The sequence below is a fragment of the Mycobacterium sp. E2699 genome (assembly GCF_001666745.1).
Taxonomy (GTDB): Bacteria; Actinomycetota; Actinomycetes; order Mycobacteriales; family Mycobacteriaceae; genus Mycobacterium.
In genome coordinates this window covers 57672-114263 of record NZ_LZJH01000030.1, presented here as the reverse complement: position 1 = coordinate 114263, position 56592 = coordinate 57672, and the positions used below count along the sequence as shown (strand labels likewise).

The following is a 56592-nucleotide window of genomic DNA, read 5'->3' as shown; positions in this document are numbered from 1 at the left end:
TGACGATGTTGGCGGTCGCGCAGATCTCGAAGTCCTCGCGGCTGCGGCGGGCGCCGGGCCGGGCGAATCCCTCATCGAGCCATTCGTTGTAGGTGTCGGCCATCCGGGGCGTATAGAAGATCGGCAGCCAGCCGTCGCAGACCTCCGCGGCCAGCGCGACGTTCTTCGGGCCCTCGGCGCCCAGCATGATCGGGATGTCGGCGCGCAGCGGATGGGTGATGGGCTTGAGCGGCTTGCCCAGCCCGGTCGTCTCAGGACCGGTCAGCGGCAGCGGGTAGTGGGGGCCGTCGCTGGTGACCGGCTTCTCCCGGGCCCATACCTGCCGAAGGATGTCGATGTACTCGCGGGTGCGGGCCAGCGGCTTGGGAAATCGCTGGCCGTACCAGCCCTCCACCACCTGCGGCCCGGACACGCCCAGCCCCAGGATGTGGCGGCCCCCCGAGAGGTGGTCGAGGGTGAGGGCGGCCATCGCACAGGCCGTCGGCGTCCGCGCGGACAGCTGGATCACCGACGTCCCCAGCCGCAGCCGCGACGTCGAGGAGCCGTACCAGGCCAGCGGCGTGTAGGCGTCGGATCCCCACGCCTCGGCGGTGAACACGGCGTCGAAGCCGGCCGCCTCGGCCGCGGCGACCAATTCCGCATGGTTCTGTGGCGGCCCTGCGCCCCAGTACCCCAGCTGCAACCCCAGCTTCATTGCCTCTCCTGACCCGATGTTGAAACGATTCTTAGAACCTGTTCTACTCGAAGGCGTGACAGCCAGCTCGAGCAGCCCGACCCTGATCGATCACCCTGAGCCACCACTCTCCGCGCCACTGACGTTGTCCTTCGACTACACCCGTTCGGTGGGCCCCACGCTCAGCAAGTTCTTCACCGCATTGCGTGAGCGCCGCATCCTGGGGGTGCGCGGATCGGATGGCCGCGTGCATGTCCCGCCGGCGGAATATGACCCGGTTACCTATGAGCCGCTGGGCGAGATGGTACCGGTGTCGGCCGTCGGCACCGTCGCGTCCTGGACCTGGCAGCCCGAGCCGCTGGACGGGCAGCCGCTCGACCGCCCGTTCGCCTGGGCGCTGATCAAGCTCGACGGCGCGGACACGCTGCTGATGCACGCGGTCGATGCCGGTGACCCGACGGCGATCCGGACCGGCTCCCGGGTGCACGTGCACTGGGCCGACGAGACCGTGGGCGCCATCACCGACATCGCGCACTTCCAGCTGGGCGACGAAGCCGAGCCCGTGCCGGAATCGCCCGAAGGGGACCGGGAACCGGTCACCATGATCGTCACGCCGATCTCGCTGACGATTCAGCACACCGCCTCGCACGAGGAGAGCGCGTACCTGCGCGCCATCGCCGAGGGCAAGCTGCTGGGGGCGCGCACCGGAGCGACCGGCAAGGTGTACTTCCCGCCGCACGGGGCCGACCCGGCCACCGGCCAGCCGACCACCGAGTTCGTCGAGCTACCGGACAAGGGCACGGTGACGACGTTCGCCATCATCAACATCCCGTTCCAGGGCCAGCGCATCAAGCCGCCGTACGTGGCGGCCTACGTCCTGCTCGACGGCGCCGACATCCCGTTCCTGCATCTGGTCGCTGACGTCGACGCGCACTCGGTTCGGATGGGCATGCGCGTCGAGGCGGTGTGGAAACCCCGGGACGAGTGGGGCTTTGGCATCGACAACATCGAGTACTTCCGGCCGACCGGGGAACCCGACGCCGACTACGATACCTACAAGCACCACCTGTAAAGGGCTTACCTGAACATGAGCGCTCGCAACGTTGCGGTCGTCGGCTTTGCCCACGCCCCGCATGTCCGCCGCACGGACGGCACCACCAACGGCGTCGAGATGTTGATGCCGTGCTTCGCCCAGCTGTACGAGGAGCTCGGCATCACCAAGGCCGACATCGGGTTCTGGTGCTCGGGATCGTCCGATTACCTTGCGGGGCGAGCGTTTTCGTTCATCTCGGCGATCGACTCGATCGGCGCCGTCCCCCCGATCAACGAATCGCATGTCGAGATGGACGCGGCGTGGGCGCTCTACGAGGCCTACATCAAGATCCTGACCGGCGAGGTCGACACCGCGCTGGTGTACGGCTTCGGCAAGTCCTCGGCCGGAATCCTGCGTCAGATCCTCTCGCGGCAGACCGACCCCTACACCGTCGCGCCGCTGTGGCCCGACTCGGTGTCGATGGCAGGGCTACAGGCCCGCATCGGGCTCGACACCGGCAAGTGGACCGACATACAGATGGCCCGCGTCGCCTTCGAATCCTTCGCGTGCGCAAAGCGAGTGGACTCCGTGCAGCCTCCGGTCAGCTTGGACGAATTGCTGGAGCGGCCGTTCTTCGCCGACCCGCTGCGCCGGCACGACATCGCCCCGATCACCGACGGCGCCGCCGCGATCGTGCTCGCGGCCGACGACCGGGCGCGCGAGTTGCGCGAAAACCCCGCCTGGATCACCGGTATCGAGCACCGCATCGAATCCCCGTCGCTGGGCGTGCGGGATCTCACCGAATCACCGTCGACCACCGCCGCGGCCAGGGCGGCCACCGGCGGAAACACCCGCAACCTGGACGTGGCCGAGATCTGTGCGCCGTTCACCCACCAGCACCTGATCCTCGCCGAGGCGATCAACATCCCCGGTGCGACGAAGGTGAACCCTTCCGGCGGCGCGCTGGCGGCCAACCCCATGTTCGTCGCCGGTCTGGAGCGCATCGGCTTTGCGGCACAACACATCTGGAACGGTTCGGCCGGGCGGGTGCTCGCGCACGCCACCAGCGGGCCCGCCCTGCAACAGAACCTGGTCGCGGTCATGGAAGGAAAGAACTGATGGCCGGAGCGGGAGCACACCTGGCCGCGGTACTCGGTACCGGGCAGACGAAGTATGTCGCCAAGCGCCAGGACGTTTCGATGAACGGCCTGGTGCGCGAGGCCATCGACCGGGCGTTGGAAGACTCCGGATCCACGTTTGACGACATCGACGCCGTCGTGGTGGGCAAGGCGCCCGACTTCTTCGAGGGTGTCATGATGCCCGAGCTGTTCATGGCCGACGCCATGGGAGCCACCGGCAAGCCGCTGATCCGGGTACACACCGCGGGTTCGGTCGGCGGCTCCACCGGGGTGGTGGCCGCCAGCCTGGTGCAGTCCGGCAAGTACCGGCGCGTGCTGGCGATGGCGTGGGAGAAGCAGTCGGAATCGAATGCCATGTGGGCGTTGTCGATTCCGATCCCCTTCATCAAGCCCGTCGGCGCAGGTGCGGGAGGCTACTTCGCCCCGCACGTGCGGTCGTACATTCGCCGGTCCGGCGCGCCGACGAACATCGGCGCCATGGTCGCGGTCAAGGACCGGCTCAACGGGGCCCGCAACCCGCTGGCGCACCTGCACCAGCCGGACATCACCCTGGATAAGGTGATGGAGTCGCCCATGCTCTGGGACCCGATCCGCTACGACGAGACCTGCCCGTCCTCCGACGGTGCCGCCGCGGTCGTCATCGGCAACGAGGAGATCGCCGACGCGCGTGTGGCACAAGGACATCCGGTCGCCTGGATCCACGCAACCGCGCTGCGCACCGAGCCTCTGCAGTTCTCCGGCCGCGACCAGGTCAGCCCGCAGGCCGGGCGCGATGCGGCCGCCGCGCTGTGGAAGGCAGCCGGCATCACCAGCCCCATCGACGAGATCGACGCCGCCGAGATCTACGTCCCGTTCTCCTGGTTCGAGCCGATGTGGTTGGAAAACCTCGGGTTTGCGCCCGAGGGCGAAGGCTGGAAACTCACCGAGGCCGGCGAGACGAAGATCGGCGGCCGGCTGCCGGTGAACCCGTCGGGCGGCGTGCTGTCGTCGAACCCGATCGGGGCCTCGGGCCTGATCCGCTTCGCCGAGGCGGCGATTCAGGTGATGGGCAAGGGCGGGGATCACCAGGTCCCCAACGCGCGAAAGGCGTTGGGGCACGCCTACGGCGGCGGCTCGCAGTACTACTCGATGTGGGTGGTCGGCGCCGACAAACCCGAAAAGGCCTCATTATGACCAGCATTCAGCAGACCAAGCACCCCGCCCACGAGGCAGGCCGCCGCTCGCGCGAGGCGGTGATCGCCAGGGACAAGGAAGCGTGGCTGGCGGTGTTCGCCGACGACGCAATCGTCGAGGACCCGATCGGGCCGTCGGCGTTCGACCCGGAAGGCAAGGGCCACCGGGGCCGCGACGCGATCTCCGCCTTCTGGGACAAGGCCATCGCGCCCACCGACAAGATCGAGTTCGTCTTCCACGACACCTATCAATGCGGCAACGAAGAAGCCAACGTCGGGCACATCCTCATCACCGCCGGCGGCCATCAGGTCACCGCGGAGGGCGTGTTCACCTACAAGGCCGACGACGAGGGCAAGATGGTCGCCCTGCGCGCCTACTGGGAGATGGACAGAGCCGCCGCAAGCACCCGACGCATCTAGGGGTGTCCCTGGTCACCGGCTGACCACTTGGCGCCTCGGCGCCGTTCCCGCCAGGTGCGACGAGGCGTTCGTTCGATCACGGTGGAGCGCGCTCGCACCACGGTGAATTCCGGCGTCGCCACACCATGTCGCGTCCTGCGCCACCACGTTTCTCGATGGCATAGCGGTCGAGCATCGGCGTGCGCTCATTCACCGAAGCGGCCGGCCACCGTCACCGGCCGCGCCGTAGGCAGAGTCTGAAATTGGTTATTTTCATCAACTTTTAGTCTTGCGAATGATCCTCTTAGATACCTATGGTCTTAACAAATGGCTTGAACATACCCGCCGGTCTACCGAGGAGAGCCCCGATGTCGTCTTTTGTGTTCGCAGCGCCTGAGGCGTTGAGTAGTGCGTCGTCCGACTTGAACGGCATCGGGACGGCGATCAGGGAGGCCATGGCGGCTGCGGCACCGTCGACGACGGGGATTGCCCCCGCGGCCTTCGACGAGGTGTCGGCGGCCATCAGCGGCCTGTTCGAGAGCCATGGGCAGGAATTTCAGGCGCTGAGCGCGCAGGCGGCGTTGTTTCATGAGCAGTTTGAGCAGCTGTTGAGGGCCGGCGCGGGCGCATATGCGGCCGCTGAGGCCTCGAACGCCTCGCCTCTGCAGACGCTCGAGCAGGACCTGTTGGGCGCGATCAATGCGCCCACGAACGCGCTGTTGCATCGCCCGCTGATCGGCAACGGCGCCAATGGTGCGCCGGGGACCGGGCAGGCCGGCGGGGCCGGCGGGATCTTGATCGGTAATGGCGGCAACGGCGGATCGGGCGCGGCCGGTCACGCCGGTGGTGCCGGTGGGAATGCGGGCTTGTTCGGCCGAGGCGGCGCCGGTGGCGCCGGTGGCGATGCCGTTGCCGCCGGTTCGACCGGGGGTAACGGTGGCGCCGGCGGAGCCGGTGGATGGTTCGGCGGCAACGGCGGCGTCGGCGGGCTCGGCGGCGCCGCCGCGGCCGGGGCCACCGGTGTTGGCGGTAACGGCGGGGCCGGCGGGACCGGCGGCGCGGAGCGGGCACTGCTGCCGTTGTGGTCGGCCGGTGCCGGCGGCACCGGTGGCCTTGGCGGCAACGGCGCCGCAGCCACCGCGGCCGGCGCCACCGGAGCCGACGGTGGTGCCGGCGGGGCCGGCGGGGCCGGGGGCAGCAGCCTCGGATTGTTGGGCACCGCGGGGCATGGCGGGCTGGGCGGCAACGGCGGAACTGGCGGTATGGGCGCGGCCGCCACCGCGGGCGTGGGCAGCGACGGGAGCGCCGGTGGTGCGGGCGGTAACGGAGGCGCCGCCGGCGCCGGCGGGGCCGGCGGGTCGGCCGGATTCCTCGGGTCGCACGGCGCCTCAGGGCATGCGGGCACCGGCGGCACCGGTGGCAACGGCGGCCTCGGTGGCTCCGGCGACGCGTCCGCCACAGCGGGTGGTACCGGCTTCAACGGTGGCGCCGGAGGCGCCGGCGGCCACGGCGGGAGCGCGGGCATTGGCGGCACCAACGGCGCGGGCGGTCAAGGCGGTAACGGCGGCGGCGGCGGCAGAGGCGGTGACGGTGCCGCGGGTTCGGCCAGCGACGGCAGTGCCGGAGGTACCGGAGGTAACGGCGGTGACGCCGGGGCCGGCGGCGCGGCCGGCACGGGTGCGGGCGCAGCGGGTGTGGCGGGCAAAGCGGGTACCGGCGGAACCGGTGGCACGGGCGGTAACGGTGGGGCCGGTGATAACGGCGCGGACGCCACACTGGGTCTCGACACCGGCCAAACCGGCTTCAAGGGCGGCGACGGCGGGGCCGGCGGCACCGGCGGCGGCACTCCCCATGGCGGCACCAACGGCGCAGGCGGCATCGGTGGTCAGGGCGGCACCGGTGGCAACGGCGGGGCCGGCGGCGACGGTGGCGCCGGCGGCGGTCCGGCAAGTGCCGGCGGTGCGGGTGGCCTCGGCGGCAACGGCGGCAACGGCGGCGCGGCCGGCGCGGCCGGCACCGGTACCGGTACCGGGGGCACCGCGGGCACCGGCGGCACCGGCGGCACCGGCGGCGTCGGTGGTCACGGCGGCCAGGGCAGCGACGGCGATTCGAGCATTCCCGGCTTCAGCTATCAAGGCGGCGACGGCGGCGGTGGCGGGACCGGCGGCACCGGCGGCGGCACTCCCCACGGCGGAACCAACGGCACAGGAGGCCACGGCGGTGACGGCGGCACCGCCGGCAACGGGGGCTCGCAGACCGCCGACGTGGCCGACCCTGGTAGCGGAGGCGGAGGCGGCGGCGGTGGCGGCGCCGGCGGGACCGGCGGTGATGCCGGCAGCGGCAGCGGCGGCGGCGGCGCAGGCGGCGCGGGCGGCACGGGCGGCACCGGCGGCGGCGGCGGCACGGCGACCACCACTGGCGCCGGCGGCGCTGTCGGATCTGGCGGAGACGGCGGTCAGGGTGGCGGCGGCGACGCGGCCTCCGGCACCAGTGGCGGAAAGGGCGGCGCCGGCGGCGGCGGCGGTGGCGGCGGCGTGGCCTTCGGCTCGAACGCCGCCGGCGGCGGTGGCGGTGGCGGCGGTGCGGGCGCCTCGCCGGCCGATGCAGGCGGAGCCGGCGGTGCCGGTGGCGGCGCCACCAACAGCAGCAATCCATCCTCAAGCGTCGGCGGTCCGGGCGGCCTCGGCGGCGACGCCGGCACCGGCGGTGGGGGCGGCGGAGGTGGCTCCGCGGGCGCCCCTACTCCGGTCGGTGACGGCACTGGCGGCGGCGATGACGCCGACGGCGGAGCTGGCGGCCCCGGCGGCGGCGGACTCGCCGTCGCGAACGCCGGCGGCAGCGGCGGCGTGGGCGCCAGCACAGGTGGCAGCGGCGGCCAAGGCGCCTTCGGGATCGACGGCAGCCCCGGCCAGTCCAGCTGAGTCCGGCCAAGACGGATGGCCCGGGGCGCTACGGCCGGGCCCCACCGCCCGGCTCGTTGCTGAAGACCCACCCGATCGGCGTGCTCCGCACGCGCACGGTCTCGAATCGAAATCGGCTGCGCGAAAACGCATTACGACGCCGCGGCCGGCGCGGGACTCAGATCGGCTCTAAGCCGGCCAGGTGGCGCTGCGCCAGGTCGCGGTAGGCCTGCGGGTTGACGTTGACCCACATCTCGGCGCCGGTGCCGGCGATCGGGCCTTTCACTTGAGCGGGCGACCCGACCGCCAGCATCCCAGCCGGTATCTGGGTCCCGGCCAGCACCAGGGACCCGGCCGCGATCAGGCTGCGCGCGCCGATCACCGCGCCGTCCAGCACCGTGGCGTGGTTGGCGATCAGCGCCTCCTGACCCACGTGCACGCCGTGAATGCAACACAGATGCGCCACGGTCGCACCGGGACCGATGTCCACCGGGATCCCCGGCGGCGCGTGCAACACTGACCCGTCCTGCACGTTGGCTCCCTCGCGCACCACGATCGGCCCGTAGTCGCCGCGCAGCACGGCGTTGAACCAGACCGATGCCCCGGCCTCGACGGTGACGTCGCCGATCAGGGTCGCGGTCGGGGCCACGAACGCGGTGGGATCGACCCGCGGCGACCGGCCCTCGAAAGCAAACAGCGGCATCGTCTAGATATACCCCAGCGTCAACGTGCCGCTGAAAAGCGCAGCCAGGGCAGGCTTCGTTGCGCCGGTAAGGCCCAAAACTGTAACGTGTTCTAGTTAGAGACTACTTGGAGGTGACAGGTGAGTACCGACACCAAAGCGGTCGGCATCCGGGAGATCGATCCCGGCGCCTTGCCGACCAGGTATGCCCGCGGCTGGCACTGCCTCGGCGTCGCGAAGGACTTCCGGGACGGCCAGCCGCACGCCGTACAGGCGTTCGGCACCAAGCTGGTGGTGTTCGCCGACTCCCACGGTGACCTCAAGGTGCTCGACGGCTATTGCCGGCACATGGGCGGTGACCTGTCCGAGGGCACCATCAAAGGCGACGAGGTGGCCTGCCCGTTCCATGACTGGCGGTGGGGCGGCGACGGCCGCTGCAAGCTGGTGCCGTACGCCAAGCGCACGCCCAAGACGGCGCGCACCCGGTCGTGGACCACAGACGTCCGCGGCGGCCTGCTGTTCGTCTGGCACGACCACGAGGGCAACCCGCCGGATCCGGCGGTCAGGATCCCCGAGATTCCCGAAGCCGCCAGCGACGAATGGACCGACTGGCGCTGGAACCGCATCCTCATCGAGGGCTCCAATTGCCGCGACATCATCGACAACGTCACCGACATGGCGCACTTCTTCTACATCCATTTCGGGCTGCCGACGTACTTCAAGAACGTCTTCGAGGGCCACATCGCCTCGCAGTACCTGCACAACGTGGGCCGGCCCGACGTCAACGACCTCGGAACCTCCTACGGCGAGGCGCATTTGGATTCCGAGGCGTCCTACTTCGGCCCGTCGTTCATGATCAACTGGCTGCACAACAGCTACGGCGGCTACAAGGCCGAGTCGATCCTGATCAACTGCCACTACCCGGTCACGCAGGACTCGTTCGTGCTGCAGTGGGGTGTGATCGTCGAAAAGCCCAAGGGCATGGACGAAGAGATGACCGACAAGCTGTCCCGGGTGTTCACCGAAGGCGTCAGCAAGGGCTTCCTGCAGGACGTGGAGATCTGGAAACACAAGACCCGGATCGACAACCCGCTGCTGGTCGAGGAGGACGGCGCCGTGTACCAGCTGCGCCGGTGGTACCAGCAGTTCTACGTCGACGTGGCCGACATCACGCCGGAAATGGTGGAGCGCTTCGAAATCGAGGTCGACACCACCCGCGCCAACGAGTACTGGAACGCCGAGGTCGAGGAGAACCTGAAGGCGCGGGAGAACGAAGACGTGCCGGCGGAGCACCACTAGGACCATGCCCGACGACCAGCCGGCGGTCCCCGACGTCGATCGGCTCGCCCGGTCGATGTTGATGCTGCACGGCGACCATGATCACGACGAGCGGCCCAGGGGCACCGACCCCGGCAGTGATTCTTGGTCCAAGTCAAGGGATTTCGCGAACGACCCGCAACGCGCAGCGGCGGTCGCGGAGGCCAGCCGCGCCGATCGCGAGCGCTACCTGACGGCGGGGTTGCTGCCGGTGGACTGCCGGTTCTGTCATGTCACGGTCACCGTCAAGAGGCTGGGCCCGGGCCACACCGCGGTGCAGTGGAACACCGGGGCGGCGCAGCGTTGCGCGTACTTCTCCGAAATACGAGAGACCGGCGGGGATACCGCGCGTGCGCGCGCCTGCCCGAAGCTCAGCGACAGCATCGAGCACGCCGCCGCCGAGGGCTACCTGGACCACCCGGACGACGACTGAGTCAGTCGCCTTGGGGCAGCTTGGTTATCGCTTCGAAGGCCTCGAGGAAACGGGGTCACTACGCCGAGCCGCCGGATCAGAGCCCAGCGAACCGCTCCTTGACCATTTCCTCGGTCAAGCCGTAGTCAGCCAGCGAATACTTGTGTTTGGGCGCACGCTCGCCGGATTGGCTGTCGGCGTGGGTCTTTTCCATGGCCGCGCGCGCCCCGTCGGTCAGCGTCAGGCCGAAGTGCCGATAGATGTCAGCCACCGTTCCCATCGGGTCGGCGACCAGCGCGCTGTAATCGACATCGTAGAACTGGGCCGGGTCGTATTTGGCTCGTGCGGTGTTGAACCTCTCCAAACCCCGCGACCAGGTTTCCATCGCGTCAGTGCCGATTTGGGCGCCGACGAAAGTTGTCGACCATCCCTCCGCGGTGTGCTGCGCCAGCGAGCACATCGAGGCCATGATGGTCTCGACCGGGCGGTGGGTTTGAATCACCAGCGCGTCCGGATAGGTCGCCATCAGGGCGTCCAACGCGAAAAGATGGCTGGGGTTCTTCAGCACCCACCGCTTGTCGGCGTCGTTGAGCCCGATCAGCTGGAGGTTCTTGCGGTGCCGCCGATACGACGGCGTCCAGTCCTGCTGCGACAACCACTTTGAGTAGCTGGGCAGGTGCGACAGCGTCTCGTACGACACCGAATGCAGCGACTGCCGCAGCAGCTGCCAGCATTCCTCCAGCTCGTAGGCGGCCATGAAATGCAGACCCGTGTAGTCCGGGTTCTCCTGATGGGCACGATTGAACTGCTCGTTGAGCCGGCTGTAGAACGGGTTCGACTCCCAGGTCTCGCGCGGTGGACGCGGCTGGGGAAACTCGGCCAGCCACAACTGCAGGCCCTGGTGCGCCGGGTCGGCGCCGAGGAGCCGGTGCAGCGCCGTAGTCCCGGTGCGCACCAGCCCGGTGACGAAGATCGGCCGCTCGATGACGACATCGGCGTGTTGCGGGTACTGCTTCCAAGCCGACTCCGACAGCAGCCGGGCCACCAGAGCGCCGCGCAGGAAGAACCGGTTCATCTTGCTGCCCAACACCGTAAGGTTCGCCTCACGGCGGTAGGAGTCGAGCAGCACCTCCAGCGCCTCGGCGTAGTTGTCGTCGTCGGTGCCGAAGTCATCGAGCCCGACGAGCTTGGTGGCCGATGCACGGAGTTCGTCGACGGTGGCCACATCTTTCCGATCAGAACTTCGTTCCATCAGTTGTGGTACTCCCCGCAGTTGACGTCGAGCGTCTGCCCCGTGATTCCACTGGACAGGTCGCTGGCCAGGAACAGGATCGCCGAGGCCACCTCGTCCTCGGTGGGCAGCCGCTTGAGGTCGGAGTTCGCGGCGGTCGCCTGGTAGATCTGGTCGGCGGTGGTGCCATACTTGCCGGCCTGGTGTTCGAAGTAAGCCTTCAGCGTCTCACCCCAGATATAGCCGGGAGCAACGGAATTGACGCGAATGCCCTTCTCGCCGAGTTCGGTGGCCAGCGACTGCGACATCGCCAGCAGCGCGGACTTGGCCATCTTGTACGCGCCGTACTTCGCTTGCGAGTGCCGCAGCACCATCGAGTTGACGTTGACGATCGATCCGTGCGACTCCTCGAGCGCCGGCGTAAAGGCCTGGATGAGACGCAACGCCCCCAACGCGCTCAGCTCGATCGCATCGCGGATGTGCTGAAAGGACGTGCCGGCCAAGGGTTTCATCGACGGCACGCGGAACGCGTTGTTGATCAGCACGTCGACCTTGCCGTAGCTCGCCGTGGTGGTCTCGACGAGGTAGTCCACCTCCTCGTCGTCGGTGATGTCGGCGCGTACCGCCAACGCCTTGTGCCCGGTGTCGTTGATCTCCTTGGCCACCGCTTCCAGCCGGTCCAGGCTGCGGGCCGCCAGCACCAGGTCGGCGCCATCGCGCGCGCACCGGTGCGCCAGCGTGGTGCCGAGCCCCGGCCCGACACCACTGATGACGACCACCTTGCGCTTGAGCATTCCCGACATCGTCACCCCAGCATCCTGGCCGCAATTTGCTGTTGACGCAAGGCGATTCGCGCGCGCCACTGGTCCTCGGAGATCTTGTTGTGCTCGAAATACGGCAGCGCGGCGGGTACCCCGTCGAAGTCCACGAGTTCGACGGTGGGACCGTCGGCCTCGGTGAGCTCGCGGGACACCCGCTGCCAGCGGAACTGCACGTAGCCCCGCCGGTGGCCGAGCGTTTCCACCCAGTTGGTCACACCCGGGTTCTGATCGGCAACGACGATGCGGACCTTGCCGTCCGGATCCGCTTGCGCCTGAGTGTTGTTCAGCGAGGTCTGGTGGTTGATGTAGTCCAGCGAGATGTACCACAGGCTGCCCAGCTGGAAGCCGAGATAGGGGGCGTCGGAGACCGGAATGGTGATGACCAGCGCCTGATCGGGCCGCAGATCGAAATGCCCGGCCGACGAATACTGCGTCGCCAGGCCGCCGGGCGTCAGCCGGGGCGCGACCATGGTGTTGACCGGGATGTTCAGGTAGAACCACTGGGGAAACTGCAGCCACGTCTTCACCCGGTTCACCAGCTGCTTACCCGCTGTGGCATAGCGCTTTTCGATCATCTGCCGGGTCAGCGGCGGCGGCGCGGTCCCGGCGGTGTCCTCGCGGGCAATGGTCAGCGTGCCGCGCTGGGCCGACCAGTCGCCGTACACCTCCCGGATCACCAATTGCCCCGGGCCGCTCGGTCGCACCCGCCATTCGAAGCTGCCGTCCGGGGCGATCTCGAGTTCCCGGTCGTCGAACGCGGCCTGGCTGGCGGGAACGTTGTCGTCGGTGTACTCCCCGCCGAGCAGCTGGAAGCTCAGGTCGGTGGTGGTCCCGCGCCGCCCGGTGACGACGTAGTCGTGCCCGGCCTGCACGCGGGTGCCGAAGTACAGCGTGTCGGGGTTGTCCAGGCCCATCTTGGTGAACGGCCCCGTGCCCGACTGCAGGAATGGATGGTCGCGCTCGTAGTCGAACGCCAGGTGCATGCAGCCCGCGATACAGCCGGCGAGGTACTGCAGCCCTTCGAGCAGGTCCGCCTCGCTCTCGATGAACGGCGCGGCGGCGACGAGCTGCTCGGCTTCGGCGATCGCGGAAGTGAGGGGACCGGAGACAGGATCAGAGAGCACGCCTAGACGCTAGAACGTGTTCTACTTTTTCGTCAATGGCGAACGTTCGCGCGCGTCGTCGACGGGGTCAGGCCACGACGCCCGCTCGCTACGGCACGCACTGCTGGGACAGATCGATCAGATGCTGGCGAACGTCCGGATGCCGGCTCAGGTAGTCCATGACGTTGCCGCCGCCGCCCTCCGCCTGGGACCTCGACTGCAATTCCTGCTTCACGTCCGGATGGCGGGTCAGGTACGCGTCGATGGAATTGCCCACGGTCTGATTCGGGGGGCAGTCGGGAGCGGCGCCGGCCACCGGCAACGCGATCAACGCCGGGGCGGTGGCGCTCAGCAGAGCACCGGCAAGCACACCGCGCAGTCTGCGCCCGAACGGGCTGGTATTCACGCTCATGCCATCGAGGCTACCCGCGTCAGCCCGGGCCGGACACCCGCTTGCCCGAGCCTCCCGCGCCAAAACCGGCCGAGGCCGAACAGCCCGGCATGGCCGTGCCCACATTGAAGAGGCCGAGCCATTTCACCGCCGCGTTCAACTACGGCTACGTGCGCGAAAACGGTCGAAAATGGGTGGCCGATGCGCGCGGATCTCAGTTGGCCCGGGCCTGTGGGGGCTCCGGCATCGGTGCCTCCACGGCCAGCCTTTCGCCCTCGCCGGCCTCCGGCGCCTCCGCCGCCTTCGGCTTGATGGCCGAGATCTCTGCGGCCGGTCCCGCCGCGGCCTGCGTGCTCGCGAGAGGTGTGGCGGCGACCGGAACCGGCGCCTCTACGACTTCCGGTGCCGGCGCTTCCTCGACCGGCGGCACGGCGGGCGTCTCGGTTTCCTCCGCGGGCGCCGTGGCGGGGACCGGCATGCCCGTCCCCGGGGTCCCCGAAGCCGACGAGTTCATCGCCGCGGACGCCATCATCATCGCTCCCATGCCGCCGGCGCCGATCATGCCGGGGTTCATGCCGCCGACATTCATCGCGCCGACGTTCGCCGCGCCGACGTTTCCGGTGCCCAGGTAGGTGCCGCCCGTACCCGTCGCAGCGACGTCGGCATTGGCGTCGGCGCCCGGGGCGGCGCCGGCGTAGCTGCTGTCCACACCTCCGGTGCTCGCCGCGGCGCCCGCGCTGACGGCCCCCGCTCCGCTGCTGCCGCCGCCCACGTTCGCGTTGGCCTGAGTGCCACCGCCGCCCGCACCGGCCGCTCCACCCGCACCCGCGACGGCGGCGGTGCCGCCCGCGGGATTCGAGTTGCCGCCGATCCCCCCGAGGCCGGGGAGGCTGGGGATGGCCGGCAGGCTGGCCTGGCCCGCCAGCAGTTGCCCGGCTGCCGCCGAGGCGCCACCGTGATAGCCCACCATCGCCGCCACGTCCTGGGCCCACATCTCCAGGTAGTTGAATTCCGTCTCCGCGATCGCCGGCCAGTTTTGGCCGAAGAGGTTGCTCATCACCAGCTGAACCAGGCCGTTGCGGTTGGCTTGCACCGCGAGCGGATGCACGGTCGCCGCCACCGCACTCTCAAACGCGCTGACGACCGCCTGGGCCTGTGCCGCCGCCCCGGCCGCTTGAGTTGCCGCCGCACTCAGCCACGAGGCATACGGGGCCGCCGCCTGTGCCATCGCCTGCGCGGCCGCGCCCTGCCACGCCTGGCTCGCCAGGTTCGAGGTGACCGACGCGAACGACTGGGCCGCGGACGACAACTCGGACGCCAGCCCGTTCCAGGCCGCCGCGGCCTCCAGCATCGGACCCGAACCCGCTCCCGAGTACATCAGTAGCGAATTGATCTCCGGCGGCAACCCAAAGAAGCTCACATCATCCCCTAGCAGCGCATCAGTCGATACAACGAAGCTAAGCCAAAACCGGCGGAGGTTCAGCGCCTTCGCCAGATTCAAAGAATTCTAGAGCTACGGCCCCCGGCACACACCGGAACCCGATGAGAACGCCCGTGTCAGTGCGTTACGACGGCGCCACGTTCCTGCTCACGCTTGATTTCCAAAGCGATGTCGATGAGTTGGTCTTCCTGGCCACCGATCAGCTTGCGCTGACCGGCCCGGTGCAGCAGCGCCGCCGCGGGCACGCCGTAGCGTTCGGCCTGGCGCACGGCGTGCTTGAGGAAGCTGGAGTAGACGCCCGAGTAGCCCATGATCAGCGCGTTGCGGTCGAGCAGACATTCGGCGGGCATGGCCGGTCGGACGACGTCCTCCGCGGCGTCGGCGATGTCGAAGAAGTCGATGCCGGTCTTGACGCCGATCTTGTCGAACACCCCGATCAGCGCCTCGACGGGCGCGTTACCCGCACCGGCCCCGAAGCGGCGGCAGGAGCCGTCGATCTGCTTGGCTCCGGCGCGGACGGCCTCCACCGAGTTGGCCACCCCCAGCCCGAGGTTTTCGTGGCCGTGGAAGCCCACTTGGGCGTCGTCGCCGAGCTCGGCGACGAGCGCCGCCACCCGGTCGCGCACGCCTTCGAGGACGAGCGCCCCGGCCGAGTCGACCACGTAGACGCACTGGCAGCCGGCGTCGGCCATGATGCGCGCCTGCTGCGCGAGCTTCTCCGGCGGAATGGTGTGGGCCATCATGAGGAACCCGACGGTCTCCAGGCCCAACTCGCGCGCCAGCCCGAAGTGCTGGATGGAGACGTCCGCCTCGGTGCAGTGGGTGGCGATGCGGCAGATCGACCCGCCGTTGTTCTGGGCCTCCTTGATGTCCTCCTTGGTGCCGACCCCGGGCAGCATCAAAAAGGCGATCTTGGCCTCCTTGGCGGTCTCGGCCGCGAGCTTGATCAGCTCCTGCTCGGGTGTCTTGGAGAACCCGTAGTTGAAGCTGGACCCGCCGAGCCCGTCGCCGTGCGTCACCTCGATGACCGGCACGCCCGCGGCGTCCAGGGCGGCCACGATGGCTTGCACTTCGTCTTTGGTGAACTGATGGCGCTTGTGATGGGAACCGTCCCGCAGCGACGTGTCGGTCATCCGCACGTCCCAGATCGGGTTGAAGAAAATCTCGTCCTGCACGCTCATGCTTGCGCTCCTCCCGCCGTCGTCGACAGCGATTCCTTCGCTATCTCCTCGCCGACCTTGGTGGCCGCGGCGGTCATGATGTCGAGGTTGCCCGCGTACGGCGGCAGGTAATCGCCCGCGCCCTCGACCTCGACGAACGTCGTGACGACGGCCTGGCCCCCGGAGTTGAGTGAGGGCTCGTCGAACTGCGGCTCGTTGAGCAGCCGGTACCCCGGCACGTAGGTCTGCACCTCGGCCACCACATCGCGGATGGACTTCGCGATCGCGTCGCGGTCGGCGTCCTCGGGGATGGCACAGAAGATGGTGTCGCGCATGATCATCGGCGGGTCGGCCGGGTTCAGGATGATGATCGCCTTGCCGCGTTTGGCGCCGCCGATGGTCTCGACGCCCTTGCTGGTGGTCTTGGTGAATTCGTCGATGTTGGCCCTGGTGCCCGGCCCCGCGGAGACCGACGCGACCGAGGCGACGATCTCGGCGTACGGCACCTCGACGACGCGACTGACGGCGTAGACGATCGGGATGGTCGCCTGTCCCCCGCAGGTGATCATGTTGACGTTGGGCGCGTCGAGATGCTCGCGCAGGTTCGCCGGCGGGATCACCGCGGGGCCCACCGCGGCCGGTGTCAGGTCGATGGCCCGGATTCCCGCGGCCGCATACTTGGGCGCGGCGTCCCGGTGCACGTAGGCGCTGGTCGCCTCGAACACCAAATCGGGCTTCTCGGACTGCGCCAGCAGCCAGTCGACCCCTTCGTGAGTGGTTTCCAGGCCCAGCTTGCGGGCCCGCGCCAGGCCCTCGCTCTCCGGGTCGATGCCCACCATCCAGCGCGGCTCCAGCCAGTCCGATCGGAGAAGTTTGTACAGCAGATCGGTGCTGATATTTCCCGACCCGACAATCGCCACACTCGCCTTGGACGGCATAATGCTCCTTGTTTTTGGACTAATTCAAAACTAATCCGACGCTATTCAAAGGACAACCGCACGGAACCCAGTCCCGAGAAATCGGCGACGAATTCATCGCCGGCGCGTGCATCTATCGCTCGCGTGCACGATCCGGGTAACACGATGTCGCCTTTTTTCAGCCGCACCCCGAAGCTTTCCACTTTGCGGGCCAACCACGCGACCGCGGTCACCGGATTGCCCAACACGGCGTCGCTGCGGCCCTCGGCGATCACGTCGCCGTTGCGCCTGAGGACCGCGTCGATCGCCTTGACGTCGATGTCGGCCGGCGACACCCGCGCCTCGCCCAGCACGAAGCCGGCCGACGAGGCGTTGTCGGCGATGGTGTCGCACAACGCGATCTTCCAGTCGGTGATGCGGGTGTCGATCAGCTCGATCGACGGGGCCAGGGCCGCGGTGCCCGCCAGCACGTCGTCCTCGGTGCAACCCGCTCCCGGCAGGTCCTCGGAGAGGATGAAACCCACCTCGACCTCAACCCGCGGATACAGGTAGCGGCCGGCCTTGACCGGGGTGTCCTCGAAGACCTGCATCTCGTCGAGCAGGTGGCCGTAGTCCGGCTCGTCGACGCCCATCATCTGTTGCATCGCCAGGGACGACAGGCCCACCTTGTGCCCGAGCACCCGCGCGCCTTCGGCCACCCGCTGGCGAATGTTGATCAGCTGAATCTCGTAGGCGTCGACGACGTCGATCTCGGGGTATCGGGCGGTCAGCGGGGCGATGGGCTCGCGGCTGCGCTCGGCCTGCGCCAGGTCGGCGGCCAGCTCGTCGCGGATCGCAACAGTGAGCATTTACCGAAGTCCCCTCGTTCTTGTGACCGGGCCGGTAGCGCCCAACCCGAGCAATTCTATAACGTGTTCTACATGACAGCGCAGGAGTACGACGTCGTCGTGGTGGGGAGCGGCGGCGCCGGCATGGTGGCCGCCCTCACCGCCGCGCACCACGGCCTATCGACAGTAGTCATCGAGAAGGCCCCCCATTTCGGCGGCTCCACGGCGCGGTCGGGCGGCGGGGTCTGGATTCCCAACAACGAGGTGCTCAAGCGCGACGGCGTGCGGGACTCCCCGGAGGCCGCCCGCACATACCTGCACGGCATCATCGGCGACATCGTCGAACCGGAGCGCATCGACGCCTACCTCGAGCGCGGACCCGAGATGCTCTCCTTCGTGCTCAAGCACACGCCCTTGAAGATGTGCTGGGTGCCGCGCTACTCCGACTATTACCCCGAGGCGCCGGGTGGCCGCGCGGGCGGCCGGTCGATCGAACCCAAGCCGTTCGACGCCCGCAAGCTGGGCCCCGACGAAGCCGGCCTGGAACCGGCCTACGGCAAGGTCCCGCTCAACGTGGTTGTGATGCAACAGGATTACGTGCGCCTCAACCAGCTCAAACGGCACCCGCGCGGCGTCGCGCGCAGCCTGAAGGTCGGCGCGCGGACCATGTGGGCCAAGGCGACCGGCAAGAACCTGGTGGGCATGGGACGCGCGCTGATCGGGCCGTTGCGGATCGGGTTGCAGCGCGCCGGCGTTCCGGTCGTGCTGAACACCGCGCTCACGGACCTCTACGTCGAGGACGGGGCGGTGCGGGGCGTCTACGTCCGCGACACCGGCACGTCGGAATCGGCTGAGCCGCGCCTGATCCGGGCAAGGCGTGGCGTGGTCCTGGCCAGCGGCGGGTTCGAACACAACGAGCAGATGCGGGTGAAGTACCAGCGCGCCCCGATCACCACGGAGTGGACGGTCGGCGCCAAGGCCAATACCGGTGACGGGATAGTCGCGGGCGAAAAGCTCGGAGCCGCACTGGAGTTGATGGAGGACGCCTGGTGGGGCCCGACGGTGCCGTTGGTGGGCGCGCCGTGGTTCGCCCTGTCGGAGCGCAATTCCCCGGGCTCGATCATCGTCAACATGTCGGGCAAGCGGTTCATGAACGAGTCGATGCCCTACGTCGAGGCCTGCCACCACATGTACGGCGGCGAATACGGCCAGGGCCCGGGGCCCGGCGAGAACATCCCGGCCTGGCTGGTGTTCGACCAGCAATACCGCGACCGCTACATCTTCGCGGGACTGCAACCGGGACAACGCATTCCACGCAAGTGGCTGGACTCAGGCGTGATCCTGCAGGCCGATTCCCTTGCGCAGCTGGCCGAGAAGGCCGGCCTGCCGGGCGATGAGCTGGCAGCCACCGTGCAGCGTTTCAACGGCTTCGCGCGCTCAGGCGTCGACGAGGACTACCACCGCGGGGAAAGCGCCTATGACCGCTACTACGGCGACCCCACCAACAAGCCCAATCCCAACCTCGGCGAGATCAGCCACGCGCCCTACTACGCCGCCAAGATGGTGCCCGGCGACCTGGGCACCAAGGGCGGCATCCGCACCGACGTGCACGGCCGCGCGCTGCGCGACGACGGCAGCATCATCGAGGGCCTCTACGCCGCGGGCAATGTCAGCGCACCCGTGATGGGGCACACCTATCCCGGCCCGGGCGGCACCATCGGGCCGGCGATGACCTTCGGTTACCTGGCCGCGCTTCACATCGCGGGGGGTAACTGACATGCCGATCGATGTAGACGTGGCGCTGAGCGCCGAGCTGGAGCCCATCGAATTCTCTTGGAGCAGTAGCGACATCCAGCTGTACCACCTGGGTTTGGGGGCCGGTGCGGATCCGATGGACCCGCGCGAGCTGCGCTACCTTGTCGACGACACCCCGCAGGTGCTGCCGACGTTCGCCAACGTCGCGGCTTCCTTCCACATGACGAAGCCGCCGACGGTGCAGTTTCCCGGCATCGACATCGAGCTGAGCAGGGTGCTGCACGCCAGCGAACGCGTCGAGGTGCCCGGGCCGCTGCCGCCGTCGGGCTCGGCCACCGCCGTCACCCGGTTCACCGACATCTGGGACAAGGGCAAGGCCGCGGTGATCTGGAGCGAGACGACCGCCAGCGCCCTGGACGGGACCCTGCTGTGGACGCAGCGGCGGTCGATCTTCGCCCGCGGCGAGGGCGGATTCGGCGGCGAACGCGGCCCGTCCTCGTCGGACGCGACGCCGGATCGGGCGCCCGACCTCGAGGTCGACGTGCCGATCCTGCCGCAGCAGGCGCTGCTGTACCGGCTCTGCGGCGACCGCAACCCGCTGCACTCCGACCCCGAATTCGCCGCCGCCGCAGGCTTTCCCAGGCCGATTCTGCACGGCCTGTGCACCTACGGCATGACCTGCAAGGCGATCACCGACGCGCTGCTGGACGGCGACGCCGGGGCCGTCGCGGCCTACGGCGCGCGCTTCGCCGGCGTGGCCTATCCCGGCGAGACGCTCAAGGTCGGCATCTGGAAGGAGAACGGCCGGTTCCTGGCCGGCGTCGTCGCGCCGTCGCGCGACAACGCCGTCGTGCTCTCCGGGGTCGAACTGGTCCCTGCGTAGCGCCTTTGCCGCGGACCGATTACAGCTAAACTGCGGAATATGCTGGGCGCCCAGGTTGCGGGCAGGGACACTGACAGCTGCACCCCATGAGCCCCGACGGGCGGTCACCCGAACCGAATGTGACCGACGAACGAACCGCGCTGCGCAGTATCCCGATATTCGCTGAGATCGACGACGAACAACTCGACCAACTTTCGCTCGCCGTAGATCGCCGACACGTCCCCGCCAACGACTGGCTCTTTCACATGGGAGAACCCTCCGACGCCGTCTATCTCATCGCCTCCGGGCGATTCGCGGCCGTCGGCCCCGATGGACAGGTGCTTCGCGAGATGGCGACCGGTGAGTCGATCGGAGAGCTGGGCGTGATCACCGGCGCCGTTCGGTCGGCCGGGATACGGGCCCTTCGGGACGGCGTCGTCTGGCGGATCGCCGCTGACACGTTCACCGAGGTGCTGGCGAAGGCTCCGCAGCTGCAATCGGCGATGTTCCGAGCGATGGCCGGCACGCTTCGCGAGTCACGATCCGCCAACGTCTCTCGGGGTCTTCGAGTCGTCAGTGTGCTGTCGACCGGGGATGTGGCCGCGGCCCCGATCGTCGACGCCATCGCGACCCGTTTGGGCTCGTACGGTCGGACCGCGGTGGTTGCGCCGCCCGTCGACACGACGGCCACAGCCGGTCACTATGGCGAGCTCGTCGAAGCGTTCAGCGAGACCCTCGATCGGGTGGAGCGCAGCAACGATTGGGTCTTGCTGGTGGCCGATCGAGGTTCGGGCGATGTCTGGCGCCGATACGTCGTCGCGCAAAGCGATCGACTCGTGGTCCTGGCGGATCAAGCCCATCACCCGGAAGGGTTCGATCCACCCGCCACCCAACGGCCGGTCCACCTCGTCACGTGCAACGTCGTACCGGATCCGAGCTGGTTCGATCTGCTGCACCCGGTCTCGCATCACGCCGCCGACAACGACGGCATCGGCGCTCTGGCCCGCAGAATTGCCGGCCGATCCCTGGGCCTCGCGCTGGGCGGTGGCGGCGCGCGGGGGCTCGCGCACTACGGCGTCTACGAGGAGCTCACCCGCGCGGGCGTCGTCATCGACCGGTTCGCCGGAACCAGTTCCGGTGCCCTGGCTGCCGCCACGTTCGCGCTCGGGTTGGACGCAAGGGATTGCACCGCCGCGGCACGGAAGTACGTTGCGGAGACCAGGCCGGTCAGCGACTACACGATCCCTGCGGTCGCCCTGACCCGAGGTCGCCGTGTCGACCGGCTGATTGCAGGATTCTTCGGCAGCACCACCTTGATCGAGCATCTGCCGAAAGAGTTTTTCTCAGTCTCTACCGACATCATCACGGGCGATCAGGTCATCCATCGGCGGGGGCTGCTGTGGGTCGCCGTGCGCGCATCGATCTCGATCCCCGGTCTGCTGCCGCCGGTGCGGTATGGCGAGCGGCTGCTCGTCGACGGTGGACTGCTGAACATCCTGCCGGCCGACGTCATGTGCGCGGACCCGGATGGCGAGGTCATCTGCGTCGATCTCCGCCGAACGTATGTGCCGTCGAAGGGCTTTGGTCCGCTGCCGGAAAAGCTGCAGCCGCCCGCGGTGGTCCGGCGGCTGTTGACCGGCACGGACGCAGCCCTGCCGCCGCTGCAGGAGACGTTGCTTCGCAGCGTTGAGTTGGCCGCGCCCAAGGGAAACCTACGCGAGATGCCCCGGGTGACGGCGATCATCGAGCCGGACGTCTCGGCGATCGGTCCCTTGGACTTCAAAAACATCGATGCCGCCCTGGAAGCCGGACGGATCGCCGCCCGGGCGGCCCTCGAGGCACAGCCGACGCTCGTTGGCTGACCGGCTGTTCGCGTTCTCCGCAGCTTGTACTATTACCTCTGCAGCAGACAGCTTCGTGTGCAGCTAGGTCGTCAAGCGATGCGCTCCGATTGGTGGGACAAGCCGTTGGCCCATCTCGTCATGCACATGAACGGCGGCGAGAAGAGCGTACCGATTTTCGATCAGCTGTTCGTCGGCCGGCAGTGCGCCGGGATCGACGAACACCGCCGACTGGTGATCCCCGATCCGAACATCTCGCGTAACCACCTCGAGATCCGTCTGGACGTCGCCACCGACCGGGCGTTCCTCATCGACGTCAGCACCAATGGGACGTTGCTCAACGGCATGCCGCTGGAGCGGGCCGTGCAGGTCCCCCTCAGGCCCGACGATCAGATCTCCGTCGGCGACGCCGTGCTGATCTTCCGATCGGACCGGTTCAACGCCGCCGGGGTGACCAACACCAGCCCGACCCTGACCCGGATCGTCGAGGAGACGATGGTGATGGTGGTCGGGGACATCACCAACTACTCGACGATCTCGGAAGTCACCGACAACCGGGTGATCGCCCGGAGCCTGAACTATCTGTGGCACGAGCTCAACCTCGTGCTGCGCGCCCACCGCGGCACGCTCAACCATTACGCCGGCGACGCGCTGTATGCGGTGTGGGAACTGCGGACGATTCCCACGGCCAACGAGCTCGCCATCGACTTCGCGCTCGCCGCCAACCGGAGGGTCGGGGAGCTCGGGCCCACGCTCCCGCTGCGCGCACCGGACGGTTCGCCGATCCGCATGGGCTGGGGGGTGGTGCAGGGCCGGGCCGCGATCGCCGCGATGACGAGGACGGTAACGGCCGTGATCGGCGACGCGACGAACGTGGCGTTCCGGTTGGCCGGCATCGCAGGGCGGGCCGGCCATCCCGACGTGATGGTGAGCTCCCGCGTGCACGCTGCCGTCGAGGCGCACTACGCCTGGGGCCACGCCGAGCAGGTAGCGATCAAGGGCCGGCGCGGAATGGAGACCGTCTTTCCGGTCCTGGCGCGGTCGTAGCCGACCGCACCTTCCTTGGGCGCCTTCCTTTGGGCGCCTTCTTTGGGCGCCTTCTTTGCGCGCCGAACGTGCGTCTGGCCGCACCGTCGGCGGCGGGTGTGCGGTTAGCCGCACGCTCGCCCGGCCATTGCGTCACGAACACGGCAAACGATATCGGCGGGCCGGTCCCCTGACACCACCCGGATGACGGTCCACCCGAGTCGGTCGAGCCTCTCCAGTCGCCGGCGATCCCAGTTGTATTGGCGGCGATCGCTGCGATGCTGATCGCCGTCGTATTCGACGGCGATCTTGAGGTCCTCCCAGCCCATGTCGAGGTAAGCGAACACATTGCCAGCCTCGTCGCGCACCGGAATCTGTGTCTGCGGTCTGTGCAGGCCCGCCTGGATCAACACGATGCGCAACCAGGACTCTTTGGGCGACTGTGCACCCGGATCGAACAGGGTTACCGCTTGGCGGGCTCGCACGATGCCTCTGCGCCCGGGGTATCTCCGAGCCAGCAGCTCAACATCGGCAGCTTTGATCTCTGTTGCTCTGGCGAGGGCGTCGATGCCGGCCACCGCCGTCATGGTCGGATACCAACAGCCGAAGTCCAGTGCCGTCCTGACCGACGAAGTGACCGGCACACCGCCCACCAGCTTGATTTCGTCCTCGTCGATACGGTCCCCGTGTGCCTGGATTCCAGGCGGAGTGCGCCGATTGTCGTGAATCAACTCCACGACCAGTCCATCATCGACCCATCTGCTGCCATGCAGAGCGGCCGCGGCAAATCCCGCGACAACACCTCGGCGTCCGGTCCACAGCCACCCGGCTTTGGCGAGTAGGGCGGCGGTGATGCCGACATCACGCTCCACGTAGACGTCTGGGAACAATCGACGAAAGCGGGTAGCCAATTGGGACTTGGACATCGCGCCTGCCGCGATGGCCTCGTTGCCGATGAATGGCTCGCGCACGACGGCAGCCTCGCAGGCAGTGCCATCAACGTCACTTCAACTATCAACAGTTCGCCGAACGTGCGGCTGGCCGCACACTCGAACGCGAACGTGCGGCTAGCCGCGCGTTCGGCACGGCAGCAGAGGATTACCCCAGGATCAGGCCCGACGTCGGCACACCCGTGCCGGCCGTGACCAACACATGCTCGACGTCGGGCACCGGGTTTACCGAGGTGCCGCGCAATTGCCGCACGCCCTCGGCGATACCGTTCATCCCGTGGATATAGGCCTCACCGAGTTGGCCGCCGTGGGTGTTGATCGGCAGCCGTCCGCCCACCTCGATGGCGCCGTCGGCGATGAAGTCCTTCGCCTCGCCGCGACCGCAGAATCCCAACTCCTCCAACTGAATCAGGGTGAACGGCGTGAAGTGGTCGTACAAGATCGCGGTCTGAATGTCCGACGGCGACAACCCGGACTGCTCCCAGAGCTGCCGGCCCACGACACCCATCTCGGGCAGCCCGAGCTCGGGCCGGTAGTAGCTGACCATCGTGTACTGGTCGGCGCTGGAACCCTGCGCCGCCGCCTCGATCACGGCCGGTCGCTGCTTGAGGTCCCGCGCGCGTTCGACGGAGGTCACCACAATCGCGACCGCACCGTCGGTCTCCTGGCAGCAGTCCAGCAGCCGCAGCGGCTCGGCGATCCACCGCGAATTCTGGTGATCCTCAATGGTGATCGGCTTCTGGTAGAAGTACGCCTTGGGGTTCTTGGCGGCGTGCTTGCGGTCGGCCACCGAGATCACCCCGAAATCCCGGCTCGTCGCGCCGGACAGGTGCATGTAGCGCTGGGCGATCATGGCGACCTGCGCGGCCGGCGTGGAAAGCCCGTGCGGATATGAGAAGGCGTTGTCGGCCGTCGTCGAATCGGCTTGGGCCCCACCGTCACCGGCCAACCGGCTCTGCACCTGGCCGAACCGCATGCCGGAGCGCTCGTTGAAGGCCCGGTACGCGACCACGACGTCGGCCACCCCGGTCGCGACGGCCATCGCGGCCTGCTGAACGGTCGCGCACGCCGCCCCGCCGCCGTAGTGGATCTTGGAGAAGAACTTCAGGTCACCGATCCCGCACGCACGCGCGACGGCGACCTCGGTGTTGCTGTCCATCGTGAACGTGGTCAGCCCGTCGACGTCGGCAGGGCTCAGGCCGGCATCGCCCAGCGCGTCCAGCACCGCCTCGGCCGCCAACCGCAGCTCGCTGCGCCCGGAGTCCTTCGAGAAGTCGGTTGCCCCGATCCCGACGATGGCGGCCCGGCCGGAAAACATCACGCATCCCCCATCGTCAGCGTCACCGTCGCGATGACGTGGTCGCCAAGGCTGTTGCGGCCGAACACTTTCACCGTGATCAACCCGCCCTCCACGGCGGTCACCTCACCGGAGAACGTCACCGTGTCGTAGGCGTACCACGGCACCCCGAGCCGCAGCCCGATCGACTTGATCAGCGCCGACGGACCGGCCCAGTCGGTGATATAGCGCTGCACCAGCCCGGTGTCGGTGAGGATGTTGACGAAGATGTCCTTCGAGCCCTTGGCCTGCGCCTTGTCCCGGTCGTGGTGCACGTCCTGAAAGTCGCGGGTGGCCAGCGCCGTCGAGATGATGAAAGTGGGATCCCCGTGGAGCTTGAGCTCGGGCAACACCGTGCCCACCTCGATCACCGGTGCGCTCATGCCCCGGCCTCCGCAGGCTCCCAGGCGTAGAGGGTCCATTCCGGTCCGCTGTCCCCGGCCGGGAAGTCGATATACGTTGCGCGCACGGGCATTCCGATCTGCACTCGGGCCGGCTCGATCCCCCGCAGCTCGCCCAGCATGCGCACCCCTTCGTCGAGCTCCACCAGGGCGATGACGAAGGGCAGCGTGCGTCCGGGCACCTTCGGCGCGTGGTGCACCACAAAGCTGAACACCGTGCCCGTGCCGCCGGCCACCACGTAGTCGATGGGATCGGACTTGGCCTGCCACACCGCCGGCACCGGCGGGTGCTGCAGGCTTCCGTCCGGACGGCGCTGAATCCGCAATTCGTGCGCCTTGACGCCCTCCCAGAAGAACGCGGTGTCCCGCGACGACGAGGGACGCATCAGGGCGCCGGGATCGAGGTCGTCGGGGACGGCGCGCCCCGGCGCGGACGGCTTGAACTTGAGGATGCGCCAGTTCATTTCGGCGACGTCCTCGTCACCTACCCGCCAGATGATGTGCTGGTTGATGAAATAACCTTCGCCCAGCGCCGTCTGCTTGGGCCCGACCACGTCGCCCATCTCGGAGGTGATGCTGACCTGCTCGCCCGGTTGAAGGTAGCGGTGGTAGGTCTGCTCACAGTTGGTGGCGACCACGCCGATGTAGCCGGCGTCGTCGAACAGCTTCATCATGGGGCCCATCGGATCGTCCTTCGGACGCTCCCCGCCGAGGCCGAACATCGTCCACACCTGAATCATGGCCGGCGGCGCGACGATTCCGGGGTGACCGACCGCGCGGGCCGCGTCCTCGTCGACATAGATAGGGTTGCGGTCGCCGAGGGCCTCGACCCAGTTGTTGATCATCGGCTGGTTCACCGGGTCGCGGCCGGCGCGCGGCTTGGGATCGCCGGCCGCCTTGATCTCCGCGACGGCGTCGGCGATATCCGTCATCGGGGCACCCTCGGCACTTTGAGGCCGGCGGCCGCGATCATTTCACGCATCACTTCGTTCACGCCTCCACCGAAGGTGATGACCAGGTTCCGCTTGGTTTGCGAGTCGAGCCACCGAAGCAGTTCCGCGGTGTCCGAATCGGCGGGGTTGCCATAATTGCCGACGATCTCCTCGGCCAGCCGACCGATGTACTGAATGCGCTCGGTGCCAAACACTTTGGTCGACGCGGCGTCGGCTACGTTGATGTCCTCGCCCGCAGCGGCCACCTGCCAGTTCAGCAGCTCGTTGATTCGCCACATCGCCTTGATCTCGCCGAGCGCCCGCTTGACGTCGTGGTGATCGATCGGCGTGACGCCGTCACTGCCCGGCTTGCACGCCCAGGCGTGCACCCGGTCGTAGATGCCGGCTACCCGTCCCGCCGGGCCCAGCATCACCCGCTCGTTGTTGAGCTGGGTGGTGATCAGCCGCCATCCGCCGTTCTCCTCGCCGACCAGCATGTCGGCGGGCACCCGCACGTCGTTGTAGTAGGTGGCGTTGGTGTGGTGGGCACCGTCGGAGAGGATGATCGGCGTCCAGGAGTAGCCGGGATCCTTCGTGTCGACGATCAGGATCGAAATGCCCTTGTGCTTGACGGCTTCCGGGTCGGTGCGGCAGGCCAGCCAGATGTAGTCCGCGTCGTGCCCGCCGGTGGTCCACATCTTTTGGCCGTTGACGATGTACTCATCGCCCTGGCGCACGGCGGTGGTGCGCAGCGAAGCCAGGTCGGTCCCGGCCTCGGGCTCGCTGTAACCGATCGCGAAGTGCACCTCGCCGGCCAGGATCGCCGGCAGGAACTTCTTCTTCTGCGCCTCGCTGCCGAACTGCTGCAGCACGGGGCCGACCGTCTGCAACGTCACCGCCGGCAACGGCACGTCGGCCCGATGCGCCTCGTTGACGAAGATCGATTGCTCGATCGGCCCGAAGCCCAAGCCGCCGAATTCCTTCGGCCACCCGACCCCGAGCTTGCCGTCCCGCCCCATCCGCCGGATGACCGCGCGATAGGCCTCGTTGTGCCGGTCCTGCTCCATCGCCTTCATCTCGTCGGACGAGATCAGGTTCGAAAAGTATTCCCGCAGTTCGGCTTGCAGCTGACGCTGCTCCGGGGTCAGGTCTATGAACATTGCGCTCCCACCAGGTCATCTGGGTGGCGACCCGCCGCGCCCGGCTCCGCCGCGCTCGCGATCGCCACCAAATCGAGGCGATGAGAGGGCCCGCCCAGCAGCCGGGACAGGTCCTTGATCGTGGAGTAGTACCGGTGCATGGGGTAGGTGATGTCCATGCCCATGCCGCCGTGCAGGTGGTGGCAGAGCTGCATGACCGGCGGCGCCTGCGAGGCGATCCAGTAGCCGAGCACATCCAGATCGTCGTCCGCGTCGCGACCCTCGGACAACCGCCACACCACCGACTTCGCGGCCAGATCGATCGTGCGCGAGGCGATGTAGATCTCCGAGAGCTGCGCCGCCACGGTCTGGAACGTCGACAGCGGCCTGCCGAACTGCTTGCGGTTGGCCACGTAGTCGGCGGTGAGCCGCAGCGCCCCGGCCACCAGCCCGTCCGCGTAGGCGCCCGTCGCGGCCAGCGCCAGCTGGTTGACCCGGTGCGCCGCGGCACCCGCCAGCACGTCCGAATCACCAACCGCCACACCGTCGAACGTGACGGTGTACTCGTCCGAGCCGTTGGACGTCGGGGCGCGCAGCAACCGCACGCGGTCGGCCTTGGGTGACACCACCACGACCGCGCTGTCAGCGGTCACTAACATCCAATCCGCTTGCTCGGCATAGGGAACGGCGATCTTGGTGCCCGACAGTTTGCCGCCCGCGAACGTCACGCCGGGCCGGTCGGGCAGCGCCGCACCCGGCTCGTTGAGCGCCGCGGTCAGCACGCCCCCCTCGGCGACCCCGGCCAGGAAGCGGTCCTGTTGCTCGTCGGACGCCAGGTCGAGCAGCGGAACCACGCCGAATCCCAGCGTGGCCAGCGCCGGCGTGATCGCGCCGTGGCGACCGACTTCCGTCAGCACCGTGGCGACCTCGGGCAGCCCCACGCCGTCGCCGCCGAGGCGTTCCGGCACCGGCAGCGCGGTCAGGCCGCCGCCGACCAGGGCGTCCCAACTCAAATCGCGGGCCAGCACGGCGGTCGCCACATCGGCGACGGCCTGCTGCTCGGCGGTGAGGTCGAAGTCCATCGTCGTTTTCGAATCTATCAATGACTCACCGGGCATTTTCCGGTGTAGTCGACCTGCCAGTGCTTGATGCCGTTGAGCCAACCGGACCGCAGGCGTTCGGGTTTCGACAGCGGTTTCAGGTCGGGCATGTGGTCGGCCACGGCGTTGAAGATCAGGCTGATGGTCATCTTGGCCAGGTTGGCGCCGATGCAGTAGTGCGCTCCGGTGCCGCCGAAGCCGACGTGCGGGTTGGGGTCGCGAAGGATGTTGAAGGTAAACGGATCTTCGAAGACTTCCTCGTCGAAGTTGGCCGACCGATAGAACAGCACCACCCGCTGGCCCTTCTTGATCTGCACACCGGACAGTTCATAGTCCTCGAGGGCGGTGCGCTGGAAGCACGTCACCGGGGTGGCCCAGCGGACGATCTCGTCGGCCGCGGTTTCCGGGCGTTCCTTCTTGAAGAGCTCCCACTGGTCGGGGAAGTCGGCGAAGGCCATCATTCCCTGCGTGATCGAGTTGCGGGTGGTCTCGTTGCCCGCCACCGCCAACATCATCACGAAGAAGCCGAACTCGTCGTCGGAGAGCTTTTCGCCATCGATGTCGGCGTTGATCAAAGTGGTGACGATGTCGTCGCCGGGATTTTCCGACTTCAGCGCGGCCATCTGCATCGCGTACGTGAGCACCTCCATCGACGACGCCTTGGCGTCGATGTCGGCGTACTCGGGATCGTCGCTGCCGGTCATCTCGTTGGACCAGCGGAAGAGCTTGTCGCGGTCGTCTTGCGGCACACCGAGCAGATCGGCGATCGCCTGCAGCGGCAGTTCGCAGGCGACCTGCTCGACGAAGTCGCCGGAGCCGGCGGCCGCCGCGGCCTTGGCGATGTTCTGGGCGCGCTCGTTGAGTTCGCCGCGCAGGCGGCCGATGGCGCGGGGTGTGAAACCGCGGGAGATGATCTTGCGCAGCCGGGTGTGGTGCGGCGCGTCCATGTTCAGCATGACGAACCGCTGCAGGTCGATGTCCTCGCGCGCGATGTCGTCGTTGAACCGCGGGATGACGCAATTCTCGTAGCTGGAGAAGACGTCACTGCGCCGCGAGATCTCCTTGACGTCGTTGAGCTTGGTGATCGCCCAGAAGCCACCGTCGTGGAAGCCGCCGCCCTTGCCCGGGGCCTGTTCGTTCCACCAGATCGGGGCGGAGGCGCGCACCTCGGCAAACTCTTCGACGGGGATCCGCTCGACGTAGATGTCGGGGTCGGTGAAATCGAACCCGGGCGGAAGGTTGGGGCTGGGCACGCTACTTCTCCTTAACTGCTGGTCCTATGCTGGTCCGGCGACTGGCCTCTGATCGGCGATCCCAGGACACTAGCTCTCCTAGTGGAGCTCTGTTGCCAGTAAAACATGCCTCCACCGTAGAAAAAAGGCGACGAAGCATCGTCGCTTGTCATAGTAATGAAACGTGTTCTAGCCTGGCCCCATGGGTAACCCGGTAATCGTTGAAGCCACCCGCAGCCCGATCGGCAAACGCAATGGATGGCTCTCAGGACTGCACGCCACCGAGCTTTTGGGCGCGGTGCAAAAGGCACTGGTCGAAAAGGCTGGCTTGCAAGCCGACTTTGACGCGGGCGACGTCGAGCAGGTCGTCGGCGGCTGCGTCACGCAGTTCGGCGAACAGTCCAACAACATCACCCGGGTGAGCTGGCTCGTTGCGGGCCTGCCCGAGCACGTCGGCGCCACGACCGTCGACTGCCAGTGCGGCAGCAGCCAGCAGGCCAACGGCCTCGTCGCCGGCCTGATCGCGGCGGGCGCCATCGACATCGGCATCGCGTGCGGAATCGAGGCCATGAGCCGCGTCGGGCTCGGCGCCAACGCCGGTCCCGACCGCAGCATCCTGCGGCCCGCGTCGTGGGACATCGATCTGCCCGACCAGTTCACCGCGGCGGAGCGAATCGCCAAGCGCCGCGGCATCACCCGCGAGGACATCGACGCCTGGGGCTTCCAGTCGCAGTTGCGCGCCAAGCGGGCCTGGGAGGAGGGGCGCTTCGACCGCGAGATCTCGCCGATCGAGGCGCCGGTGCTCGACGAGCAGAAGCAGCCCACCAGCGAACGCCACATGGTGAGCCGCGACCAGGGCCTGCGCGACACCACGATGGAGGGGTTGAGCCAGCTCAAGCCGGTCCTCGAGGGCGGCATCCACACGGCGGGGACGTCGTCGCAGATTTCCGACGGCGCCGCGGCGGTGTTGTGGATGGACGAGGACAAGGCCAAGGCGCTCGGACTGCGGCCGCGGGCCAGGATCGTCAGCCAGGCGCTCGTCGGCGCCGAGCCCTATTACCACCTGGACGGTCCCGTGCAATCGACGGCTAAGGTGCTGGAGAAGGCCGGGATGAAGATGGGCGACATCGACATCACCGAGATCAACGAGGCCTTCGCGTCGGTGGTGTTGTCCTGGGCACGGGTGCACGAACCCGACATGGCCAAGGTGAACGTGAACGGCGGGGCGATCGCGCTCGGGCACCCGGTGGGCAGCACCGGCAGCCGGCTGATCACCACCGCGTTGCACGAGCTGGAGCGCACCGACCAGACCACCGCCCTGATCACCATGTGCGCGGGCGGCGCCCTGTCCACCGGCACCATCATCGAGCGCATCTAGCGCGTCGGTGGACGTCCCGGAGGAGAGCCGGATCGCCGCGGCGCAGGCCTACATCGACGCGCTCGTCAGCCACGACGGCGATGCCGTTCCCTTCGCGGACGGCTGTACTCGCATCGAGCAGGGGATCAAGAACGGGTTCTCGGGAAAGCATTTGCGGCGCAGCCTCAATCGCGGACCTCAGTACCGGGTCATCGCCGACGCGACGCCGCCGGATTACCGCATCGCGGGCGACGAGGTGCACGCGACCTACGCGGTGCTGACGAAGGCGGCCGTCGGCGGTCGTCGCCTGGGGGCGCGGGTCGACGAGACCTTCGTCATCCCGGCCGAAAGCCCAAGCGGCGAGGCGGCAATCCACCACATCAAGGTTCGGTTCCACCCATTCATTCAGCGTTGAGGCATCGAGTACATGGAAAAACCACGAGCACTGAATTCGCCCTGGGTCACCGTCTTCATGAAGTGGATGTCACGCGGCAACGCCTGGATCTATAAGCGCAGCAACGGAAAGCTCGGCGGCACTTTCCAAAAGAGCCCGGTCGCCCTGCTGACCACGACCGGACGAAAGACCGGCGAACCGCGGGTCAGCCCGCTGCTTTACCTGCGGGAGCGTGACCGCGTCATCCTCGTTGCCTCCAGGGGCGGCAGCGACAAGCACCCCATGTGGTACCTCAACCTCAAGGCGGAGCCGAAAGTGTCCGTGCAGATCAAGGACGAGGTGCTGCAGTTGCAGGCACGCGACGCGACGGCCGAAGAGCGTGCGGAGTACTGGCCGAAGCTGGTCGACATGTATCCGTCGTTCGACGACTATCAATCCTGGACCGACCGGACCATCCCGATCGTCATCTGCGACCCGTAACGTTGTCGAGCCGACACGGTATCCGCGATTCCCGACCAATAGCGCTGCTGCTCAAGTACTTTGCGCGCGTCCGCATCGGGGTGTGCGGCCGGGTCGGCGCGGGTGATCCCATTGGTGGTGTGCGAACCGCCGCGCCGAGCGTGAAGCCAGCGCGCAAAATCGGCGGGCGGAAATCTTGCCGTGAGTGCACGCTCGGCGCGGACGAGGCGCCTTACGCGCCGTAGACGGGGACCGGCGGCCGCGCCTTGGCCAGCAGGTCGGCGACGACGGGACCGAGCTCGGCCGGATCCCAGCGGGCGCCCTTGTCGATCTGTGGGCCGTGCGCCCAGCCCTCGGCGACGCGGATCTTGCCACCCTCGACCTCGAACACCTTGCCGGTGACGTCGCGGGACTCGGCGCTGCCGAGCCAGACGACCAGCGGCGAGATGTTCTCCGGCGCCATCGCGTCGAAATCCTGGTCCTGCGTTGCCATCATCTCGGCGAAGACGGTCTCGGTCATGCGGGTGCGCGCCGACGGCGCGATCGCGTTGACGGTCACGCCGTACCGCCCCATTTCGGCCGCGCCGACGAGGGTCATCGCCGCGATTCCCGCCTTGGCGGCGCTGTAGTTGCCCTGCCCGACGCTGCCCTGCAGCCCCGCGCCGGAACTGGTGTTGATGATCCGCGCGTCGACCTTCTTGCCCTCCTTCGACAGGCCCCGCCAGTACGACGCGGCGTGGCGCATCGTGGCGAAGTGGCCCTTCAGGTGCACGGCGATGACGGCGTCGAACTCTTCCTCGCTGGTGTTGGCCATCATCCGGTCCCGGACGATGCCGGCGTTGTTCACCAAAACGTCGAGCCCACCGAAGGTTTCGATCGCGTTTTGGACCAGACCGGCGGCTTGATTCCAGTCGGCGATGTTCGATCCATCGGCGACGGCTTCCCCACCGGCCGCTTTGATCTCGTCGACCACGCCCTGCGCCGCGCTGCCGCCGCCGGCGGGCGAACCGTCCAGGCCCACCCCGATGTCGTTGACCACCACGCGCGCGCCCTCGGCCGCGAAGGCCAGCGCGTGCGCGCGGCCGATACCGCCGCCCGCTCCGGTGACGATGACGACACGGCCGTCGACCAATCCCATATTCCTTGTCTCCTCTACTTGATCGCGCTCGCGTTCGTTGCGGCCAGGTAGTGCGGCGGCTCTCCGCCGCCGTGCACCTCCAGCGTGGCGCCACTGATGTAGGACGCCGCATCCGAGGCCAAAAACGCCGTGGCCCAACCAACGTCCCGCGGTTTGGCCAGCCGGCCCAGGGGCACGTTCTTCGAGATCGCCGCGATCGAGTCGGCGTCACCGTAGAACAGTTCCGACTGTTCGGTTTCCACCATCCCGACCACGCAGGCGTTCACCCGGACCTTCGGCGCCCACTCCACCGCCAGTGTCTGCGTGAGGCTTTCCAGTCCGGCCTTGGCCGCCCCGTACGCCCCCGTGCCGGGGGACGGCCGCCGCCCCGACAGGCTGCAGATGTTGACGATCGACCCGCCGCGCGCTTGGTTTTGCATCTTGTCGTTGGCATGCTGCGAAACCCACAGCGCGCCAATGAGATTGAGCTCTATGATCTTGCGGTTGAACTTCGCGCTGGATTCAGCCGTCAGCACGTACGGCGAACCGCCCGCGTTGTTGACGACGACGTCGAGCCGGCCATGCGCGTCGACGATCGCATCGATCATCGCCTTGACCGCGTCGTCGTCGCGCACGTCGCAAGAGTGGAACTCGTAGGGCAAGCCCTCGACGGGCCGTCGCGCACAGGTGATCACCGTCGCGCCCTGCTCGGCGAACACCGAGCTGATTCCGGCGCCGACGCCGCGCACTCCCCCGGTAACCAACACCACCCGCCCGGCCAGCCCCAGGTTGATGCCTTCCGAAAGGGGCGAGCCTGCTTCGGCGGGAGTCACTGTGCTAGCGTACCAAGCAAGTGCTTGCTTAGGTAGTCAGCCCACCCAGGAAGTGCAATGACAATCACATCCACCACCACCGAGCCGGGCATCGTCGCGGTCACCGTCGACTACCCGCCCGTCAACGCCATTCCGTCGCGCGGCTGGTTCGAACTCGCCGACGCGATCACGGCCGCCGGCGCCAATCCCGAGACCCACGCGGTGATCCTGCGGGCGGAGGGCCGGGGCTTCAACGCCGGTGTGGACATCAAGGAGATGCAGCGCACCGAGGGATTCACCGCCCTGATCGATGCCAACCGCGGCTGCTTCGCCGCGTTCCGCGCCGTCTACGAATGCGCCGTGCCGGTGATCGCCGCGGTGAACGGGTTCTGCGTCGGCGGCGGCATCGGCCTGGTGGGCAACTCCGACGTCATCGTGGCCTCCGATGACGCCACCTTCGGCCTGCCCGAGGTCGAGCGCGGCGCGCTCGGCGCGGCGACCCACCTGTCCCGGCTGGTGCCGCAGCACATGATGCGGCGGCTGTTCTTCACCGCCGCCACCGTCGACGCCGCCACCCTGCAGCACTTCGGCTCGGTGCACGAGGTGGTGCCCCGGGATCAGTTGGACGAGGCCGCGTTGCGGGTGGCCCGCGACATCGCCGCCAAGGACACGCGCGTCATCCGCGCCGCCAAGGAGGCGCTCAACCTCATTGACGTGCAGCGGGTCAACTCGAGTTACCGCATGGAACAGGGCTTTACGTTCGAGCTCAACCTCGCCGGGGTGTCCGACGAACACCGCGACGCGTTCGCCGGCACGACGAAGGGCGAAAAGTCTTGAGCGACAAGCGGACCACCCTCGACGAGGCCGTCGCGCAACTGCGCAGCGGCATGACGATCGGCATCGGCGGCTGGGGATCGCGGCGCAAGCCCATGGCGTTCGTGCGCGCGATGCTGCGCACCGACGTCACGGACCTGACCGTGGTCAGCTACGGCGGGCCCGACCTGGGACTGCTGTGCTCGGCGGGCAAGGTCAAGCGCGCCCACTACGGCTTCGTGTCGCTGGACTCCCCGCCGTTCTACGACCCCTGGTTCGCCAAGGCCCGCACCAGCGGAGCCGTCGAAGCCCGGGAGATGGACGAGGGCATGCTGCGGTGCGGGCTGCAGGCCGCCGCAAACCGGTTGCCGTTCCTGCCGATTCGCGCCGGGTTGGGCAGTTCGGTCCCGGACTTCTGGGCGGGCGAGCTGCAGACGGTGACCAGCCCCTATCCGGCGCCCGGCGGCGGGCACGAGACGCTGATCGCCATGCCGGCGCTGCGCTTGGACGCCGCCTTCGTGCATCTCAATCTCGGTGACAGCCGCGGCAACGCGGCCTACACCGGCATCGACCCCTACTTCGACGACCTCTACCTGATGGCCGCCGAACGGCGCTACCTGTCCGTGGAGCGGGTGGTGTCCACCGAGGAGCTGGTCAAGGCGGTGCCACCGCAGGCGCTGCTGGTGAACCGGATGATGGTGGACGCGGTGGTCGAAGCGCCCGGTGGTGCCCACTTCACCACCGCCGCACCCGATTACGGCCGCGACGAGAAGTTCCAGCGCCATTACGCCGAAGCCGCCTCGACCGATGACGGCTGGCGGAAGTTCGTCCAGACCTACCTGTCCGGCGGCGAGGATGACTATCAGGCGGCGGTGCGCGCGTTCGCAGAGGAGGCCGTCAAGTGAGCAGCACCCGAGCCGAGATCTGCGCGGTGGCTTGCGCCGACTTGTTCAGGGACGCGGGCGAAATCATGGTCAGCCCCATGACCAACATGGCCTCCGTCGGCGCCCGGTTGGCCCGGCTGACCTTTTCGCCGGACATCCTGCTGACCGACGGCGAGGCGCAGCTGCTGGCGGACACTCCGGCTCTGGGCAAGACCGGACCTGTCGAGGGCTGGATGCCGTTCGGCCGGGTGTTCGAGACGCTGGCCTGGGGGCGGCGGCATGTCGTGATGGGTGCCAATCAGGTTGACCGATACGGCAATCAGAACATCTCGGCGTTCGGCCCGCTGCAGCACCCGACCAGGCAGATGTTCGGGCTGCGCGGCGCGCCCGGCAACGCGATCAACCACGCGACCAGCTACTGGGTCGGTAACCACTCCAAGCGGGTGTTCTGCGAGACGGTCGACGTGGTCTGCGGCATCGGCTGGGACAAGATCGACGCAGGCAACCCGGCGTTCCGCTTCGCCAACCCGTATCGGGTGGTGTCCAACCTCGGGGTGTTCGACTTCAACGGCCCCGATCACACCATGCGGGCGGTGTCCCTGCACCCCGGCGTGGCGGCCGCCGATGTCCGCGAGAACACGTCGTTCGAGGTGGACGGCCTCGACGAGGCCGAGGAGAGCAGGCTCCCGACCGACGACGAGCTGCACCTGATCCGCGAGGTGATCGACCCGAAGGCGTTGCGCGACCGAGAGATACGTTCATGAGGCTGCGCACGCCGCTGACCGAGCTGGTCGGTGTCGAGCATCCGGTGGTGCAGACCGGGATGGGCTGGGTGGCCGGAGCCCGGCTGGTCGCGGCCACGGCCAACGCGGGCGGACTGGGCATCCTGGCTTCGGCGACGATGACGCTGGACGAATTGGCCACGGCCATCGGCAAGGTCAAGTCCGCGACCGACAAGCCGTTCGGCGTGAACATCCGCGCCGACGCCGCCGACGCCGGTGACCGCGTGGAGCTGATGATCCGCGAGGGTGTGAAGGTGGCGTCCTTCGCGTTGGCGCCGAAGCAGGAGCTGATCGCCCGGCTCAAAGAGGCGGGGGCCGTGGCGATCCCGTCGATCGGGGCGGCCAAACACGCGCGCAAGGTGGCGGGCTGGGGCGCCGATGCGATGATCGTGCAGGGCGGCGAGGGCGGCGGGCACACCGGACCCGTCGCGACCACGCTGCTGCTGCCGTCCGTGCTGGACGCCGTGCAGGGCACCGGGATCCCGGTGATCGCGGCGGGCGGATTCTTCGACGGCCGCGGGCTCGCGGCGGCGTTGTCCTACGGCGCCGCCGGCGTGGCGATGGGCACCCGTTTCCTGCTCACCTCGGACTCCACCGTGCCCGACGCGGTGAAACGGCGCTACCTCGAGGCGGCACTGGACGGCACCGTGGTCACCACGCGGGTCGACGGCATGCCGCACCGGGTGCTGCGCACCGGACTGGTCGAGAGGCTGGAAAGCGGTTCGCCGGTAAGGGGTTTCGCGGCGGCGGTGGGCAACGCGGCGAAGTTCAAGAAGATGTCGCAGATGACCTGGGCGTCGATGATCCGCGACGGCCTGGCGATGCGGCACGGCAAGGACCTGACCTGGTCGCAGGTGGTGATGGCGGCGAACACCCCGATGTTGCTCAAAGCCGGGCTGGTCGAGGGCAACACCGAGGCGGGCGTGCTGGCCTCCGGCCAGGTCGCCGGGATCCTCGACGACCTGCCGTCGTGCGCGGAACTGATCGAGGCGATCGTCCGGGACGCCGTCACCCACTTGAAGGCCGCGGCGGCGCACATCGAGGAGGCATCACCCGGGGACCAATGACCCTGGCCCCGGCGGCTCGCGCGGCGGCATCCTGGATGCATGATGACGCTGGCCCCGAGCTCCTGGCCCACCCCGCTGTTGAACGCGCTTCGCACCTCCAACAAATACCTCCTCAACCCCCTGATGTTGCGCCTGGCCGGCCACAAGAACTGGTATGCGGCGGCGATCACGCATACCGGACGGCGGTCCGGCAAGCAGTACGCCACACCCGTCGTCGCCGAGCGCGTGGCCGACGGCTTCGTCGTCCCGCTGCCGTATGGCACCCGGGTGGATTGGCTGCAAAACGTCCTTGCCGCGGGTCGCGCGACCATTGCGGTCCAGGGCGAGAGCTACGACGTGGTCCAGCCGGAGATCATCGACGCGGCCGCGGCCCTGCCGCTGTTGTCCGACCAACGGCGCCGCACCTTCCAGCGGGTCGGCATAGAGCAGTTCCTCAAGGTCCGAGACCGGACCGCCGATTAAGCTATGCTCTAATTTCTGCGTTAGTTAAGCTATAATCTTCATATGGCTAGGGTGAAGGGGCCCCCTTCACTTCGTGCGACCTTGATCGGCGACGTGGTGGGATCCAGGCGCGCCGACGACCGGGTCGCACTTCAGCTCCGCGTCGCCACCGCGCTGGACCGGGTCGCCGCCGGCGCCACCGCCCCACCCGCCTTCACCGTCGGCGACGAATTCCAGGGCAGCTACCCCACGGTGGGCGCCGCCATCGACGCGGCCTTGACCGTCCGCCTTCTGCTTGCCCCGGAGATCGACGTTCGTTTCGGCATCGGCTGGGGCGCGGTCACCGTGCTGGACGCCGACGCCGGAATCCAGGACGGCCCGGGCTGGTGGACCGCCCGAGAGGCCATCCAGCAGACCGCCGAGACTCAGCGACAGCCCGGCTTCACGCTGGTGCGCACGACATTCCGGGCAGCAGGCGACACGCGCACCGACGTCGCGGCCGTCAACGCGGCCCTGATTTGTCGGGACCATCTGCTTGGATCGCTCGATGAAAGATCGTTGCGGATTGTGAGGGGCTTGATGACGGGGCGCACCAAAAAGGAGCTCGCGGTGGCCGAGGGCATCAGCCCGTCCGCGGTGTCCCAGCGGGCCGCCCGCGACGGTTTGGACATGATTGTCGTTGCCTCCCAGTATCTTCGGGATGTGCCGTGAGTGCCGTTGCGGTCCTGCTGCTCGCCGTCGGAATCGCCGACCTGTGCCGCCGGGTGGTCGGCGCGGCGTGGTTCCCGCTGGCGGCCGGACCCGTCGTGGTGGGGGCGTGCGCGGCGCTGGGCGCACTGTGGCACCGCGGCGATATCCCGCTGCTCGTGGTCGCCGCGGTCGCGGCGGTCGCCTGGGAGTGGCTGTGCCTGCGCAGCGAGCGCAGCGGCCGGCAGCAAGCGGCCCCGTTGGCCGTGTTCGCCGCGGCGTTGACGCTGCTGATCGTGCTGTCCGGATGGCCGTCGGCGGTCGGTGGCGTCATCGGGCGGTGGTCGGCTTGGGTGCAGCTGCCCCTGAGCCACGTAACGCCCACCCGGCTGGTCATGGTCATCGGGGTGGTGCTGGTGCAGTTTGCCACCGGAAATCAGTTGGTGCGCCTGGTGCTCGGCTCGGTGGGGGCGGTGCGCCCGGCCGGCGAGCCCCAGCCGTCGGACCGGCTCAAGGGCGGCCGACTGCTGGGCCCGATGGAACGGCTGCTGATCCTCAGCCTCGGCGTGGGCGGGCAGGTGGCCGCGGCCAGCGCCGTGGTCGCCGCCAAGGGCATCATCCGCTTTCCCGAGCTGAGCGCGCAGAAGAACCGCAACGGTGACGTCGGGATCGACGAGGTGACCGAATACTTTCTGGTGGGCAGCTTCACAAGTTGGCTGCTGGCGCTCACCGGGATTGCGTTGGTGTTGGCCGCCCGATAACTTCAACGCCGAGTGTGAAATTCACGACGCGACACGCCGTTGCAGCGTCGTGGGATTCACGCTCGGCGAACAGGGTCGCCAGCCCGCGGCTCGCATCGCGGCGACCACCCGGGCAATGAACGTGCCTTGCCGATGACGGAGCAGCTCGCTGCTCACCCTGATGATCGTCCAGCCCAAGTCGAGCAATGCGGCGTGCCGATCAATGTCGCGTTGGCGCTGGGCCGGGTCGGTCCAGTGTTGCGGTCCGTCGTACTCGATGCCGACGAGCAGCTCGCGGTACCCCATGTCGATGCGCGCAACGAAGTCACCGTATTCGTCGCACACCCTGATCTGCGTTTTTGGCGCGGGAAGTCCGGCGTCGATCAACACCAGCCGGGTTCGCGTCTCCTGCGGCGATTCCGCGCCGCCGTCGACGAGCGGCGTTACGCCTCGCAGGCGTGCCAAGCCCCGGGCACCGCGATGCGAAGCGATTACGGCCTCGATCTCAGCGATCTTGACGTCGGTCGCATTCGTCAACGCATCGCGCCGCTGGACAGCATGCAGCCGCGAGGACGTCCACCGCCCGATGTCGAAAGCCGTTCGTGCGGCATTTGTTACGGGCATACCTTCGACTTCGGCAACCTCCGCGGGAAGCAAGCTTTCGGAGTGCACTGCGATGCCACGCGGCGGGTGCCGGTTGCCGTGAATCAGCTCCGCATCGAGTGCTGGGCTCATCCACTTGGCGCCGAGAAGCGCGGCCGCCGATGTGCCGGCGATGACCGCCTGGCGTCGCGACCAGAGCCATGCCGCCCGCGCTCGCTCGCGAGCGGTCAGCTCGACGCCGACGGAACCGTAAACGCCCGGGTAGACCACCTCGTATAGCGACCGCATCGCCCGTTCGGGCATGGCCTTGGCCGCCAACGCCTCAGTGACTAAAAACAGCTCCGCCATGCAGTCATGCTGCCAACCCGGACCGACAAGCCGCCGAATGTGAAATTCACGACGCGGCACGCCGTTGAAGCGTCGTGGATTTCACGCTCGGCGCGAAGGGCTCGGCGCGAAGGGCTCGGCGCGAAGGGTTCGGCCGAGAGAGCTACAGCCGCTCGATGATCGTGACGTTGGCCGTGCCGCCGCCCTCGCACATCGTCTGCAAGCCGTAGCGGCCGCCGATGCGCTCGAGCTCGTTTAGCATCGTGGTGAACAGCTTGGCGCCGGTCGCGCCGAGGGGATGACCGAGTGCGATCGCGCCGCCGTTGGGGTTGACCTTTTCCGGGTCGGCCTTGATCTCCTTGAGCCAGGCCATAACCACCGGCGCGAAGGCCTCGTTGATCTCGACGGTGTCGATGTCACCGATCGACAGGCCGGTCTTGTCCAGCGCGTACCGGGTGGCCGGGATGGGTCCGGTCAGCATGAACACCGGGTCGGCGGCGCGGGCGCTGATGTGGTGGATGCGCGCCCGCGGGGTCAGCTTGTGGTCCTTGACGGCCTGCTCGGAAGCCAACAGCACCGCGCTGGCGCCGTCGGAGATCTGACTGGCCATCGCCGCGGTCAGCCGGCCACCCTCGACCAGCGTCTTGAGCCCGGCCATCTTCTCCAGCGACGACTCGCGGGGGCCCTCGTCGACCCGGAACGGCCCGGATTCGGTTTCCACGGCGATGATTTCGTTGTCGAAGTGCCCGCCGCGGATCGCCGCGAACGCGCGCTCGTGGCTGGTGAGCGCGTACTGCTCCATCTCCTCGCGAGACAGGTTCCACTTCTCGGCGATCAGCTCCGAGCCACGGAACTGGGAGATCTCCTGGTCGCCGTACCGGTGCAACCACTGCTTGGACTCGTTGGTCGGTGAGGTGAACCCGAACTGCTCGCCGACGGTCATCGCCGACGAGATCGGGATCTGGCTCATGTTCTGCACGCCGCCGGCCACGATGAGGTCCGCCGTGCCGGACATGATCGCCTGCGCCCCAAAGGAAATCGCCTGCTGGCTGGAGCCGCACTGCCGGTCCACGGTGACACCGGGAACCTCTTCGGGGTAGCCGGCGGCCAGCCACGAGAGCCGGGCGATGTTGCCCGCCTGCGCCCCGATCGCGTCGACGCAACCGGCGATCACGTCGTCGACGGCGGCGGGGTCGACGTCGACACGGTCGAGCAGTCCGCGCCAGCCATAGGCCCCGAGGTCGACGGGGTGCACCCCGGCCAGGGCGCCGTTGCGCTTGCCAACCGCGGTACGTACAGCGTCAATGACGTACGCCTCGGGCATGATTCAGACTCCTTCTTTGGTGATGCCGCCAAGCACGATGGCGAGATATTGCTGCCCCACCTGCTGCGCGGTGAGCGGTCCGCCGGGCTGATACCAGCGCACCGACACCCAGGTGGTGTCACGGATGAAACGGTAGACGAGGTCGACGTCGACGTCCGGCCGGAAGTAACCCTCATCGATGCCCTGATTGAGCACCTCGACCCACATCTTTCGCTGCTGGCGATTCATGTCCTCGATGTAGGAGAACCGCGGTTGCGACAGCAGCCGCTTGGCTTCGTCCTGGTAGATGACGACCTGGGCATGGCGATCCTCGATGGCCTCGAACGACGCCATGAACAGCCCCTTGAGTCGCTCCAGCGGATTGGATTCGCTGTCCACGATCTCGCGGTAGCGGGCGAACAACCAATCGAGGAAGCCGCGCAGCAGCTCGTCGACCATCTCCTCCTTGGAGGAGAAATGGTGATACAGGCTGCCGGAAAGGATGCCGGCACCGTCGGCGATGTCGCGCACCGTGGTGGCGCGCAAACCGCGCTCGGCGAACATCGTCGCGGCGAGCTCTAACAACTCGTCGCGGCGGCTGTTTGCCTGACCGGCCACACGGTCCACTCGATCAGGGTATCAACCAAGCGCTTGCTCGGCCAATGCGGCGCCACCCTCCCGCCCATCGAATCGTCGGTCAATTTCCCCGAAAACGCCCGCTCTCGGACGTCGCGTCGTAATCTCGCAACGTGCCGATTTGCTGTGGGGTGGGCGACACACCGTTAGCCGACCGGTGCGCCACGTCTTGCGTGGCCCCCGGCTGAGGCACGCCCGGCAGCAATCGCTACCAAAGGAGCAGTCCCCCATCAACTAAGGCCGGCCGCGGCGGCGGCAGGCCGAACGGCTAGGAGGCTACTGAAATGAGCTTTTTGGTTCTGCCCCCGGAGTTGAATTCGGCATTGATCTTTGCTGGTGCGGGATCCGCTCCCATGCTGGAAGCGGCGGCCGCTTGGGACGGGTTGGCCTCGGAGCTGAGCTCGGCGGCCTCATCCTTCGCGTCGGTGACGTCCGGGTTGGCGGGCCAGTCCTGGCAGGGCCCGGCGGCACAGGCGATGACCGCGGCGGCGGCTCCGTACAGCGGGTGGTTGAGCGCGGCGGCGTCGCAGGCGGCTTCGGCGGCCGGGCAGGCCCGCGCGGTGATCAGCGCGTTCGAGGCGGCGCGGGCGGCGACGGTGCACCCGATGCTGGTGCAACTGAACCGCAACTCGCTGGTGCAGATGGTGATGTCGAACTGGTTCGGCCTCAACGCGCCGGCCATCGCCCAGCTCGAGGGCGACTACGAGGCGATGTGGGCCCAAGACGTCGCGGCGATGGTCGGCTACCACGGCGGGGCGTCCGCGGCGGCCGCGCAGTTGGCACCCGCGCAGACGCTGCAGGACCTGCTCGCCGGCCTGCCCAACCTCGGCGCCGGAAACATCGGCAATGCCAACCTCGGCGGTGGCAACACCGGCAGCGGCAACGCCGGCAACGGCAACGCCGGCAGCTCCAACCTGGGCAGCGGAAACATCGGCAACCACAACGTCGGCAACGGGAACACCGGCAACCGCAACCTCGGCGCCGGAAACGCCGGCTTCGGCAACATCGGCTTCGGGAACGCCGGCAGCTCGGCCACCACCGGTCAAAACGTCGGCATGGGTAACAACGGCAACAACAACTTCGGGTTCGGCAACAGCGGCAACGGCAACCGCGGTGGCGGGAACTTCGGCAACAACAACATCGGCGGCGGGAACACCGGCAACAACAACATCGGCTTCGGGCTCACCGGGAGCAACGAGATCGGCATCGGCAACACCTATTTCAACACCGCGACCAACCACATCAGCTTCGGCGGACTGAACTCGGGCGCCGGCAACATCGGGATCGGCAACTCCGGCACCAACAACATCGGCTTCTTCAACTCCGGCAGCGGCAACGTCGGCATCTTCAACACGGGTGCCAACACCCTCAACCTCGGCCACATCAACGACATCGGCTTCGGAAACTCGGGCAGCAACAACATCGGGGTGGGGAACTCCGGCCTCGGCAACAACGGCTTCGGCAACTCATGGGAGTTCAACACGGGCTTCGGGAACTCGGGCGCTCAGAACACCGGCTTCGGCAACGCGGGCCTCGACAACACGGGGAACTGGAATGCGGGCAGCGACAACACGGGTGATGGGAACTCGGGCTCCGTCAACACCGGAATGTGGAACTCGGGCCTCACGAACACCGGCGTCGGCTTCACCAACTACTCGGGACTGCAGAACTCGGGCTTCGGCAACGTCGGTGAAGACGTCTCGGGCTTCTTCAACACGGCCAGCGGCGGAGCAAACTTCAACGGTTTCGTTTCCGGCTTCTTCAACTCGGTCACCGGCGGATCGGTCTTCAACTACCACGTCTCGGGCATCGGAAACCACATCCTGCCCGACCCGAACGGCATCCTGGGCACCGCCGCCAGCGGATACGCATCGGGCATGTTCAACGCGATCACCGGCGCATCCGGCGTGTTCGGTCTCAGCCGGATGTTGCCGTAACCGATCGGTAGCGAGACCCACTGTCCCGCAAGGCCGGTCACGGCCGGCAACACGGGCTTCGGGAACCCGGGACTTGCACAACGTATCGACCGGCGGCAACGTCAACGGCGACGGTTCCGGCTTCGGAAACAGGGCATCTCGGGGTTCATCGACCCGGGCGATGCCGGCTTCAACTCCGGTGTGCTCAACGCCGGCAGCTTGATATCCGGGCTGTTCAGCCTCAGCTTTTGTCCAAGCCAATTGATGCCGTAGCGGGGTGACTCGGCGACGGGAGCGCCTTCCGGGAGCCGGCCGGGCAGGTCGACTCGGGCGTTTTCTCAACGGGCGTCGGCAACGCGGGCCAATGGGACACCGGCTTCGGAAACGCGGGCAACTTCGACACGGGCGCCGGGAACTCGGGCAATGCCGATAGCGGCTTTGGGAACTCTGGCTTCGAAAACACCGGCGACGCTACGTCTGGCTTCTACAACCGTGCCACTGGCGGCCTGATCAACGGCGGCAGCTCCGGCTTCTTCAACACGGCCAGCGACGGCTTTTCGTCGGGCTTCTTCAATACGGGCGTTACGCAGCCGCTCGGCATATTCCCCATCGGCACGGTCAGCGGCTCCAACTCGGGCCTGCTCAACATCGGCACCGGCATCGCGGGGCTCTTCAACCTGGCCCGCCTGTAACCCGGTCACGGGTGTTGACTGGAAACCGAAATCACCTCTCCGGTCAGGTAACTCGAGTAGTCGCTGGCCAGGAACGCGATGGTGGAGGCGATTTCCCACGGCTCGGCGGCACGGCCGAACGCCTCGCGAGCGGACAGCTGGTCCAAGAGTTCGGTCGAGGTGGTCTTGTCCAGAAACTTATGCCGCGCGATGCTGGGCGACACCGCGTTGATCCTGACCCCGTATTCGGCGGCTTCGATTGCGCTGCAACGGGTTAACGCCATCACGCCGGCCTTGGCGGCGGCATAGTGCGACTGCGAGTGCTGGGCGCGCCAGCCCAGCACGCTGGCGTTGTTGACGATCACGCCGCCGTGCGACGCCTCGCGGAAATACCGCAGCGCCGCGCGGGTGGCCCGGAACACCGACGTCAGCGTGACGTCCAGCACGCGGTCCCATTCGTCGTCGGTCATGTCGACCACCGGCGTCTGCCCGCCCAGGCCGGCGTTGTTCACCAGTACGTCGAGGCGGCCCATCCGCGCGGTCGTCGAGTCGATCAGCGCGTCGACCTGCGCGGTGGACGTCACGTCGCACACCACCTTCTCCACCCGGCCCAGTTCCAGCGCGGCGAGCTCGTCGGCGGTCTCCCCCAGTCGTCGTTCGTGGTGGTCGGAGATCACCACGTCGGCCCCCTCCGCCAGCGCCCGGCGGGCGGTCGCCGAACCGATGCCGGTTCCCGCCGCAGCGGTGACGACGACGACCTTGCCCTCCAGCAGGCCATGTCCGGCAATCTCTTTCGGAGCTTCGGAGAGCGTCATCCCTTTACCTCTCGGGGTAAGCCGAGCACCCGCTCGGCGATGATGTTGCGCTGGATCTCGTTGGAACCGCCGTAGATGGTGTCGGCGCGGGTGAACAGGAACAGCCGCTGCCATTCGTCCATCTCCCCGTCGGTCAGCGTCATCCCGGCCTTGCCGATCACGTCCATCGCCAGCTCGCCCAGGGCGCGATGCCAGTTGGCCCACAACAACTTCGACACGTTGTCCTGGCCGGGCTGCTCGACGTCCATGGTGGCCAGCGCGTACGACCGCATGGCCCGCAGCCCGGTCCACGCACGGGTCAGCCGCTCGCGGATGAACGGGTCGTCGGCGGCGCCGTTGCGCTGCGCCAGCTCGGCCAGGTTGGAAAGCTCACGCGCGTAACGGATTTGCTGTCCGAGCGTGGAGACGCCGCGCTCGAAGGTCAGCGTCCCCATCGCGACGCGCCAACCGTCGCCCGGCTGGCCGACGACCATCGAGGCGTCGGTACGGGCGTCGTCGAAGAACACCTCGTTGAACTCCGCGGTACCGGTGATCTGCACGATCGGCCGGACCTGCACGCCGGGCTGGTCCAGCGGCACCAGCAGGTACGACAGTCCGGCGTGCCGCTTGGAGCCCTTCTCGGTGCGCGCGACCACGAAGCACCACTGCGACAGGTGCGCGAGCGACGTCCACACCTTCTGGCCGTTGATCACCCATTGGTCGCCGTCGAGCTCGGCGGTCGTCGAGACGTTGGCCAGGTCGCTGCCGGCGCCCGGCTCCGAATATCCCTGGCACCACAGTTCGGTGACGTCGAGGATGCGCGGCAGGAAGCGCTGCTGCTGCTCGGGGGTTCCGAACGCGATCAGCGTCGGCCCCAGCAGCTCCTCGCCGAAGTGGTTGACCTTGTCCGGCGCGTCGGCCCGGGCGTACTCCTCGTAGAACGCCACCCGGTGCGCGGTCGACAGCCCGCGGCCGCCGTGCTCGACCGGCCAGCCCAGGCAGGTCAGCCCGGCGTTGGCGAGGTGCTGGTTCCACGCCCTGCGCTCCTCGAACGCCTCATGCTCGCGTCCCGGCCCGCCGAGTCCCTTGAGCGCCGCGAATTCGCCGACCAGATTGTCGGCGAGCCACTGGCGGACCTCGGCCCGGAACTCCTCGACGTCCTGCATGCCCTGTAGGCTAACCTACCAAGCACTTGCTTTGGTGGCCCGGGCCGACGATGTGCGCCGCGCAGCGGCGTGTGGAGAAGCCGGGCAATCAGGCCCCGAGCGGTCCCAGAGGAGCACCCGATGACCACCGATCCGCGCACCGTGCCCGCGGCGCTCGATCGTTTGGCGCAACAGCTCCCCGACCACGACGCGCTGATCACCGAGGAGCGGTCCTTCACGTCCGCCGCGCTGCGCGATGAGGTGCACCGGGCGGCGGCGGCGCTCATCTCGCTGGGCGTCCGGGCCGGAAACCGGGTCGCGATCTGGTCGCCCAACACCTGGCACTGGGTGGTCGCCTGCCTCGCCATCCACCACGCCGGGGCCGCCATGGTGCCGTTGAACACCCGCTACACCGCCGAAGAGGCCGGCGACATCCTGGCGCGCACCGGCGCGCCGGTGTTGTTCGCGATGGGTCGGTTCCTCGGCAACGATCGCGCCACCGGCCTCGACCGCGGGGCCCTGCCGGCGCTGCGGCACGTGGTGCGCATTCCGATCGAGACCGACGACGGAACGTGGGAAGACTTCATCGCGCGGGGCACAGACCTCGACGCGGTCTCTGCCCGCGCCGCCGCCGTCACCCCCGACGACGTCAGCGACATCCTGTTCACCTCCGGCACGACGGGCCGCAGCAAAGGCGTGCTGTGTGCCCATCGGCAGTCGCTGTCGGCCTCGGCGTCGTGGGCGGCCAACGGCAAGATCACCAGCGACGACCGCTACCTGTGCATCAACCCGTTCTTCCACAACTTCGGTTACAAGGCGGGCATTTTGGCCTGCCTGCAGACCGGCGCGACGCTGATCCCGCACCTGACCTTCGACCCGCTGCGTGCTCTGCAGGCGATCGAGCAACACCGCATCACCGTGCTGCCCGGACCGCCCACCATCTACCAGACTCTGCTGGACCATCCCGCGCGCAAGGACTACGACCTGAGCTCGCTGCGGTTCGCGGTGACGGGCGCGGCCACCGTTCCTGTCGTATTGGTCGAACGCATGCAAACCGAACTCGACATCGACATCGTGCTGACGGCCTACGGGCTGACGGAAGCCAACGGCATGGGCACCATGTGCCGCGCCGACGACGACGCGGTCACCGTCGCCACCACCTGCGGACGGCCCTTCGCCGACTTCGAATTGCGCATCGCCTCAAGTGATTCCGGCGAGGCGGGTGAGGTGCTGCTGCGCGGCCCGAACGTGATGCTGGGCTACCTCGACGACCCGGAGGCGACGGCTGCCGCGATCGACGCCGACGGCTGGCTGCACACCGGCGACATCGGCGCCGTGGACGAGGCCGGCAACCTGCGCATCACCGACCGGCTCAAGGACATGTACATCTGCGGCGGATTCAACGTCTACCCCGCCGAGGTCGAGCAGGTCCTGGCCCGCATGGCGGGCGTGGCCGACGCCGCGGTGATCGGCGTTCCCGACGAGCGCCTCGGCGAGGTCGGCCGCGCGTTCGTGGTGGCCCGACCGGGTGCCAACCTCGACGAAGAGTCAGTGATCGCCTACACCCGTGAGCATCTGGCGAACTTCAAGGCCCCGCGGTCGGTGCGGTTCGTCGACGCGTTGCCGCGCAACCCGGGCGGCAAGGTGGTCAAACCACAACTGCGGGAGCTGCCCTGATGGACCTGCAATTGGACGACGACACGCTGGCCTTCCAGGCAGAAGTCCGCGACTTCCTGTCGGCCAACGCCGCGGAGATCCCGACGAAGTCCTACGACAACGCCGAAGGCTTTGCCCAGCACCGGCATTGGGACAAGGTCCTGTACGACGCCGGCCTGTCGGTCATCACCTGGCCGAAGAAGTACGGCGGGCGCGACGCGCCGCTGCTGCACTGGGTGGTGTTCGAGGAGGAGTACTTCCGCGCCGGGGCGCCCGGACGGGCCAGCGCCAACGGCACCTCCATGCTGGCCCCGACGCTGTTCGCGCACGGCACCCCCGAGCAGCTCGACCGGATCCTGCCGAAAATGGCCAGCGGCGAACAGATCTGGGCGCAGGCGTGGTCGGAGCCCGAATCCGGCAGCGACCTGGCCTCGCTGCGGTCCACGGCCACCCGGACCGACGGCGGCTGGCTGCTCAACGGCCAGAAGATCTGGAGCTCGCGTGCGCCGTTCGCCGAGATGGCATTCGGGTTGTTCCGTTCCGATCCCTCGGCCGAGCGGCACAACGGCCTGACCTACCTGATGTTCGACCTCGAGGCCAGGGGCGTGACCGTGCGGCCCATCGTCCAGCTCGGCGGTGACACCGGATTCGGAGAGATCTTCCTCGACGACGTCTTCGTCCCCGACGAGGACGTCATCGGCACCCCGAACGAGGGCTGGCGGGCCGCCATGAGCACGTCGAGCAACGAGCGCGGCATGTCGTTGCGCAGCCCCGCCCGCTTCCTGGCGGCGGCGGAACGACTGGTGCGCCTCTGGAAGGACCGGGGCTCCCCCGACGCGTTCGCCGACCGGGTCGCCGATGCGTGGATCAAGGCGCAGGCCTACCGCCTGCAGACGTTCGGCACGGTGACCAGGCTGGCCGCCGGCGGCGAGCTCGGCGCCGAATCGTCGGTGACCAAGGTGTTCTGGTCGGATCTCGACGTCGCGATACACCAGACGGCGATCGACCTCCAGGGGGCCGACGGGGAGCTCGCCGGGCCGTGGACCGACGGGCTGCTGTTCGCCCTGGGCGGACCGATCTACGCCGGCACCAACGAAATCCAGCGCAACATCATCTCGGAACGTCTGCTGGGTCTGCCGCGGGAGAAGAGGTAATGGACTTCGCACCAGACGAACAGCAGCGCGACTTCGCGGCCAGCATCGACGCGGCGCTGGGCGCTGCGGACCTGCCGGGCGCCATCCGCGCGTGGTCGGCGGGTGATACCGCGCCGGGACGCAAGGTGTGGGAGCAGCTGGCCGACCTCGGCGTCACCGCGCTGGCCGTGCCGGAGAAATTCGACGGGATCGGCGCCGACCCGGTCGACCTGGTGGTCGCGCTGGAACGGCTCGGCCGCTGGTGCGTGCCGGGCCCGGTGGCCGAATCCATCGCCGTGGCACCGGTTTTGCTGGCTGATGACGAGCGCAGCGCGGGGTTGGCGTGCGGCGAGCTCATCGCGACCGTCGCATACCCGCCGCACGCACCGCGCGCGGTGGACGGCGAGGCGGCCGGGCTGGTGCTGCTGGCGACCGACGACGGCGTCACCGAAGCCGCTCTGGGCGTGCGGCACGAGTCCGTCGACCCCAGCCGGCGCCTCTACGACGTGACCGCGACCGGCGCGACCTGGCGAGCGGACGTTAAGCGCGCCTACGTTTTCGGCGCACTGGCGACCGCGGCGCAATGCCTCGGCGCAGCCGAGGCCCTGCTGGACGGCGCCGTCGACTACGCCAAGCAGCGCAGCCAGTTCGGCCGGGTGATCGGTTCCTACCAGGCGATCAAGCACAAGCTGGCCGACGTGCACATCGCGATCGAGCTGGCCCGCCCCCTGGTGTACGGCGCGGCCCTGTCGCTCGAGCCGCGCGACGTCAGCGCGGCCAAGGCCGCCGCGTCCGAGGCGGCCCTGGTGGCGGCGCGCGCGTCGCTGCAGACCCACGGCGCGATCGGCTTCACCCAGGAACACGACCTGTCGCTGTGGCTGCTGCGGGTGCAGGCGCTACGCTCGGCCTGGGGCACGCCCGAGGCGCATCGGCGCCGAGTGCTGGAGGCGCTATGAGTGAAGAACGTCAGCTGCTGCGCGAGACCGTGGCGGCCCTGGTGGCCAAGCACGCGGACCCGGCGGCGGTGCGCGCCGCGATGGTGTCCGAGCGCGGCTACGACGAATCGCTGTGGCGGTTGCTCTGTGAGCAGGTAGGCGCCGCCGCGCTGGTGATCCCCGAGGAGCTGGGCGGCGCGGGCGGCGAATTGGCCGACGCTGCAACGGTTCTGCAGGAACTGGGCCGGGCCCTGGTGCCGTCGCCGCTGCTGGGCACCACGCTGGCGGAACTGGCGTTGCTCGCCGCGGCAGAGCCCGACGCCGAGACTCTGGCCGGGCTCGCCGAGGGCGGTGCGATCGGCGCGCTGGTGCTCGACGCCGATTACGTGGTCAACGGCGACATCGCCGACGTCGTGATCGCCGCGCCCGACGGCCAGGGCGGTGAGATCAGCAGGTGGACACGCTTCACCGCGCAGCCGGTGGCGACGATGGACCCCACCCGGCGCCTGGCCCGGCTGCGGCCCGACGAGGGCGCCGAGATCACGCCGATCGGCCCCGACCCGGGCATCGCAGACGTCGCGGCCATCCTGCTGGCGGCCGAGCAGATCGGCGCCGCCGAACGCTGCCTGGAGCTGACCGTCGAATACACCAAGAACCGGGTGCAATTCGGCCGCCCGATCGGCAGCTTCCAGGCGCTCAAGCACCGGATGGCCGATCTGTATGTCGCCGTCGCCGCGGCCAAGGCTGTGGTGTCCGACGCGTGCGACGACCCCACTCCCACCAACGCCGCCACCGCCCGCCTTGCCGCGACCGAGGCCCTGAACGCCGTTGCGGCCGAGGGGATTCAGCTGCATGGTGGCATCGCGATCACCTGGGAGCACGACATGCACCTGTATTTCAAGCGCGCACACGGCAGCGCGCAACTGCTCGGCTCGCCGCGAGAGCTGTTGCGCCAGCTCGAATCCCAGGTGCTCCTGGCACCGTGAACGGGCACGTCGCACTGCGCGCCGGCATCCCGCCGTTTTATGTGATGGATGTCTGGCTGGCCGCCGCGGAGCGCCAGCGCAGCCACGGCGACCTGGTCAACCTGTCGGCGGGCCAGCCCAGCGTCGGCGCGCCCGAGCCGGTGCGCGCGGCCGCGGCCTCCGCGCTACACCTCAACCAGCTGGGTTACACCGTGGCGCTGGGCATTCCGGAGCTGCGCTCCGCGATAGCGGCGGACTACCGGCGCAAGCACGGCATCGACGTGGAACCCGACGCGGTCGTCGTGACCACGGGCTCGTCCGGCGGGTTCCTGCTCGCCTTCCTGGCGTGCTTCGACGTGGGCGACCGGGTGGCGCTGGCCAGCCCCGGCTACCCGTGCTACCGAAACATCCTCTCGGCGTTGGGATGTCAGGTGGTGGACATCCCCTGCGGGCCGGAGACCCGATTCCAGCCCACCGCGCGGATGCTCGCCGAGCTGGACCCGCCGGTGCAGGGCGTCATCGTCGCCAGCCCCGCCAATCCCACCGGGACGGTCATCCCGCCCGCCGAGCTGGCCGCGATCGCCTCCTGGTGCGAGGCCTCCGGAGTGCGGTTGATCAGCGACGAGGTCTACCACGGACTGGTCTACGACGGGGCCCCGCAGACCAGCTGCGCCTGGCAGACGTCACGAGACGCCGTGGTGGTCAACAGCTTTTCGAAGTATTACGCGATGACGGGCTGGCGGCTCGGCTGGCTGCTGGTGCCGAGCGAGCTGCGCCGGGCGGTGGATTGCCTCACCGGCAACTTCACCATCTGCCCGCCGGTGCTGTCGCAGCTCGCCGCGGTCGCGGCGTTCACCCCGGCGGCGGCCGCGGAAGCCGACGGCAATCTGCGCCACTACAGCGTCAACCGCTCGCTGCTGCTGGACGGGCTGCGTGCGATCGGCCTCGACCGGCTCGCGCCCACCGACGGCGCGTTCTACGTGTACGCCGACGTCTCGGAATTCACCGGCGATTCGCTGGGGTTCTGCTCAAAATTGCTGAACGACACCGGCGTTGCCATCGCGCCCGGCATCGACTTCGACACCGCGCGGGGCCACTCGTTCGTCCGGCTGTCGTTCGCCGGGCCCACGAGCGACATCGAGGAGGCCCTGCGCCGGATGGGCGCCTGGCTGCCGGTCAGCGGTTGAACCGTCCCTCGAGGTACTCGGCACGGCAGGCGTTGCGGGCAAGCTTGCCGCTCGTCGTGCGGGGGATGGCGCCGGCGGCCACGAGGCGCACATCGGCGACACGGATCTGATGATGCCGCGAGATCGCCGCCCGCACCGTCTCGGCGATCGGCCCCAGATCGCGGCCGGCGCCGGCGGCGCGCTCGGCGACGACGACCACCTGCTCACCGGAGCCGCTGCTCCCGGGAAGAGATGAAACCGCCTCGGCTGGAACGGAAAACGCGGCGACGTAGCCGGTGCGGATCGCCGGCGAAGCTTCGCTGACGGTGGTTTCGATGTCATGCGGGTAGTGATTGCGGCCGTCGATGATGATCAGGTCCTTGATCCGGCCCGTCAGGTACAACTCACCGTCGACGTAGACGCCGAGGTCGCCGGTCGCCAGCCAAGACCCGTTGTCGGGAGCGCCCTCGGCGTGGCTGCCCACGTCCAGCCGGGACCGCAGCTTGTTGCCGAACACGCGTCGCGTCTCTTCCTCGCGGCCGAAATACCCTCGGCCGACATTGTTTCCGTGCAACCAGATCTCGCCCACTGTGCCGTCGGGCACCTCCGCGCCGTCTGGGTCGGCGATCACCGCCCACTGTTCGAGGATCGGCTGGCCGCAAGAAACAAGGGAGAGCGCCCCCGACGCCGACGGGTCGACGACCACCGCGCGACCCGCGCCGAGTTGTTCACGGTCGAGGAAGATCGCGCTCGCCGCGGCGTCCGAGGCGATGCTGGCGACCGACAGCGTCGCCTCGGCCATCCCGTAGGACGGCTTGACCACCGTCGCCGGCAGGCCGTACGGGGCGAACGCTTTCGTGAACTGCTCGATCGCCGACATGCTCACCGGCTCCGACCCGTTGAGCAGGCACACCACGTTGCTGAGGTCGAGGTCGTCCCCCCTGGGAGGCAGGCCGCGCTGCGCCGTCAACTCGAAGGCGAAGTTCGGCGCCGCGGCCATTGTCCGGCCGCGGGTCGCCGCGATGCCCAGTTGCTTGATCCATCGGTAGGGCCGGCGAAGGAACGCCATGGGATCCATGAGCGTGACGTGCGCTCCGAAATAGGCCGTGAACACGATCATCATCAATCCCATGTCGTGATACAGCGGCAGCCAGCTCACGCACTGGACGTCGGTGTTCAGCCCGCCGTGCAGGATCATCTGCATCGCGTTGGTGTACACGGCGCGATGCGTGATCTCCACCCCGGCCGGCGTGCGCGTCGATCCGGACGTGTACTGCAGATACGCGAGATCGTCGGTGTCGCGGATCGGGTCGGTGAAGGTGGCGGCGAGCGTTGCGGGCACCGCATCCACGGCGATCATCCGCGGCCGCGCGTGCGGGGGCAGAGTCCGGATGAACGTCCGCACCGATTCGGCCGCCGCCGTCGTCGTCAAGACGGCCGCCGGCCGCCCGTCGGCCAGCACCGCCGCCAACCGCTCGCCGTGCCCGGCCAAGGTCGGCGCAAAGAGCGGAATCGCGACATTGCCCGCATGGATGGCGGCGAAGAAACCCGCCACATAATCGAGCCCCTGTGGTGCCAGGATCGCCACCCGATCCCCCGGTTGGGTGACCTGCTGCAGGCGGGAACCGATCGCGCAGACCCGCGACCACAGCTCGTTCCACGTGAGCTCGACGACCCGGCCGTCCTGGTCGTGCGAGTAGTCGAGGAAGCGGTAAGCCGGGCTGTCTCCGAGCTGGGCACGATTGAGATCGAAATTCGAGGTCAACGTCACGCCCTCGGGCACCACGATCCTGGCGACGGGGGCGCCGTCAGCGGCTACGCTCTCCGAGGCGGCTCTGACGATATTGGTTGACCCGTGATCCCGACTCACGTCGGGACAGATTAATAGACCTTCTTATAATTCGCCGCATTTACCACGGTATGGCGGTCGTCACGTCGCATGACGTGCGGATTAGGCGGCGAGGACCCGGTCCAGGCGGGCCTCCAGCGCACCGCGCTCGCCGACATCCGCCACGTTGACCCCGAACCGTTCGACGAGGGTGTCCACGACGGCGGCGGCGTCCGCCAGCCGGATTTTCTCGCTGCCGTCGGCGCGGTGGATGGTGAGGTCGCGGCCGGCCAGGTTCAATCGGGCGTCCTCGCTGACTCGCGCGGCCATCAGCCCGGTCACGAAGTCCGACGAGGGGTGGGTGGAGGCGAACCAGCTGCCCACCTTCAGATCGACGTCCGGCTGAGTCCGTGTGGTGAATTCGTAGAGCGGCACCCACCGGTCGTGGATGAGGGTCTGCAGAACCAGCCCGTCGCGACGGTCTTCCAGCCGGTACGGCTCGCGCGTCGTTTGCTGGACGCTGCCGGTTTCGAGGCGCAGGGGAGAGGTCGGTGTCTGGCCGCCGAAGCCGACGTCGACGAGATATGACCCCTGCGACCCGGGAAACGTCACCGCCAACACCGTGTGCGTCTGCGCCGGCAACGGTGCGTCGGGCGGGCGCATCCAGACCACCCGGCCGGCCAATCGTCGCGCGCGGAAGCCGATTTCGGAAAGCACGTAACCCATGAGCCCGTTCTGCTCGTAGCAATAGCCGCCCCGGCGCCGGTGAACCAGCTTGTCGGTCAAGGCCTCTGGGCTGAAGTCTTCGACCGGCATCCCCATCAGCGGATCGAGGTTCTCGAACGGGATCGAGTGCGTGTGGGCGGTCATCAGGTGCTGTAACACGTCAAGGGTCGGCTCGGGGGCGCCGCGGAAGTCGATGCGGTCGAAGTAGCCGTTCAGGTCCAGCGTCATACCGCCATTCTGGCCCCATTGCGCCCCGACCGCCGTTGCCAAATCGCTTGATAACGAAGCGCGCCGAAAGATATCCCCGGGAGGTCCCGAGCGTTACTCTTGAGCTCTCTGAGCTTCATGGACCGGAGGTCAAGCGCCGGGGAATGCCCGAAGAACCCAGGTCCGACGGCGTGGCGTCGGTATCCGGCGGAATCGCCGCGGAGTTGGCGGCCGCCGGTTTCGAGGAGGCACGTCAGGTGGCCAGGGGCGGCGCCGGCGTCATCTACTGCTGTTACGAGACGGCACTGGGCAGAAGCGTCGCGGTAAAGGTGCTGCCGTCCCACATCGACGAGGACAGCCGCGAATGTTTCCTGCGCGAGGGCTATGCGATGGGCGTCCTGTCCGGACATCCGAACATCGTCAACATTTTGCGCGTCGGCATGACAGCCAGTAACCGGCCATTCATCGGGACGAAGCTGGTGGGCATGCCGACGCCGCGGGGAAGCTATGGCGCCACGTACATCGATGGCCGGATCGTCGTGGTGGGCGGCGAGGAGCCGACGATGGTGCTCGACGTGGTCGAGATGTACGACATCTCCGCCGGCAAGTGGAGCACGATCGCCCCGATGCCGACCGCGCGTCACGCCGAGGTGGTGGCGACGGTGGGTAACACGGTTTACTGCATCGGCGGCGCTGACCGGCCGACCCACGAAGGGCCCATCGCGACGGTCGAGGCGCTCGATTTCAGGTAGCGGCGCACCTGCTGAGCCAATCCTTGTTTTATATCTGTCGAATATGGGGAAACCGGTACGGACGGGCTGCAGCACACACCCACG

General features: G+C 68.2%; 54 protein-coding genes and 1 pseudogene (1 of these 55 cut by a window edge). 28 read left to right on the top strand and 27 right to left on the bottom strand.

The window, feature by feature from the left end; all coding sequences use genetic code 11:
• Nucleotides 1–694: the 5' portion of an LLM class F420-dependent oxidoreductase gene (locus A5696_RS03075; RefSeq protein WP_067873244.1), read on the bottom strand. It extends 338 nt beyond the left edge of the window; only the first 694 of its 1032 coding nucleotides appear in the window; its start codon is at nucleotides 692–694; the stop codon falls past the left edge of the window.
• Nucleotides 695–749: 55 nt separating this feature from the next.
• Here A5696_RS03075 and A5696_RS03070 point away from each other — a divergent pair, with 55 nt between their 5' ends.
• From A5696_RS03070 to A5696_RS03050, 5 genes are all read left to right on the top strand, one after another.
• On the top strand, nucleotides 750–1745 hold the full coding sequence (locus A5696_RS03070) for a Zn-ribbon domain-containing OB-fold protein (protein ID WP_067873241.1): 996 nt from the start codon (nucleotides 750–752) through the stop codon (nucleotides 1743–1745).
• A gap of 15 nt (nucleotides 1746–1760) precedes the next feature.
• Nucleotides 1761–2825: a thiolase domain-containing protein gene (locus A5696_RS03065; protein ID WP_067873238.1), complete on the top strand. Its 1065-nt coding sequence runs from the start codon at nucleotides 1761–1763 to the stop codon at nucleotides 2823–2825.
• Nucleotides 2825–4018 (top strand): thiolase domain-containing protein, encoded by a 1194-nt coding sequence (locus A5696_RS03060; RefSeq protein WP_067873234.1) that lies wholly within the window; start codon nucleotides 2825–2827, stop codon nucleotides 4016–4018. The genes A5696_RS03065 and A5696_RS03060 overlap by 1 nt, the downstream gene beginning before the upstream one ends.
• Nucleotides 4015–4437, top strand: a complete 423-nt coding sequence (locus A5696_RS03055; RefSeq protein WP_067873231.1) for a nuclear transport factor 2 family protein — start codon at nucleotides 4015–4017, stop codon at nucleotides 4435–4437. Before A5696_RS03060 ends, A5696_RS03055 begins: the two co-directional genes overlap by 4 nt.
• A 347-nt stretch (nucleotides 4438–4784) precedes the next feature.
• Nucleotides 4785–7337: a PE family protein gene (locus A5696_RS03050; RefSeq protein WP_082968890.1), complete on the top strand. Its 2553-nt coding sequence runs from the start codon at nucleotides 4785–4787 to the stop codon at nucleotides 7335–7337.
• Nucleotides 7338–7494: 157 nt separating this feature from the next.
• Here the strand turns inward: A5696_RS03050 and A5696_RS03045 are convergent, their stop codons facing one another.
• A complete protein-coding gene (locus A5696_RS03045) occupies nucleotides 7495–8019 on the bottom strand; it encodes a gamma carbonic anhydrase family protein (RefSeq protein ID WP_067873225.1) in 525 nt (174 codons plus the stop codon).
• Nucleotides 8020–8139: 120 nt separating this feature from the next.
• Between A5696_RS03045 and A5696_RS03040 the strand changes: the two genes are divergently transcribed.
• Entirely contained in the window at nucleotides 8140–9297 is a 1158-nt protein-coding gene (locus A5696_RS03040; RefSeq protein ID WP_067873222.1) for a Rieske 2Fe-2S domain-containing protein, read from the top strand.
• 4 nt (nucleotides 9298–9301) lie between these two features.
• Nucleotides 9302–9748 carry a hypothetical protein gene (locus A5696_RS03035; protein ID WP_067873219.1) on the top strand — a complete coding sequence of 149 codons (447 nt, stop codon included), beginning with the start codon at nucleotides 9302–9304 and terminating at the stop codon, nucleotides 9746–9748.
• Nucleotides 9749–9824: 76 nt separating this feature from the next.
• Here A5696_RS03035 and A5696_RS03030 read toward each other — a convergent pair whose 3' ends face one another.
• The 8 genes from A5696_RS03030 to A5696_RS02995 all read right to left on the bottom strand — a co-directional run bounded on the left by A5696_RS03030 (nucleotide 9825) and on the right by A5696_RS02995 (nucleotide 17639).
• Nucleotides 9825–10979 carry a sulfotransferase gene (locus A5696_RS03030; RefSeq protein WP_067873216.1) on the bottom strand — a complete coding sequence of 385 codons (1155 nt, stop codon included), beginning with the start codon at nucleotides 10977–10979 and terminating at the stop codon, nucleotides 9825–9827.
• Complete coding sequence (locus A5696_RS03025) at nucleotides 10979–11761, bottom strand: SDR family oxidoreductase (protein WP_067873212.1); 783 nt, start codon at nucleotides 11759–11761, stop codon at nucleotides 10979–10981. The genes A5696_RS03030 and A5696_RS03025 overlap by 1 nt, the downstream gene beginning before the upstream one ends.
• 2 nt (nucleotides 11762–11763) lie before the next feature.
• Complete coding sequence (locus A5696_RS03020; RefSeq protein ID WP_067873208.1) at nucleotides 11764–12903, bottom strand: hypothetical protein; 1140 nt, start codon at nucleotides 12901–12903, stop codon at nucleotides 11764–11766.
• A gap of 88 nt (nucleotides 12904–12991) precedes the next feature.
• Entirely contained in the window at nucleotides 12992–13294 is a 303-nt protein-coding gene (locus tag A5696_RS03015; RefSeq protein WP_067873204.1) for a hypothetical protein, read from the bottom strand.
• Between the two features lie 193 nt (nucleotides 13295–13487).
• Nucleotides 13488–14693 (bottom strand): PPE family protein, encoded by a 1206-nt coding sequence (locus A5696_RS03010; RefSeq protein ID WP_067873201.1) that lies wholly within the window; start codon nucleotides 14691–14693, stop codon nucleotides 13488–13490.
• Nucleotides 14694–14830: 137 nt separating this feature from the next.
• A complete protein-coding gene (dmpG, locus tag A5696_RS03005) occupies nucleotides 14831–15895 on the bottom strand; it encodes a 4-hydroxy-2-oxovalerate aldolase (RefSeq protein ID WP_067873198.1) in 1065 nt (354 codons plus the stop codon).
• The gene (locus tag A5696_RS03000) at nucleotides 15892–16812 is read right to left on the bottom strand and encodes an acetaldehyde dehydrogenase (acetylating) (RefSeq protein WP_067873194.1); all 921 of its coding nucleotides are present in this window, start codon (nucleotides 16810–16812) and stop codon (nucleotides 15892–15894) included. Before A5696_RS03000 ends, dmpG begins: the two co-directional genes overlap by 4 nt.
• 41 nt (nucleotides 16813–16853) lie before the next feature.
• Entirely contained in the window at nucleotides 16854–17639 is a 786-nt protein-coding gene (locus tag A5696_RS02995) for a 2-keto-4-pentenoate hydratase (RefSeq protein WP_067873191.1), read from the bottom strand.
• A gap of 72 nt (nucleotides 17640–17711) precedes the next feature.
• On the opposite strand from A5696_RS02995, the gene kstD reads away from it, so the two are divergent.
• The 4 genes from kstD (at nucleotide 17712) to A5696_RS02975 (ending at nucleotide 23123) form a co-directional block, all read left to right on the top strand.
• Nucleotides 17712–19394, top strand: coding sequence for a 3-oxosteroid 1-dehydrogenase (gene kstD / locus A5696_RS02990; protein ID WP_067873294.1), 1683 nt, complete (start codon nucleotides 17712–17714; stop codon nucleotides 19392–19394).
• Between the two features lies 1 nt (nucleotide 19395).
• Entirely contained in the window at nucleotides 19396–20256 is an 861-nt protein-coding gene (locus A5696_RS02985) for a MaoC/PaaZ C-terminal domain-containing protein (protein WP_067873188.1), read from the top strand.
• An 86-nt stretch (nucleotides 20257–20342) separates the two neighbouring features.
• Nucleotides 20343–22097 carry a patatin-like phospholipase family protein gene (locus tag A5696_RS02980; protein ID WP_067873185.1) on the top strand — a complete coding sequence of 585 codons (1755 nt, stop codon included), beginning with the start codon at nucleotides 20343–20345 and terminating at the stop codon, nucleotides 22095–22097.
• Between the two features lie 78 nt (nucleotides 22098–22175).
• A complete protein-coding gene (locus tag A5696_RS02975; protein ID WP_067873182.1) occupies nucleotides 22176–23123 on the top strand; it encodes an adenylate/guanylate cyclase domain-containing protein in 948 nt (315 codons plus the stop codon).
• Nucleotides 23124–23227: 104 nt separating this feature from the next.
• On the opposite strand, the gene A5696_RS02970 is transcribed toward A5696_RS02975, so the two are convergent.
• From A5696_RS02970 to A5696_RS02940, 7 genes are all read right to left on the bottom strand, one after another.
• Entirely contained in the window at nucleotides 23228–24073 is an 846-nt protein-coding gene (locus tag A5696_RS02970; RefSeq protein WP_067873179.1) for a DUF559 domain-containing protein, read from the bottom strand.
• 127 nt (nucleotides 24074–24200) lie between these two features.
• Nucleotides 24201–25370 carry a lipid-transfer protein gene (locus tag A5696_RS02965; RefSeq protein WP_067873176.1) on the bottom strand — a complete coding sequence of 390 codons (1170 nt, stop codon included), beginning with the start codon at nucleotides 25368–25370 and terminating at the stop codon, nucleotides 24201–24203.
• Nucleotides 25370–25759 carry a MaoC family dehydratase gene (locus tag A5696_RS02960; protein WP_197516875.1) on the bottom strand — a complete coding sequence of 130 codons (390 nt, stop codon included), beginning with the start codon at nucleotides 25757–25759 and terminating at the stop codon, nucleotides 25370–25372. Before A5696_RS02960 ends, A5696_RS02965 begins: the two co-directional genes overlap by 1 nt.
• Before the next feature lie 8 nt (nucleotides 25760–25767).
• Nucleotides 25768–26721: a bifunctional MaoC family dehydratase N-terminal/OB-fold nucleic acid binding domain-containing protein gene (locus tag A5696_RS02955; RefSeq protein ID WP_067873170.1), complete on the bottom strand. Its 954-nt coding sequence runs from the start codon at nucleotides 26719–26721 to the stop codon at nucleotides 25768–25770.
• Entirely contained in the window at nucleotides 26718–27881 is a 1164-nt protein-coding gene (fadE29, locus tag A5696_RS02950; protein WP_067873167.1) for an acyl-CoA dehydrogenase FadE29, read from the bottom strand. The genes A5696_RS02955 and fadE29 overlap by 4 nt, the downstream gene beginning before the upstream one ends.
• Complete coding sequence (locus A5696_RS02945) at nucleotides 27872–28942, bottom strand: acyl-CoA dehydrogenase family protein (protein WP_067873164.1); 1071 nt, start codon at nucleotides 28940–28942, stop codon at nucleotides 27872–27874. The genes fadE29 and A5696_RS02945 overlap by 10 nt, the downstream gene beginning before the upstream one ends.
• Nucleotides 28943–28959: 17 nt before the next feature.
• Entirely contained in the window at nucleotides 28960–30213 is a 1254-nt protein-coding gene (locus tag A5696_RS02940) for a cytochrome P450 (RefSeq protein ID WP_067873161.1), read from the bottom strand.
• Nucleotides 30214–30394: 181 nt separating this feature from the next.
• On the opposite strand from A5696_RS02940, the gene A5696_RS02935 reads away from it, so the two are divergent.
• The 3 genes from A5696_RS02935 to A5696_RS02925 are packed head-to-tail and all read left to right on the top strand — an operon-like array spanning nucleotide 30395 to nucleotide 32423.
• Complete coding sequence (locus A5696_RS02935) at nucleotides 30395–31570, top strand: steroid 3-ketoacyl-CoA thiolase (protein ID WP_067873158.1); 1176 nt, start codon at nucleotides 30395–30397, stop codon at nucleotides 31568–31570.
• Between the two features lie 7 nt (nucleotides 31571–31577).
• Nucleotides 31578–31964 carry a hypothetical protein gene (locus tag A5696_RS02930; protein ID WP_067873155.1) on the top strand — a complete coding sequence of 129 codons (387 nt, stop codon included), beginning with the start codon at nucleotides 31578–31580 and terminating at the stop codon, nucleotides 31962–31964.
• A 12-nt stretch (nucleotides 31965–31976) separates the two neighbouring features.
• Nucleotides 31977–32423: a nitroreductase family deazaflavin-dependent oxidoreductase gene (locus A5696_RS02925; RefSeq protein WP_067873152.1), complete on the top strand. Its 447-nt coding sequence runs from the start codon at nucleotides 31977–31979 to the stop codon at nucleotides 32421–32423.
• Between the two features lie 211 nt (nucleotides 32424–32634).
• Here A5696_RS02925 and A5696_RS02920 read toward each other — a convergent pair whose 3' ends face one another.
• Nucleotides 32635–33540 carry an SDR family oxidoreductase gene (locus tag A5696_RS02920; protein WP_067873149.1) on the bottom strand — a complete coding sequence of 302 codons (906 nt, stop codon included), beginning with the start codon at nucleotides 33538–33540 and terminating at the stop codon, nucleotides 32635–32637.
• A gap of 14 nt (nucleotides 33541–33554) precedes the next feature.
• Nucleotides 33555–34352: an SDR family oxidoreductase gene (locus tag A5696_RS02915; RefSeq protein WP_156738228.1), complete on the bottom strand. Its 798-nt coding sequence runs from the start codon at nucleotides 34350–34352 to the stop codon at nucleotides 33555–33557.
• Between the two features lie 57 nt (nucleotides 34353–34409).
• Between A5696_RS02915 and echA20 the strand changes: the two genes are divergently transcribed.
• The 7 genes from echA20 to A5696_RS02880 are packed head-to-tail and all read left to right on the top strand — an operon-like array spanning nucleotide 34410 to nucleotide 39766.
• Nucleotides 34410–35168: a (7aS)-7a-methyl-1,5-dioxo-2,3,5,6,7,7a-hexahydro-1H-indene-carboxyl-CoA hydrolase gene (gene echA20, locus A5696_RS02910; RefSeq protein ID WP_067873142.1), complete on the top strand. Its 759-nt coding sequence runs from the start codon at nucleotides 34410–34412 to the stop codon at nucleotides 35166–35168.
• Nucleotides 35165–36049: a cholesterol ring-cleaving hydrolase subunit IpdA gene (gene ipdA / locus A5696_RS02905; protein ID WP_067873140.1), complete on the top strand. Its 885-nt coding sequence runs from the start codon at nucleotides 35165–35167 to the stop codon at nucleotides 36047–36049. Before echA20 ends, ipdA begins: the two co-directional genes overlap by 4 nt.
• Nucleotides 36046–36792 carry a cholesterol ring-cleaving hydrolase subunit IpdB gene (gene ipdB, locus A5696_RS02900; RefSeq protein WP_067873137.1) on the top strand — a complete coding sequence of 249 codons (747 nt, stop codon included), beginning with the start codon at nucleotides 36046–36048 and terminating at the stop codon, nucleotides 36790–36792. Before ipdA ends, ipdB begins: the two co-directional genes overlap by 4 nt.
• Complete coding sequence (gene ipdC, locus A5696_RS02895) at nucleotides 36789–37877, top strand: (3aS,4S,5R,7aS)-5-hydroxy-7a-methyl-1-oxo-octahydro-1H-indene-4-carboxyl-CoA dehydrogenase (protein ID WP_067873134.1); 1089 nt, start codon at nucleotides 36789–36791, stop codon at nucleotides 37875–37877. The genes ipdB and ipdC overlap by 4 nt, the downstream gene beginning before the upstream one ends.
• 39 nt (nucleotides 37878–37916) lie before the next feature.
• Nucleotides 37917–38339 carry a nitroreductase/quinone reductase family protein gene (locus tag A5696_RS02890; RefSeq protein WP_082968889.1) on the top strand — a complete coding sequence of 141 codons (423 nt, stop codon included), beginning with the start codon at nucleotides 37917–37919 and terminating at the stop codon, nucleotides 38337–38339.
• Between the two features lie 42 nt (nucleotides 38340–38381).
• Nucleotides 38382–39029, top strand: coding sequence for a SatD family protein (locus tag A5696_RS02885; RefSeq protein WP_067873131.1), 648 nt, complete (start codon nucleotides 38382–38384; stop codon nucleotides 39027–39029).
• Nucleotides 39026–39766, top strand: coding sequence for a hypothetical protein (locus A5696_RS02880; RefSeq protein ID WP_067873128.1), 741 nt, complete (start codon nucleotides 39026–39028; stop codon nucleotides 39764–39766). The genes A5696_RS02885 and A5696_RS02880 overlap by 4 nt, the downstream gene beginning before the upstream one ends.
• A 21-nt stretch (nucleotides 39767–39787) precedes the next feature.
• Here the strand turns inward: A5696_RS02880 and A5696_RS02875 are convergent, their stop codons facing one another.
• The 3 genes from A5696_RS02875 to kstR2 form a co-directional block, all read right to left on the bottom strand.
• Complete coding sequence (locus A5696_RS02875) at nucleotides 39788–40696, bottom strand: endonuclease domain-containing protein (protein WP_067873126.1); 909 nt, start codon at nucleotides 40694–40696, stop codon at nucleotides 39788–39790.
• 142 nt (nucleotides 40697–40838) lie between these two features.
• Nucleotides 40839–41999: a steroid 3-ketoacyl-CoA thiolase FadA6 gene (gene fadA6 / locus A5696_RS02870; protein ID WP_067873123.1), complete on the bottom strand. Its 1161-nt coding sequence runs from the start codon at nucleotides 41997–41999 to the stop codon at nucleotides 40839–40841.
• A 3-nt stretch (nucleotides 42000–42002) separates the two neighbouring features.
• Nucleotides 42003–42605, bottom strand: coding sequence for a TetR family transcriptional regulator KstR2 (gene kstR2, locus A5696_RS02865; protein ID WP_156738227.1), 603 nt, complete (start codon nucleotides 42603–42605; stop codon nucleotides 42003–42005).
• A 293-nt stretch (nucleotides 42606–42898) separates the two neighbouring features.
• Between kstR2 and A5696_RS02860 the strand changes: the two genes are divergently transcribed.
• On the top strand, nucleotides 42899–44551 hold the full coding sequence (locus A5696_RS02860; protein WP_067873120.1) for a PPE family protein: 1653 nt from the start codon (nucleotides 42899–42901) through the stop codon (nucleotides 44549–44551).
• A gap of 317 nt (nucleotides 44552–44868) precedes the next feature.
• Here A5696_RS02860 and A5696_RS27530 read toward each other — a convergent pair whose 3' ends face one another.
• Genes A5696_RS27530 through ipdE1 form a run of 3 tightly spaced genes read right to left on the bottom strand, consistent with a single transcriptional unit; the run spans nucleotide 44869 to nucleotide 47161 of the window.
• A complete protein-coding gene (locus A5696_RS27530; protein WP_156738226.1) occupies nucleotides 44869–45231 on the bottom strand; it encodes a hypothetical protein in 363 nt (120 codons plus the stop codon).
• Complete coding sequence (gene ipdF / locus A5696_RS02855; protein WP_067873117.1) at nucleotides 45228–46016, bottom strand: (5R,7aS)-5-hydroxy-7a-methyl-1-oxo-2,3,5,6,7,7a-hexahydro-1H-indene-carboxyl-CoA reductase; 789 nt, start codon at nucleotides 46014–46016, stop codon at nucleotides 45228–45230. The genes A5696_RS27530 and ipdF overlap by 4 nt, the downstream gene beginning before the upstream one ends.
• Nucleotides 46013–47161 (bottom strand): acyl-CoA dehydrogenase IpdE1, encoded by a 1149-nt coding sequence (ipdE1, locus tag A5696_RS02850; RefSeq protein ID WP_067873114.1) that lies wholly within the window; start codon nucleotides 47159–47161, stop codon nucleotides 46013–46015. The genes ipdF and ipdE1 overlap by 4 nt, the downstream gene beginning before the upstream one ends.
• Nucleotides 47162–47281: 120 nt before the next feature.
• On the opposite strand from ipdE1, the gene fadD3 reads away from it, so the two are divergent.
• From fadD3 to A5696_RS02825, 5 genes are read left to right on the top strand one after another with little or no spacing between them, the layout of a single operon-like run.
• Nucleotides 47282–48817: a 3-((3aS,4S,7aS)-7a-methyl-1,5-dioxo-octahydro-1H-inden-4-yl)propanoate--CoA ligase FadD3 gene (fadD3, locus tag A5696_RS02845; protein WP_067873111.1), complete on the top strand. Its 1536-nt coding sequence runs from the start codon at nucleotides 47282–47284 to the stop codon at nucleotides 48815–48817.
• The gene (locus tag A5696_RS02840; protein ID WP_067873109.1) at nucleotides 48817–49950 is read left to right on the top strand and encodes an acyl-CoA dehydrogenase family protein; all 1134 of its coding nucleotides are present in this window, start codon (nucleotides 48817–48819) and stop codon (nucleotides 49948–49950) included. The genes fadD3 and A5696_RS02840 overlap by 1 nt, the downstream gene beginning before the upstream one ends.
• Nucleotides 49950–50885 carry an acyl-CoA dehydrogenase family protein gene (locus A5696_RS02835; protein ID WP_067873105.1) on the top strand — a complete coding sequence of 312 codons (936 nt, stop codon included), beginning with the start codon at nucleotides 49950–49952 and terminating at the stop codon, nucleotides 50883–50885. Before A5696_RS02840 ends, A5696_RS02835 begins: the two co-directional genes overlap by 1 nt.
• Nucleotides 50882–51850: an acyl-CoA dehydrogenase family protein gene (locus A5696_RS02830; protein ID WP_067873102.1), complete on the top strand. Its 969-nt coding sequence runs from the start codon at nucleotides 50882–50884 to the stop codon at nucleotides 51848–51850. The genes A5696_RS02835 and A5696_RS02830 overlap by 4 nt, the downstream gene beginning before the upstream one ends.
• On the top strand, nucleotides 51847–53016 hold the full coding sequence (locus tag A5696_RS02825; protein WP_156738225.1) for a pyridoxal phosphate-dependent aminotransferase: 1170 nt from the start codon (nucleotides 51847–51849) through the stop codon (nucleotides 53014–53016). Before A5696_RS02830 ends, A5696_RS02825 begins: the two co-directional genes overlap by 4 nt.
• On the opposite strand, the gene A5696_RS02820 is transcribed toward A5696_RS02825, so the two are convergent.
• Both A5696_RS02820 and A5696_RS02815 read right to left on the bottom strand, forming a co-directional pair.
• Entirely contained in the window at nucleotides 53006–54838 is a 1833-nt protein-coding gene (locus A5696_RS02820) for a fatty acyl-AMP ligase (protein ID WP_231964211.1), read from the bottom strand. The genes A5696_RS02825 and A5696_RS02820 overlap by 11 nt on opposite strands.
• 108 nt (nucleotides 54839–54946) lie before the next feature.
• A complete protein-coding gene (locus A5696_RS02815; RefSeq protein WP_067873096.1) occupies nucleotides 54947–55777 on the bottom strand; it encodes an arylamine N-acetyltransferase in 831 nt (276 codons plus the stop codon).
• A 449-nt stretch (nucleotides 55778–56226) separates the two neighbouring features.
• Between A5696_RS02815 and A5696_RS27525 the strand changes: the two are divergent.
• A pseudogene (locus A5696_RS27525) lies at nucleotides 56227–56508 on the top strand (kelch repeat-containing protein); the annotation flags it as partial.
• Nucleotides 56509–56592: the final 84 nt, after the last annotated feature.

Excerpts from the sequence above, each read along its gene's own strand:
- fadA6 (WP_067873123.1), bottom strand. The coding sequence starts at position 41,999 with ATGCCCGAGGCGTACGTCATTGACGCTGTACGTACCGCGGTTGGCAAG.
- A5696_RS02890 (WP_082968889.1), top strand. The coding sequence starts at position 37,917 with ATGATGACGCTGGCCCCGAGCTCCTGGCCCACCCCGCTGTTGAACGCG.
- dmpG (WP_067873198.1), bottom strand. The coding sequence starts at position 15,895 with ATGAGCGTGCAGGACGAGATTTTCTTCAACCCGATCTGGGACGTGCGG.
- fadD3 (WP_067873111.1), top strand. The coding sequence starts at position 47,282 with ATGACCACCGATCCGCGCACCGTGCCCGCGGCGCTCGATCGTTTGGCG.
- A5696_RS03060 (WP_067873234.1), top strand. The coding sequence starts at position 2,825 with ATGGCCGGAGCGGGAGCACACCTGGCCGCGGTACTCGGTACCGGGCAG.
- A5696_RS02840 (WP_067873109.1), top strand. The coding sequence starts at position 48,817 with ATGGACCTGCAATTGGACGACGACACGCTGGCCTTCCAGGCAGAAGTC.
- echA20 (WP_067873142.1), top strand. The coding sequence starts at position 34,410 with ATGACAATCACATCCACCACCACCGAGCCGGGCATCGTCGCGGTCACC.
- A5696_RS03050 (WP_082968890.1), top strand. The coding sequence starts at position 4,785 with ATGTCGTCTTTTGTGTTCGCAGCGCCTGAGGCGTTGAGTAGTGCGTCG.
- A5696_RS03045 (WP_067873225.1), bottom strand. The coding sequence starts at position 8,019 with ATGCCGCTGTTTGCTTTCGAGGGCCGGTCGCCGCGGGTCGATCCCACC.
- A5696_RS02830 (WP_067873102.1), top strand. The coding sequence starts at position 50,882 with ATGAGTGAAGAACGTCAGCTGCTGCGCGAGACCGTGGCGGCCCTGGTG.
- A5696_RS03025 (WP_067873212.1), bottom strand. The coding sequence starts at position 11,761 with ATGTCGGGAATGCTCAAGCGCAAGGTGGTCGTCATCAGTGGTGTCGGG.
- kstD (WP_067873294.1), top strand. The coding sequence starts at position 17,712 with ATGACAGCGCAGGAGTACGACGTCGTCGTGGTGGGGAGCGGCGGCGCC.
- A5696_RS03000 (WP_067873194.1), bottom strand. The coding sequence starts at position 16,812 with ATGCCGTCCAAGGCGAGTGTGGCGATTGTCGGGTCGGGAAATATCAGC.
- ipdE1 (WP_067873114.1), bottom strand. The coding sequence starts at position 47,161 with ATGCAGGACGTCGAGGAGTTCCGGGCCGAGGTCCGCCAGTGGCTCGCC.
- A5696_RS02860 (WP_067873120.1), top strand. The coding sequence starts at position 42,899 with ATGAGCTTTTTGGTTCTGCCCCCGGAGTTGAATTCGGCATTGATCTTT.
- A5696_RS02875 (WP_067873126.1), bottom strand. The coding sequence starts at position 40,696 with ATGGCGGAGCTGTTTTTAGTCACTGAGGCGTTGGCGGCCAAGGCCATG.
- A5696_RS03035 (WP_067873219.1), top strand. The coding sequence starts at position 9,302 with ATGCCCGACGACCAGCCGGCGGTCCCCGACGTCGATCGGCTCGCCCGG.
- ipdF (WP_067873117.1), bottom strand. The coding sequence starts at position 46,016 with ATGACGCTCTCCGAAGCTCCGAAAGAGATTGCCGGACATGGCCTGCTG.
- A5696_RS02985 (WP_067873188.1), top strand. The coding sequence starts at position 19,396 with ATGCCGATCGATGTAGACGTGGCGCTGAGCGCCGAGCTGGAGCCCATC.
- A5696_RS03030 (WP_067873216.1), bottom strand. The coding sequence starts at position 10,979 with ATGGAACGAAGTTCTGATCGGAAAGATGTGGCCACCGTCGACGAACTC.
- A5696_RS02920 (WP_067873149.1), bottom strand. The coding sequence starts at position 33,540 with ATGGGATTGGTCGACGGCCGTGTCGTCATCGTCACCGGAGCGGGCGGC.
- A5696_RS02980 (WP_067873185.1), top strand. The coding sequence starts at position 20,343 with ATGAGCCCCGACGGGCGGTCACCCGAACCGAATGTGACCGACGAACGA.
- A5696_RS02975 (WP_067873182.1), top strand. The coding sequence starts at position 22,176 with ATGCGCTCCGATTGGTGGGACAAGCCGTTGGCCCATCTCGTCATGCAC.
- A5696_RS02815 (WP_067873096.1), bottom strand. The coding sequence starts at position 55,777 with ATGACGCTGGACCTGAACGGCTACTTCGACCGCATCGACTTCCGCGGC.
- A5696_RS02885 (WP_067873131.1), top strand. The coding sequence starts at position 38,382 with ATGGCTAGGGTGAAGGGGCCCCCTTCACTTCGTGCGACCTTGATCGGC.
- fadE29 (WP_067873167.1), bottom strand. The coding sequence starts at position 27,881 with ATGTTCATAGACCTGACCCCGGAGCAGCGTCAGCTGCAAGCCGAACTG.
- A5696_RS03055 (WP_067873231.1), top strand. The coding sequence starts at position 4,015 with ATGACCAGCATTCAGCAGACCAAGCACCCCGCCCACGAGGCAGGCCGC.
- A5696_RS02925 (WP_067873152.1), top strand. The coding sequence starts at position 31,977 with ATGGAAAAACCACGAGCACTGAATTCGCCCTGGGTCACCGTCTTCATG.
- A5696_RS02955 (WP_067873170.1), bottom strand. The coding sequence starts at position 26,721 with ATGACGGATATCGCCGACGCCGTCGCGGAGATCAAGGCGGCCGGCGAT.
- ipdC (WP_067873134.1), top strand. The coding sequence starts at position 36,789 with ATGAGGCTGCGCACGCCGCTGACCGAGCTGGTCGGTGTCGAGCATCCG.
- A5696_RS02995 (WP_067873191.1), bottom strand. The coding sequence starts at position 17,639 with ATGCTCACTGTTGCGATCCGCGACGAGCTGGCCGCCGACCTGGCGCAG.
- A5696_RS03015 (WP_067873204.1), bottom strand. The coding sequence starts at position 13,294 with ATGAGCGTGAATACCAGCCCGTTCGGGCGCAGACTGCGCGGTGTGCTT.
- A5696_RS02935 (WP_067873158.1), top strand. The coding sequence starts at position 30,395 with ATGGGTAACCCGGTAATCGTTGAAGCCACCCGCAGCCCGATCGGCAAA.
- A5696_RS02965 (WP_067873176.1), bottom strand. The coding sequence starts at position 25,370 with ATGTTTTCCGGCCGGGCCGCCATCGTCGGGATCGGGGCAACCGACTTC.
- A5696_RS02835 (WP_067873105.1), top strand. The coding sequence starts at position 49,950 with ATGGACTTCGCACCAGACGAACAGCAGCGCGACTTCGCGGCCAGCATC.
- A5696_RS03065 (WP_067873238.1), top strand. The coding sequence starts at position 1,761 with ATGAGCGCTCGCAACGTTGCGGTCGTCGGCTTTGCCCACGCCCCGCAT.
- A5696_RS02945 (WP_067873164.1), bottom strand. The coding sequence starts at position 28,942 with ATGGACTTCGACCTCACCGCCGAGCAGCAGGCCGTCGCCGATGTGGCG.